Origin of the sequence: Streptomyces sp. NPDC047453, assembly GCF_040643155.1 — a bacterium.
Lineage (GTDB): Bacteria > Actinomycetota > Actinomycetes > Streptomycetales > Streptomycetaceae > Streptomyces.
In genome coordinates this window covers 1-42,105 of the sequence record NZ_JBEYTS010000059.1, presented here as the reverse complement: position 1 = coordinate 42,105, position 42,105 = coordinate 1, and the positions used below count along the sequence as shown (strand labels likewise).

At 69.1% G+C, this 42,105-nt stretch carries 34 protein-coding genes and 12 pseudogenes; 18 read left to right on the top strand and 28 right to left on the bottom strand.

From position 1 onward, the window contains the following. Positions 1–197: 197 nt before the first annotated feature. The 6 genes and pseudogenes from ABZ818_RS32840 (at position 198) to ABZ818_RS32815 (ending at position 2,660) form a co-directional block, all read left to right on the top strand. Positions 198–737: a winged helix-turn-helix domain-containing protein gene (locus ABZ818_RS32840; protein ID WP_361422752.1), complete on the top strand. Its 540-nt coding sequence runs from the start codon at positions 198–200 to the stop codon at positions 735–737. Then, the gene (locus ABZ818_RS32835) at positions 734–1,276 is read left to right on the top strand and encodes a transposase (protein WP_361422749.1); all 543 of its coding nucleotides are present in this window, start codon (positions 734–736) and stop codon (positions 1,274–1,276) included. The genes ABZ818_RS32840 and ABZ818_RS32835 overlap by 4 nt, the downstream gene beginning before the upstream one ends. Before the next feature lie 19 nt (positions 1,277–1,295). Continuing rightward, a pseudogene (locus ABZ818_RS32830) lies at positions 1,296–1,601 on the top strand (Tn3 family transposase); the annotation flags it as partial. Continuing rightward, positions 1,601–2,125: a restriction endonuclease gene (locus ABZ818_RS32825; protein WP_361422746.1), complete on the top strand. Its 525-nt coding sequence runs from the start codon at positions 1,601–1,603 to the stop codon at positions 2,123–2,125. The pseudogene ABZ818_RS32830 and the gene ABZ818_RS32825, both read left to right, overlap by 1 nt. A 3-nt stretch (positions 2,126–2,128) precedes the next feature. Next, a pseudogene (locus tag ABZ818_RS32820) lies at positions 2,129–2,308 on the top strand (FAD-dependent oxidoreductase); the annotation flags it as partial. A gap of 58 nt (positions 2,309–2,366) precedes the next feature. Next, entirely contained in the window at positions 2,367–2,660 is a 294-nt protein-coding gene (locus ABZ818_RS32815; protein ID WP_361422755.1) for an FCD domain-containing protein, read from the top strand. A 32-nt stretch (positions 2,661–2,692) separates the two neighbouring features. On the opposite strand, the gene ABZ818_RS32810 is transcribed toward ABZ818_RS32815, so the two are convergent. From ABZ818_RS32810 to ABZ818_RS32795, 4 genes are read right to left on the bottom strand one after another with little or no spacing between them, the layout of a single operon-like run. Continuing rightward, a complete protein-coding gene (locus ABZ818_RS32810) occupies positions 2,693–3,439 on the bottom strand; it encodes a type 1 glutamine amidotransferase (protein ID WP_361422743.1) in 747 nt (248 codons plus the stop codon). Continuing rightward, positions 3,436–4,179, bottom strand: coding sequence for an amino acid ABC transporter ATP-binding protein (locus ABZ818_RS32805; RefSeq protein WP_361422740.1), 744 nt, complete (start codon positions 4,177–4,179; stop codon positions 3,436–3,438). The genes ABZ818_RS32810 and ABZ818_RS32805 overlap by 4 nt, the downstream gene beginning before the upstream one ends. A gap of 1 nt (position 4,180) precedes the next feature. Beyond that, positions 4,181–5,284: an amino acid ABC transporter permease gene (locus ABZ818_RS32800; RefSeq protein ID WP_361422737.1), complete on the bottom strand. Its 1,104-nt coding sequence runs from the start codon at positions 5,282–5,284 to the stop codon at positions 4,181–4,183. Then, positions 5,281–6,183: an ABC transporter substrate-binding protein gene (locus ABZ818_RS32795; RefSeq protein ID WP_361422734.1), complete on the bottom strand. Its 903-nt coding sequence runs from the start codon at positions 6,181–6,183 to the stop codon at positions 5,281–5,283. The genes ABZ818_RS32800 and ABZ818_RS32795 overlap by 4 nt, the downstream gene beginning before the upstream one ends. Before the next feature lie 186 nt (positions 6,184–6,369). Between ABZ818_RS32795 and ABZ818_RS32790 the strand changes: the two genes are divergently transcribed. Together ABZ818_RS32790 and ABZ818_RS32785 are read left to right on the top strand one after the other, a co-directional pair. Beyond that, positions 6,370–7,410, top strand: a complete 1,041-nt coding sequence (locus ABZ818_RS32790; protein WP_361422731.1) for a LacI family DNA-binding transcriptional regulator — start codon at positions 6,370–6,372, stop codon at positions 7,408–7,410. A gap of 177 nt (positions 7,411–7,587) precedes the next feature. Next, positions 7,588–7,722: pseudogene (locus ABZ818_RS32785) on the top strand (LysR family transcriptional regulator); the annotation flags it as partial. A 5-nt stretch (positions 7,723–7,727) separates the two neighbouring features. On the opposite strand, the pseudogene ABZ818_RS32780 reads toward ABZ818_RS32785, so the two are convergent. Next, a pseudogene (locus ABZ818_RS32780) lies at positions 7,728–8,081 on the bottom strand (gamma-glutamyl-gamma-aminobutyrate hydrolase family protein); the annotation flags it as partial. Here ABZ818_RS32780 and ABZ818_RS32775 point away from each other — a divergent pair. After that, entirely contained in the window at positions 8,020–8,223 is a 204-nt protein-coding gene (locus tag ABZ818_RS32775) for a DUF6233 domain-containing protein (RefSeq protein ID WP_361422728.1), read from the top strand. The pseudogene ABZ818_RS32780 and the gene ABZ818_RS32775 sit on opposite strands and share 62 nt — an antisense overlap. Positions 8,224–8,448: 225 nt before the next feature. On the opposite strand, the gene ABZ818_RS32770 is transcribed toward ABZ818_RS32775, so the two are convergent. Beyond that, positions 8,449–9,888: an MFS transporter gene (locus ABZ818_RS32770; RefSeq protein WP_361422725.1), complete on the bottom strand. Its 1,440-nt coding sequence runs from the start codon at positions 9,886–9,888 to the stop codon at positions 8,449–8,451. Positions 9,889–9,989: 101 nt separating this feature from the next. Here ABZ818_RS32770 and ABZ818_RS32765 point away from each other — a divergent pair, with 101 nt between their 5' ends. Continuing rightward, positions 9,990–10,874, top strand: a complete 885-nt coding sequence (locus ABZ818_RS32765) for a helix-turn-helix transcriptional regulator (protein WP_361422722.1) — start codon at positions 9,990–9,992, stop codon at positions 10,872–10,874. A 392-nt stretch (positions 10,875–11,266) separates the two neighbouring features. Here ABZ818_RS32765 and ABZ818_RS32760 read toward each other — a convergent pair whose 3' ends face one another. Next, positions 11,267–11,725: a hypothetical protein gene (locus ABZ818_RS32760; protein ID WP_361422719.1), complete on the bottom strand. Its 459-nt coding sequence runs from the start codon at positions 11,723–11,725 to the stop codon at positions 11,267–11,269. A gap of 130 nt (positions 11,726–11,855) precedes the next feature. After that, positions 11,856–12,086, bottom strand: a pseudogene (locus ABZ818_RS32755) (hypothetical protein); the annotation flags it as partial. A gap of 17 nt (positions 12,087–12,103) precedes the next feature. On the opposite strand from ABZ818_RS32755, the pseudogene ABZ818_RS32750 reads away from it, so the two are divergent. Both ABZ818_RS32750 and ABZ818_RS32745 read left to right on the top strand, forming a co-directional pair. Further along, a pseudogene (locus ABZ818_RS32750) lies at positions 12,104–12,196 on the top strand (integrase core domain-containing protein); the annotation flags it as partial. 288 nt (positions 12,197–12,484) lie between these two features. Then, the gene (locus ABZ818_RS32745; RefSeq protein WP_361422716.1) at positions 12,485–12,718 is read left to right on the top strand and encodes a hypothetical protein; all 234 of its coding nucleotides are present in this window, start codon (positions 12,485–12,487) and stop codon (positions 12,716–12,718) included. Positions 12,719–13,173: 455 nt separating this feature from the next. Here the strand turns inward: ABZ818_RS32745 and ABZ818_RS32740 are convergent. From ABZ818_RS32740 to ABZ818_RS32730, 3 genes and pseudogenes are all read right to left on the bottom strand, one after another. After that, positions 13,174–13,922, bottom strand: a pseudogene (locus ABZ818_RS32740) (hypothetical protein). Next, the gene (locus ABZ818_RS32735) at positions 13,919–14,407 is read right to left on the bottom strand and encodes a GNAT family N-acetyltransferase (protein ID WP_361422713.1); all 489 of its coding nucleotides are present in this window, start codon (positions 14,405–14,407) and stop codon (positions 13,919–13,921) included. Before ABZ818_RS32735 ends, ABZ818_RS32740 begins: the two are co-directional and overlap by 4 nt. A gap of 182 nt (positions 14,408–14,589) precedes the next feature. Next, positions 14,590–15,024, bottom strand: coding sequence for a hypothetical protein (locus ABZ818_RS32730; RefSeq protein ID WP_361422711.1), 435 nt, complete (start codon positions 15,022–15,024; stop codon positions 14,590–14,592). 507 nt (positions 15,025–15,531) lie between these two features. On the opposite strand from ABZ818_RS32730, the gene ABZ818_RS32725 reads away from it, so the two are divergent. Both ABZ818_RS32725 and ABZ818_RS32720 read left to right on the top strand, forming a co-directional pair. Further along, complete coding sequence (locus tag ABZ818_RS32725; protein WP_361422708.1) at positions 15,532–19,275, top strand: S8 family serine peptidase; 3,744 nt, start codon at positions 15,532–15,534, stop codon at positions 19,273–19,275. A gap of 279 nt (positions 19,276–19,554) precedes the next feature. After that, complete coding sequence (locus ABZ818_RS32720; RefSeq protein WP_361422705.1) at positions 19,555–20,391, top strand: IS3 family transposase; 837 nt, start codon at positions 19,555–19,557, stop codon at positions 20,389–20,391. Positions 20,392–20,575: 184 nt separating this feature from the next. Here the strand turns inward: ABZ818_RS32720 and ABZ818_RS32715 are convergent, their stop codons facing one another. Beyond that, positions 20,576–21,052: a hypothetical protein gene (locus ABZ818_RS32715; protein WP_361422702.1), complete on the bottom strand. Its 477-nt coding sequence runs from the start codon at positions 21,050–21,052 to the stop codon at positions 20,576–20,578. Between the two features lie 403 nt (positions 21,053–21,455). Here ABZ818_RS32715 and ABZ818_RS32710 point away from each other — a divergent pair, with 403 nt between their 5' ends. Both ABZ818_RS32710 and ABZ818_RS32705 read left to right on the top strand, forming a co-directional pair. Next, entirely contained in the window at positions 21,456–21,869 is a 414-nt protein-coding gene (locus tag ABZ818_RS32710; RefSeq protein WP_361422699.1) for a hypothetical protein, read from the top strand. A 413-nt stretch (positions 21,870–22,282) separates the two neighbouring features. Beyond that, on the top strand, positions 22,283–22,564 hold the full coding sequence (locus ABZ818_RS32705; protein ID WP_361422696.1) for a hypothetical protein: 282 nt from the start codon (positions 22,283–22,285) through the stop codon (positions 22,562–22,564). On the opposite strand, the pseudogene ABZ818_RS32700 reads toward ABZ818_RS32705, so the two are convergent. From ABZ818_RS32700 to ABZ818_RS32680, 5 genes and pseudogenes are all read right to left on the bottom strand, one after another. Continuing rightward, positions 22,561–22,701, bottom strand: a pseudogene (locus ABZ818_RS32700) (IS1380 family transposase); the annotation flags it as partial. The gene ABZ818_RS32705 and the pseudogene ABZ818_RS32700 overlap by 4 nt on opposite strands. A gap of 78 nt (positions 22,702–22,779) precedes the next feature. Beyond that, positions 22,780–24,981 carry a LamG domain-containing protein gene (locus ABZ818_RS32695; RefSeq protein WP_361422693.1) on the bottom strand — a complete coding sequence of 734 codons (2,202 nt, stop codon included), beginning with the start codon at positions 24,979–24,981 and terminating at the stop codon, positions 22,780–22,782. A gap of 183 nt (positions 24,982–25,164) precedes the next feature. Beyond that, positions 25,165–26,421, bottom strand: coding sequence for an iron uptake transporter deferrochelatase/peroxidase subunit (efeB, locus tag ABZ818_RS32690; RefSeq protein ID WP_361422690.1), 1,257 nt, complete (start codon positions 26,419–26,421; stop codon positions 25,165–25,167). Then, the gene (locus ABZ818_RS32685; RefSeq protein WP_361422687.1) at positions 26,418–27,725 is read right to left on the bottom strand and encodes an EfeM/EfeO family lipoprotein; all 1,308 of its coding nucleotides are present in this window, start codon (positions 27,723–27,725) and stop codon (positions 26,418–26,420) included. Before ABZ818_RS32685 ends, efeB begins: the two co-directional genes overlap by 4 nt. 62 nt (positions 27,726–27,787) lie before the next feature. Further along, positions 27,788–29,908: an alkaline phosphatase family protein gene (locus ABZ818_RS32680; protein ID WP_361422684.1), complete on the bottom strand. Its 2,121-nt coding sequence runs from the start codon at positions 29,906–29,908 to the stop codon at positions 27,788–27,790. A 472-nt stretch (positions 29,909–30,380) separates the two neighbouring features. Here ABZ818_RS32680 and ABZ818_RS32675 point away from each other — a divergent pair. Then, positions 30,381–30,704: pseudogene (locus tag ABZ818_RS32675) on the top strand (transposase); the annotation flags it as partial. A gap of 31 nt (positions 30,705–30,735) precedes the next feature. On the opposite strand, the pseudogene ABZ818_RS32670 reads toward ABZ818_RS32675, so the two are convergent. The 4 genes and pseudogenes from ABZ818_RS32670 to ABZ818_RS32655 all read right to left on the bottom strand — a co-directional run. Then, positions 30,736–30,945, bottom strand: a pseudogene (locus ABZ818_RS32670) (integrase core domain-containing protein); the annotation flags it as partial. A gap of 85 nt (positions 30,946–31,030) precedes the next feature. Further along, positions 31,031–32,356, bottom strand: coding sequence for an IS110 family transposase (locus ABZ818_RS32665; RefSeq protein ID WP_361422681.1), 1,326 nt, complete (start codon positions 32,354–32,356; stop codon positions 31,031–31,033). Positions 32,357–32,592: 236 nt separating this feature from the next. Further along, a complete protein-coding gene (locus ABZ818_RS32660; RefSeq protein ID WP_361422678.1) occupies positions 32,593–33,663 on the bottom strand; it encodes an IS110 family transposase in 1,071 nt (356 codons plus the stop codon). 225 nt (positions 33,664–33,888) lie between these two features. Next, a pseudogene (locus ABZ818_RS32655) lies at positions 33,889–34,922 on the bottom strand (IS3 family transposase); the annotation flags it as partial. A gap of 132 nt (positions 34,923–35,054) precedes the next feature. Between ABZ818_RS32655 and ABZ818_RS32650 the strand changes: the two are divergent. Then, positions 35,055–35,975, top strand: coding sequence for a prolyl oligopeptidase family serine peptidase (locus tag ABZ818_RS32650; RefSeq protein ID WP_361422675.1), 921 nt, complete (start codon positions 35,055–35,057; stop codon positions 35,973–35,975). 109 nt (positions 35,976–36,084) lie between these two features. On the opposite strand, the gene ABZ818_RS32645 is transcribed toward ABZ818_RS32650, so the two are convergent. The 7 genes and pseudogenes from ABZ818_RS32645 to ABZ818_RS32615 all read right to left on the bottom strand — a co-directional run. Further along, positions 36,085–37,377 (bottom strand): helix-turn-helix domain-containing protein, encoded by a 1,293-nt coding sequence (locus ABZ818_RS32645; protein WP_361422672.1) that lies wholly within the window; start codon positions 37,375–37,377, stop codon positions 36,085–36,087. Next, positions 37,313–37,693 carry a hypothetical protein gene (locus ABZ818_RS32640; RefSeq protein ID WP_361422669.1) on the bottom strand — a complete coding sequence of 127 codons (381 nt, stop codon included), beginning with the start codon at positions 37,691–37,693 and terminating at the stop codon, positions 37,313–37,315. The genes ABZ818_RS32645 and ABZ818_RS32640 overlap by 65 nt, the downstream gene beginning before the upstream one ends. Positions 37,694–37,810: 117 nt before the next feature. After that, entirely contained in the window at positions 37,811–38,923 is a 1,113-nt protein-coding gene (menC, locus tag ABZ818_RS32635; protein WP_361422666.1) for an o-succinylbenzoate synthase, read from the bottom strand. Further along, entirely contained in the window at positions 38,920–39,831 is a 912-nt protein-coding gene (locus ABZ818_RS32630; protein WP_361422663.1) for a GNAT family N-acetyltransferase, read from the bottom strand. The genes menC and ABZ818_RS32630 overlap by 4 nt, the downstream gene beginning before the upstream one ends. Positions 39,832–39,844: 13 nt before the next feature. Next, entirely contained in the window at positions 39,845–41,083 is a 1,239-nt protein-coding gene (locus ABZ818_RS32625; RefSeq protein WP_361422660.1) for a M20 family metallopeptidase, read from the bottom strand. Positions 41,084–41,221: 138 nt separating this feature from the next. Beyond that, the gene (locus ABZ818_RS32620) at positions 41,222–41,797 is read right to left on the bottom strand and encodes a hypothetical protein (protein WP_361422657.1); all 576 of its coding nucleotides are present in this window, start codon (positions 41,795–41,797) and stop codon (positions 41,222–41,224) included. Positions 41,798–41,862: 65 nt separating this feature from the next. Continuing rightward, positions 41,863–42,027 (bottom strand): annotated as a pseudogene (locus ABZ818_RS32615) (IS5/IS1182 family transposase); the annotation flags it as partial. Positions 42,028–42,105: the final 78 nt, after the last annotated feature.

The following is a 42,105-nucleotide window of genomic DNA, read 5'->3' as shown; positions in this document are numbered from 1 at the left end:
CCCTCGCGGAACTCCGCGTCGTACCGTTGGCGCTTCTCTGCCATGACCCCAACTTCCCCTGCAGTCACGGTCTTCACGCTACGAGGGGAACCTCAACTGGGAGGTCCATTGAAACTGTCCACATACTGACTTCGGCGTCTTGAGGTCTCTTCGTCGAACCCGGTGACGGAGCCCACCATGACTGGTACGCCGGAGGCATGCGGTATCCAGACGGGGGCGGGCTGACCGCCGGGCAGCGCAAGCGCCGCGAAGAGGTACGAATGCGGGCCGCGGACCTCTTCGAGGAGAGCATGAAAGTCCCGTGCATCGCCCGGGAGTTACGGGTGAGCGAGAAGTCGGTCTACCAGTGGCGCCGTGCCTGGGAGTCGGGCGGTCGGGAAGGGCTGCGCTCCAAGGGCCCCTCGGGATACGACTGCAGGCTCGGCCCGCACCTGCAGGCCAAACTCGCCGCCTGGCTGGAGGAGGGGCCGGCCTCGCACGGTTGGAGTGATGACCAGGTGTGGACCGCCGCCCGGGTACGCATGCTGATCGGCCGGAAGTTCCACATCTCCTACAGCGTCTCCGGAGTGACCCGGCTGTTGCACCGGATGGGCTACAGCGTGCAGATGCCCGCCCGGCCTGCGACCGAACGCGACGAAGGCGCGGTCACCGCATGGCGGGAGGCGACCTGGCAAGAGGTAAAACCCTCCGGGCGGCGACCGGCGCGTTCATCTGCTTCGAGGACGAAGCAGGCGTGACCGGCCGGCCGCCCAAGGGCCGCACCTGGGGCCGGCGCGGGATCACCCCGACGGTGCGTGTTTCCGGCCGCAGCCGTGGCCGCCTGTCGGTGGCCGGGCTGCTGTGCTTCAGGCCGGGCCTGCCCGCCCGCCTGTGCTACCGGCTGCGACGTCATACTGGCCGCAAGAGCGAGCGTCGCTCGCTGAGCGAGACGGACTACATCCGCCTGCTCGACGGCGCCCACCAGCTGCTGAAGGCCCCGCTGATCGTGGTGTGGGACCGTTTGAGCACCCACGTCTCGAAGACGATGCAGGCGCTCGTGGACGAGCGGGACTGGCTGACGGTGGTCCTGCTGCCTGGATACGCGCCCGACCTCAACCCGGTCGAGGGCCTGTGGGCGCACATCAAGCGGAGCCTTGCCAACCTGGCCGCCCGCACCCTCAGCGAGCTGGAGACCCTGCTCCGCAGCCGGCTCAAGGCACTGCAGTACCGGCACAGCATCCTCGGCGGATTCCTCGCCGGGACCGGCCTCACTCTCGACAGACCGAACGAACCCTAATACGCCGAAGTCAGTAAACTCCGACATGGTGTTCGGCCTGTTCTCCCTGCTCGGCTACAACTTCTCGCCCCGCTTCCGTGATTTGACCGGCCAGAGGTTCTGGCGGGCGGAGATGCCCGGCGTCGACACCGGCGGGTACGGGCCGCTGGAGCCGTTGGCCTGCAACAAGGTGAACCTGAACAAGGTGACCACACACTGGCCGGACATGCTCCGGGTGGTCGGCTCCCTGGTCACCGGCCAAGTGCGGGCGTACGACCTGCTGCGGATGTTCGGCCGCGAGGGACGTCCCACCCCGCTGGGCACCGCGTTCGCCGAGTACGGACGGTGCTCGACGTCCTCCACCGCGACCAGGTGGCGCTGCGTATCCATGACGGCGCGTTCTCCGCGATGGATCTCACCGCCCGCCACCCGCGCACCGGCGAGCTGCTGTCCACCGTGAAGTTCATGGTGCAGACCCTCGCCGCCGCCGGCGAACTCCAACGCGACCTCCAGCGCGAGCTGACCTACGACGGACTGCGCGCTGCCGAGGCGAAAGGCGGCAAAGGCGGGCGCCGCCCGGCCGTTCCGGCCGCGAAGACCGACACCGTTCGCACCGCGTACCTGGAAGGGGGACTGTCGGCGCGGGCAGTGGCCCGGCAGTTGGGGATCTCCCGGAACACCGTGGGGGCGGACGTCGCGGTGATCGTGACCAACGGCAGGGTGACCGCGCCGGCCGTGGCGTTCGCCGAACAGCAGCGGCTGCACGTGGTGGACCGCCAGACGCTCGGGAGGTGGGCGGCGGGCTCGCGCCCGCTGTGGGAACTGCTGCGGGCCGTGCCGCCTCCTCGGAGGCCAACTACCTTGAATTGAGGGGTGGGTGGGCTGGTAGCAGCGCGCCCGTACCTCCCGGACGCCGGCTGGGACCGCCGTGAGCAGGAGTGGATGGGCCCGTGCCCGATGACGCCGGACGGCCTTCCCCTCATCGGGCGCGTCCCCGGCCACCCGGCGGTCGTGCTGGCCACTGGCCACAACATGCTGGCCCCGTCTATGGGACGGCTGGTGGCCGGGCTGCTGACGGGCCGGGCGGACCCGGAACTGGCCGCCCGGTTCGCTGCGGACAGAGCAGCTGAGCGGGCTCGGCGGCGCCCAAGCGCGGAACTGCGCGACCGAGCGCGATCTTCGCGGCATGACGGCCGACCGCGAGGCGTGCTTACAAGCCTTTGCCGCACGCGACGTCGAGGCATTCGTTGTCGCTGATGTCGCCTTTCATCTGAAGGTGACCGCGGCAACAAACAACCCGGTCCTTTCGGACCTGTACGGCAGCCCGGTAGGCACGTTGGCCGAGGCCGGCGGTTGCTCATGCCCGGGTGCTCAAGATGCGCCGAACGCTGATCCCGATCGCTGATCGCCCCGCTGCTCCCGCCGGCCCTGGCATCGTTACTGGTGTTCCCGCTCCGATCGGCGGGCTGTCACGATGCCGCCCCACCGTTCGGCGAAGGCGCCCCACGACGCGCGCAGTTGTTCTTCCTCACGTGCCACGTGAGCGACGACCGAGGCCGGATCGAGGCCCAGGGCGCTCAGGGGACCGATGTCGGAGGTGCCCCAGTCGGCGATGTCGCCGGCCAGCACTTCGGGGTGGAACTGGACGCCCCATACGGCGGCCCCGATGCGGTAGGCCTGATGGGCGCAGCGTTCGCTTGTGAGGAGGGGGACGGCGCCTTCGGGTAGGACGGAAGTCTCCTCCCAGTGCCACTGCACTGCGTGCAGGGACATGTTCGGGTTCGCGAGGGGGGCGAACAGTTCGTCGGTCGAGGCAGAGCGGAGGGGGGCCAGGTCGCACAGGCCCACCTCGGGCCGGTCGGCGTGCTGGACCTTGCCTCCGCAGGCCACTGTGAGCAGTTCCATGCCGAGGCAGATGCCCAGGGTGGGCAGGTCTCGTGCCACTGCCTGGCGCAGCAGTTCGCACACTGCGGGCAGCCAGGGGGCCTGTTCCTCGTCGTACGGGCCCATGGATCCGCCGAGGACCAGGACTCCGTCGTAGGCGTCCAGTTCTTGGGGAAGGGCGTCGCCCGCCCAGGGGCGGCACAGGTCGAGGACCAGTCCCTGTGCGGTGAGACGTTCACCGACCTGGGCCGGGCCCGTGCCGTTCTCGTGCTCCACGACGAGCACGCGTGGCGCGCTCACAGCCGCCCCGCCTCGACGATGCGGCGCAGGAAAGCACGGGTGCGTTCCTCCTGTGGGTCGCCGAAGATCTGCTCGGGGGGACCTTCCTCCAACAGGACGCCTTTATGCAGAAAGCACACTTTGTGTGAAACCTCCCGGGCGAAGCCCATCTCATGGGTGGCCAGCAGCATGGTCATGCCGTCGCCTGCGAGTTCACGGACGATGGCGAGGACTTCGGCGACGAGTTCGGGGTCGAGGGCGGAGGTGATCTCGTCGAGGAGCAGGGCACGCGGCTGTGTGGCCAGGGCGCGCACGATGGCCACGCGCTGCTGTTGTCCGCCGGAGAGCTGATCCGGCATGCGGTCGGCCTTGTCGGCGAGGCCGACGCGGGCGAGGAGTGTGCGGGCCCGCTCCTCTGCCTCGGCGCGGGGCATTCCCGCTACCCGTATCGGTGCGAGGGCGACGTTGCGTAGGACGTTCATGTGCGGGAAGAGGTTGAAGTGCTGGAAGACCATGCCGACATCGCGGCGAAGCCGGTCCACGTCGGTGCCGCGGCCGGTCGCGACATCGCCGCCGACCCGTATCTCGCCTGCGCTGATGTCTTCCAGGCCGTTGATGCACCGCAGCAGCGTCGACTTGCCGCTGCCGGAGGCGCCGATCAGGGTCACCACCCGGTGCTGTTCGACGTCCAAATCGATGCCACGCAGTACCTGGGTGTCGCCGTAGCTCTTGTGCACCGCGTCGATCTCGATGAATGCCATGTCAGGCTCCCTTGCCGCGCCGCTGCTCCCGGGCGACCAGTCGGTCCACCAGTCGGGCCTGTGGGATCGTGATGAGGACGAAGAGGGCCGCGACCACGGTGACCGAAGATAGGTTGAAGTGGTTCGATGCGAAGATCTTCGACTGGTTGAAGGCGTCGATCGTGCCGATGACGTTCACCAGGGCGGTGTCCTTCTGCAGGCTGATGAAGTCGTTGAGCAGCGGCGGGATGACGCGACGGGTTGCCTGGGGCAGCACCACGTGTCGCAGTGTCGCGCTCTGGGAGAGGCCGAGGGAGCGGGCTGCGGCGCTCTGGCCCGGGGCGATGGACTCGATGCCGGCCCGGAAGACTTCGGCGACGTACGCGCCGTAGGTGAGGGTGAGTGCGAGGATCGCGAACCAGACCGGGCTGAGTGAACTGAGGAGGGGCACTTCGGCGAGCGGCAGTCCGAAGCCGATCAGGTAGATGATGATGATCGCCGGGACGGCGCGGAAGCCGTCGATGTAGGTGGTCGCCAGCAGGCGCAGCGGGCGGCCAGCCCGGCCCGGTGCCATCCGGGCGAGGGCCAGTGCCAGTCCCCAAGCGAGGATCAGGACCTGCGCGACGACGGCGATGAAGAGGTTGGTGCCGAAGGCGGACGCTGTCTCCTGGAAGCTGATGCCCATGACGCGGCCGTCGAAGAAGGTGCGTTGGACGGCACGGTCGTTGGTGCACAGGAACCAGACCACGCCGAGCAGCACCAGGGCGGCCAGGCACCAGCCCAGGGTGGTCCAGGCGTCTTCGCGCGCCTCGGATGAGGCCCGGCGGGCATCGGTCCGCCGCTGTTCGGTCCAGGCCGCGGCGGCGGTACGTGCCGAGCGCACCGCTCGCAACGCGGGCCTGAGCAGAGTAAGCACCGCGGCGGCCACCACGACGGCGCCGAGGACCACCGAAGTGCCGGCACCGGGCAGTACCCGGCTGACGGACGCGGCGGTGACGGCGGTCAGCGCCGCGGTGGCCAGGACGGCCGCCACCGCGGCGGCGGCGAGCGGCAGGGCCGGCCGGGGCGGCGCGCTCTTCGACGGCTCGCTGCGCTCCGTCGTCAACAGGCTGGAGGTCACGGTCACTTGGCGCTCCAGTGCGGGATCGTCTCCGGGTCCCCGCCGAAGGCCTTGGCCAGGTAGGTCGAGGAGAGCTGGGCCAGCGTTCCGTCCTTCTTCATCGCCTCGATGGCCCCGTCGAGGGTGGAGGCGTTCGCGCTGCCCTTCGGGTAGAGCGCTCCGTACGATTCCCCGGTCTCGTACTGGCCGATCACTTTGAGCTTGCCCTGGGATTCGTGTGCCTTGCCCAGCACGATCGCGACATCTGTGAGCCCGGCGTCGATCTGGCCGGCCTGGACGGCGGCCTGCAGTTCGACGTCTCCCGCGAACACCTTCGGCGGCTTCTTCGGGTGCAGGTGCTGGTTGACGAAGTCGGCGCCTGTGGTGCCCTGCTTCACACCGAGTTGCATGTCCGCGATGTTGTCCTGGGTGACCTTGGAGCCGGACTTCACCAGGACTCCGATGTTGGAGGCGAAGTAGGGGGCGGAGAAGTCGACGACCTTGCGGCGGGCGTCGGTGATGGAGATCTCCGCGAGCGCCAGATCGAAGTTGCGGACCTTGCCGGCGACGAGGGCGTCGAAGGACACGTTGCGCACGGTGAGTTTGGGCAGGTCGGCCCGGTAGGCGAGGTTCGCGGCCATGCAGTACTCGTAGCCGCTGTCGATCTGGCGGACGGTGTCACCGTTCCACCAGCCGGGGCTGGGCAGGTCACCGACGACGGTGAGGGTGTCCTTCTCGACGGTCTTGAGGTGGATCGAGCCGCGGACACCGGTCACCTTGCACTGGCCGTAGCTGCGGGACCCCTTGGAGTCGGTGGTGTGGGTCGTGGAGTCACCGTCGCCGGACACAGAGCCGCCGCAGGCGGTGAGGGCCGCGAGCAGTGCGGCGCTGAGTGCGGGCACGGCGAGGGTACGGATGGTGCGCATGGAGCTCCTAGGGGAAGGGCCGGGGAACCGGTAGTGCGCTACAGTGCCCAAAGCGTTTTGGGTACGTCAATAGCCCGAGGTCAGAGAAACAAAAACGTTTTGGTCTCCGGAGGGCGGGAACAGGGGCTCTTGGGGCACAGACGCCCGAGGCCGCACCGGGGACGACAGTGGAGGGTGAGAGTGGGCATGACCAGCCGCAAATCGACACGAGCCAAGGGGCAGAGTCGGCGCATCGGCATCCGCGACGTGGCGGAGGCGACCGGCCTGTCCATCACCACCGTGTCCCACGCCCTGCGCGGCAAGGGCCAGATCGCCCCAGCCACCCGCGACCGGGTGCGCCGCGCCGCAGAGGAACTCGGCTACCGCCCCGACCCCATCGCCCGCGGCCTGGTCTCCGGACGCACCGGCATCCTCGGACTCGTCGTCGGCCATATGTCGGACCGCCCCTGGGCCAGCACCTACCGCCCCTACTACGCCGCATTCTCGGCGGGTGCCACCATGACCGCCGTGGAACGCGACTACGCCCTCGTAGTCGTCCCCGGCGACCCGGTCTCCGGCCTGTGGGCACGCGTCCCCATGGACGGACTGATCATCGTCGACCCCGTGCAGGAGGACCCGTTGCTCGCCGACTGCGCACGCCGCGGCATGCCCGTGGTCACAGACGGACGCCCCATCGACCCGGGATACGACGGCGTCCCCACCGTGGAGAGCGACCTGGAGCACGGCATGGCCGAGATCCTCCGCCATCTGCGGGAGTCCGGCGCCGCCCGCATCGGCCTCCTCTCCGGCCCCGAACCCGACGCCTACACGCAGGACTGCGAGCGCCTCTACCGCCAGTGGTGCGCTGAGACCGGACAAGCTCCCCTCGTCGAAAGCCCCACGGCATCGGAGGAACCCGTGGAAGCGGCCCTGCGTCTGCTGTCCGCCCCCGGCCGCCCCGACGCCGTGCACGGCCTCAACGAAACCTACGGCCAGGCGCTGGTCGTCGCTGCCCGCCGGTGGGGGCTTGCCATCCCTGACGACCTCATGATCAGCGTGATGCGGGAAAGCGACCAGTCGGCCGGCGCCACCGACTGGGACGTCTCCCTGACCGCCCTCAGCCTGGACGCCCGCCGCCTGGGCGCCGAATGCGTGACGACGCTGATCGACGTACTCGACGGCAAGGAGCCGAACAACGTGGTCGTCCCGTGCACGGTGGTTGTACGCGGGTCCACACGCCGCGGCTGAGCACAGCACCGCCGTTCATCGGCCGCCCGCCCACGAACTGCGGCCAGGCCCTCCTCCCACGTGACGTCGTAGCGGGACCCGGCCATGCCTAGCTTCTCCAGCTGGGCGGCGCGGTTGGCGACCGGGGTGTCGCGGGTGTGGAAGCGCCGGGCGCCGTGAGGGAGGAGCCCACAGCGCCGCCGCCTTGTGGAGGTACCGGTGGAGGGCCTGCGCCTGCGGCGCGCGCTGCCGGGCGTGTGGCCGACGGGACATCGGCCCACGGGCCCGGCGCGCGACCTGCTCGCTTTGACGCGCAGGGGCAGTCCCAGCGCCGGGACTCAGCCCCCCGACTCCGCGCGCACCAGCGCGGTCATCAGCCGTACGTCCTCGCCCATCTCCGGATGTCACTGCACGCCCAGCACGAAACGGTCGCCGGGGAGTTCGACCGCCTCCACCGTGCCGTCCGCCGCATGGGCCGAGGCGCGCAGACCCTCGCCCAGGCGGGCCACCGCCTGGTGGTGGTACGTCGGGACGTACGTCTCCTCCGCCACCACGGCCGCGTACCGCGTGCCGGCCACCGGGGTCACCGGGTGGGAGCCGAAGACACCGACGTCCTCGGTGTGGCCGTCGATGTGCTGGACCAGGGTGCCGCCGAGCGCGACGTTCAGCAGCTGCATGCCGCGGCAGATGCCGTTGCACGTCGGCGGCTGCCACATGGCAGGCAAGCGACGGAAGGGTGTGCCGCGAGACGTAGCGCTGCGGGCTCTCACCGAGGGCGTGCAGGCGTGTGGGCACTGCCGGCCCGACGCGGAGTTGGGCTTCCTGGACGGCTAGGGCATTCCCGGCCCCGCCCCGGCCGTGGCGGCCGGGCGTCACCGTCGCGGCTCGCCCGCGCGCGTGGAACGGTCTCATCAGTTCCACGAACGACATGGGTGACCTTTTCGAGCGCGCAGGGCCGTCGTGAGGCGGTGGTGATCTGCCAGCCGGAGTCCGTGGTCAGGTGTCGTGTGACGGCGCCGCCGACAACGCCGGTGGCGCCGACGACCAGGACATGACGGTTCACGCGAGGGCTTCCTTACGGGTGGCGGGCAGGGCGAGGGCGAAGATCAGGGCTGCGGCGACGCAGCCGGCGGCGTTGACGGCCAGGGCAACCTCGACGCCGTGGAGGACGTGGCCTGCGGTGGTTGCTCCCGCTGCCGTGGCGACGGCGGACATCACCGGCGTGCCCAGGGTGATTCCCACCTGCTGGCTCATCGTCGCCAGCCCGGTGGCCAGGCCTTGTTCGGTGTCGGGGAGACCTGAGGTCGCGGTCACCATGAATCCGACGATCGCGACCAGGTTGGCGATGCCACCCAGGAAGGTCGCCGCCAGCAGCACGGCCAGCCAGCCGGCGACGTCGTCGAGGAGGACCAGGGGAACGGTGGCCGCGGCCTGGACGACGAACCCGGTCACGATGGCCCGCCTGCCGCCGATCCGGCCGATGACGCGGGGCGCGACCAGACCTCCCAGGACCGTTCCGATGCCGAGGACGGCGAAGGCCAGCCCGGCCTGCAGAGGCGTGAAACCGCGTACCTTCTGCAGGTACAACGTCAGCAGGAACACCACCGACGTCTCGGTCGCGAAGGCGAGCACACCGGCGAGATTTCCCCAGCCGACGGAGCGACGCGCCAGGATGCCGAGGGGGACTAGGGGCTGGGCGACGACACGCTCGGTGAGCACGAACACGGCGAGCAGCACGGCGGCCGCCACGAGCGACGCCCAGCAGTGCGGGTCTGCCCAGGAACGTTCACCGGCCTGAGTCAGTCCGTACACGCCCGCGATCAGCGCGAGCGTCACCGTCACCGCCCCTGGGGCATCGAGGCGGACCCGGTCGTGGCTCTGGCTCTCCCGCAGGACCGCGGGGCCTGCAACCAGCACGAACGCCGCGACGATCACGTTGATGAAGAAGGCCCACCGCCAGCTGATCAGGTCGGTCAGCAGGCCACCGGCGATCGCCCCCGTGGTGAACCCCGCCGCCATCAGGGCGCCGTTGAGGCCGAGCGCCCGCCGGCGCATCGGGCCCTCGGGGAACGAAGTCGTCAGCAACGACAAGGCGGCCGGTGTCACCGCTGCCGTGGCCAGCCCCTGGACGACGCGGGCGAGCAGGAGCATCCACGGCACGTCGGCCAGACCGCCCAGCAGCGAGGACACGCCCAGCAGGGCGATGCCCGCCAGGAACTGGCGCCGTCGGCCGAACAGGTCGGCACAGCGTCCGAAGAAGAGCGTGAAACCGGCGGCGCACACGGCGAAGGAGGTCGAGATCCACTGCAGGTCGGCCAGGGCGAAACCGACCTCGGCGCCGATGCGCGGCAGAGCGACGTTCAAGATCGAGAAGTCGACCGCGAGCGTGAAACTGGCGGTGAGCAGGACGAACAATGCGACCTGGTCGCGGCGACGGACAGCGGTCGGGCCGTCCTGCTCGGCCGGGACGGCGCGGGTGGCTGAGGATTCCGTGGTCATAGTCCGACCCTCGGCCCGAGAACCCGGCTCAGCCAGCACCCGCTGCTTGGTACCCCTGACAGGGGCAGCCACAAATCCGGCGGATCCAGCACACTGAAGTCATGCCAGCACACCTTCAGCGCGCCGCGAAGACCAACGAGCTCGGTGACTTCCTGCGCACCCGGCGCGCGGCGGTCAGACCGGAAGACGCCGGCATCGCCACCTGGGGCCCCCGTCGCGTGCCCGGGCTGCGCCGAGAAGAACTGGCCCACCTCGCGGGCATCTCCGTCAACTACTACACCCGGCTCGAGCAGGGTCAGTCGGCCAACGCCAGCGACGCGATCATCGAAGCCCTCGCCCGGGCCCTGCATCTCGACGACGCCGAACGCACCCACCTCCACGCCCTGGCCCGCCCCACCACGGCCAAGCCACGCAGAACGGCCCGCGCCGAGACACCAACCTCCGGAGCCGTCCACCTGCTCGCGTCCATGCCAAACGTCCCGGCACTCCTCCTCGGACGACGCAACGACGTCCTCGCCTGGAACCCCCTCGGCCATGCGCTGCTCGCCGGCCACCTCGACCCGTCGGCCCCGGAACAACCCGCGACGCGCCCCAACCAGCTACGCCTGCTGTTCCTCGATCCCCACACCCGCGAGCTCTACCGCAACTGGGCCGACGAGACGGCACTGGCCGTCTCATCCCTGCGTTACACCGCCGCCGACTATCCCGACGACCGGCTCCTTGCCGAGCTCATCGGTGACCTGTCCATCAACAGCCCCGAATTCGCCCGCCTGTGGGCCAGGCACGACGTCCGCCTCTGCTCCAGCGGCACCAAGCGACTGCACCATCCGCAAGTCGGCGACCTCGACCTCCACTACGAGGTCCTGCACCTCCCCGACAGCCACGGCCAACGACTCCTCACCCACACCGCAGTCGAAGGGTCGGCCGCAGCGGACGCACTCAGCCTCCTGCACTCGACGCCCAACATGTCCACGCTGACCGGGTAGGACGTCACCAACGTCATGGCCCGCAACAGCCAAGTGGACCGCACGCCGCCGGCGCCCAAGATCGGGTCCTGCTTTCGGAGCCCGAACAGATGGCAACTGCGACACCCGTCATCCACTGGGAACCCTGCCGCCGACAGAGTGTGTTTCATAGGTGGTCGCCTGTGAAACACCCCGCCGGGCGGCAGTCCACCTGCGACGATCATGTTTCATGAGTTGTTGCAAACGGCTGGACGCCTGAAACGCCCACATGAAACGGGCCGGAGTCGTGAGCGACGACTTCAAGCGCGTGGAATCGCGCAACTGCCCGATGTCCACCTGCGCAGTCCCCGCGGGCTCCCCCTGCCGCACACGTTCGCAACAAACCGAGAAGCAGGATCTAAACACGAAGCCTGCTAGTCCAGCGGCCTGTCCCGCTCGACCTTGATTTCGTCGAGCGCGGAGAGGTGGCCTGATGGTGCGTAGGGTGCGCCGGCGATGCCCCAGTTCTCCCGGGGGTATTCACGCAGCAGGACCCAGACGCGGGCGAGATTCTCCGGAGTCAGGGGCGCGCCTTCGATCTGCAGCGTGAGCTTGGTCAGGTCGCGCATGGTGCCCTGCTTGGCCCGGTCGTCCAAGAGGCCAGCGATGGTGTGCACCCTGAACCGGTAGCGGGGCTTGGTGGGTTCCTGACCACCGACCAGGAACTTGTTGGCTGGCAGTTCGTTCGCCAGCGTCCAGGCGATGGCACGGCCGTGCTCGGTGTCGGGCACCTTCTCCCACCACGTGAGTGTCTTGGTGGCGCGGTGGAGAAGGTCACTGACCTGGGGTTCGGACAACGAGCCCTCACGGTAGGAGAGTTCGATCATGGGCATAGAGGAGATCCTGCCTTTTGGGGTTTGGGCCGCGAGCCGGTGGCCGGGGTGCCAGGGGAAAGCAAGGTCATCGGTATTGCATACGGGTCCACCGGACGCGATTCAGCTCGGACTTGCCGGCTTGCTGATCGCCCGAGGCGAGGGTGAGGGCGATCGCGAGTGCGGCGGCGGTGGCGCCGGTGCGACGCGGGTCGCGCACGGTGTTGCGGGCGGCGAGGGTGCCGTGCACCGGCGCCAGGCGGGTGAGCAGCGGCTCGAGCAGGGCGACGAACGGCCGGGACAGCAGCGGGATGAGGACGATCGCTCCGGTCAGGGCGAGGGCCACGCCGAGGCCGATGACGGCCCGGGCGTCCTTCCCTCCGGCGAGGGCCCACGCTCTCCGAGGTCGAGCTGGCCACCGCCGAATGGGTCGACTGGTACTGCCACCGCCGCCTGCACGGTGAGATAGGGCACATCCCTCCCTGGGACAGCTCCCTGAGCGACCTACAGCCGGCCAATCCACCCTGCCCGACCGGCCCTGACAACGACTACCTTCCGGACCCGTGCGTCCTGCACCCTGAGCGCGTCACCGACTACCCGAACTGGGACCTCCCGGACGAGGTCGCCGACGCGCTCGAAGTCAGGTTCGAACAGCTGGAGGAGGAATCCGGCTGGTCTTACTGGTCCCACCTCTCCGTGTCGGACGGCGTCAAGGTCGGCGGGTACCCGACGTGGACGCAAGAGCCTAACTGGCCGACGTGCCCTATATGCAGTGTGTGCATGGAGCATCTCCTGACGATCAACAGCTCAGAGTTCGACGGCGAGAGCTGGCGCACGTGGCTGCCCGTCGAGGACACCCCGGCCACGGGAACTATCTGGGACCTTCCTTACGAACAACGCACCGAGATCCAATGCCCCCCTGGGCTCACGCTCGGCGACATGGGCGGCATCTACCTGTTCGAATGCACCAGCTGCCCCGACAGGCCCTTCGCCTACCGCTCAGACTGTTCTTGACCGCGCGCGGCTTCAATCAAAGGGCCATACCGGTGCCCGCGAGCCGTCGATCACTTCGGGGCGGTACTGCAGCATCTTGTGCTTGCGTTTCACGGTTCGGGTGATCTGGCCGAGGTCGGCTGCGGCGAGGTTGCCGATGTCGCGCTGACCAGCGACCAGATGCCCTCCTGAGGGTTGAGGTCTGGGGCGTAGGTGGGTAACTGGAACACGGTGTACCGCTCGTTGTGCGGGACCAGCTGGTCGGCAGCTCGCTCAACATAAGTCCCCCTGTAGTTGTTTCGCTTCTCGAGGCCGTCGCTACCGGGCGATGGTGTCTGGGCGTGTCCTTGTGGGTCAGTTGCCACCCAGGAATTCCTCGGCCTGGCTCCGCAGATTTGTGGGGGCGGCGGTCCCGGCCGGGGTGCGTATCAGAGGAGGTTCTGAGCCGCTTTGCCCGATTCGACTGTTGGCTCGGGTCAGGAGGGCTGGTGGGCCGGGGAGTCCGGGTGGGGCCGCATCAGTAGCAGGTCCTCGCCCCAGGCGTCCAGAACCGCCGCGTGGCCGGCGGCCCGGGCAGCCGCCTCCTCCTGGGCGAAGAGCCGCTGCTGCGGCGCCACTTCGCCGGTCGCGGTGATCCGGGCGACGGTGTCCAGCAGTGCGGCGCTCTTCCAGCCGGGCAGCGGGAACCGGTCCAGCTCCCAGGTCAGGTACTTGTTGTAGGGGCGCGGTCGGCGGTCCAGGGTGAAGAGCAGGTCGAGCAGGAATCCGACACTGCTGGCCGCGTCGAGGTGGCCGGCGAGCGGGTTGCCGTCGCGGTGGTTCTTGACCGAGCGATAGAGCGATTTGGCGTAGGCGTCCAGCAGGGCGGCGCCGGACCGGTATGCCTCCTCGGCGCCGAGCCGCCCCATCGCGGCGACGATCCGGGTGACCTCCCCATCGCGGCGGTCGACCAGCACCCGGGAACGGGCGAAGACGTACCGCTCCCAGTCGGCGGGCCGGCGGAACCGTTCGAGGGTGGTGACGACCAGGTCGAGCCGCGCGGAGCGGTAGCCGTCGAGCGCGCGGCCAGCCCGCTCGCCACGTCGTCGGCGAGGATGACGTAGAGGTCGTGGTCGGAGTGACGGGTAGTCATGCCGTCGTGGAACCTGGAGCCCTTGAGGGCAAGCCCGACGACGGCCGGGTCGGCCGTCGCATCGGCGACGAACGCCGCGAAATCCAGCGTCACGCCAGATCCTTGCGCATCAGCGTGCACATCGTCTTGTACCGCTGGAGCGAGCCGTCCTCGGCCTCCACGTCCCAGGAGTCGAGCTCGCGGCTGAAGGCCCGATAGCTCAGGCGTGAGTAGAGGGCGCGGGCGCGCGGGTTGCTCTCCTCGACGCTGAGTTCGGCGCGGGTCAGGCCACGGGCGCTGATCCGCTGCTCGGCGGAGCGGATCAGCAGCGTGCCGATCCCGCAGGACTGCAGAGCCGGGTGGACGCTGAGTTGCCACAGCGTGCCGGCGCCGGGCTTGACCGTGTAGTCGATGCCGCCGACCGCCACCGGGAGCCCGACCGGCGTGCACACCGCCAGGTAGTCGATCTCGCCCGCCTCGGCGCGGCGGATCTGGTGGACGAGCTCACGCACGTGCTTGGGGGAGCCGGCCCAGATGCAGGACGGCAGGTCCGCGTCGGTGAGACCGCGCACCGACAGGTGCAGCCTGATCTCGGTCATCGCCGCATCCCTTCGACTCCAACAGCGGCCGTCTCCCATTTCAGCAAGCCGGTCCGCGTGCCGTCCAAGGGGTTTCGGACGGCCCCGACGTCAGCCGGACGGGCTTGCGTTCGCGACTGGGGCCGGGCGTCGGCCAGGTTCGGGGCGTCCGGGGCAGCACCGTGAAGCCCGTGGGCGGGGCGTCAGCCCGACTCAACCGTCGGCTTGGACAGGTGGGCTGGTGGTGCGGAGTTGCTCGGGCGGTGCTGGGCGAACAAGCCGGGTTCGGGCTCGGCGAGGACGCCGAGGCTGACCAGGCGCTTGAGCTTGTGCCTGTTGCCCTCGATGTTCTTCGGCATGAAGACGAGGTCGAGGCGCTCGCACAAGTCGCGGGCGCGCATCGGCCCGGCGGCGTCGGCGAAGACGGTGTGGATCTGCTGGCAGGCCGGGTGGTCCGGCAGGGCTGGCGGCGGATCGGTCAGCTCCGGAGTGGTTGGCGATAGGGCGAGAAGCGTCTTGCGGGTCACCGCCAGGTTCTCCATCTCCTCGTCGAGTTCACGCAGGCGCGCGGTGAGCTCGTCGATCTGCGTGCGGAGCTGTTCCGCGGTGGTAGTGGCTTCGTAACTGGCAGGCGACACCGTTTATCGCCGAGTTTGGACAGCGCTTGGCGATCACAGGGGCGGAAAATGTCGATGAGAACTGACACCGGTCGGGGGTGGGGCCCTTCCTCGGCACCGTGATGATGGCCGGCAGCAGGAGGGTGTCAAGGTCGTTCGTCCTCGGCTTCGCCTGCGGGCGCCCCCACCTTGACGCCCCCCTGCTGCCGGCGAATGCGGCACCTATCGAGGAAGGGCAAGGTGCGAGGTCAGCCTGCGGCGTCCTGGGCCGCGGACCAGACCGGTACGCCCACGCGTGCACCTCGTCCAGACCTGTCGCACCCAGCATGCAGCGCTGCTCCTCCCCGAGCGTCGGTTCGCCGTGCCGTGGCGGGAAACGGCCACGACGTAAACCCGCCGCGCCCCCTCTTCCCTGTACGACTTCTGTGTCTGCCAATGTGGCGCCACCGCAGCACCAACTTCAGCCGGGTCTACGGCCTTTGTGCCGTATTCACCTGCATTTTCACCTGGGGAGAGGGAGAACGAACGATGCGCGCGATATCGCGTACGGCCTCAGCGGCGGCAACAGCCGTCGTCCTGGCCGTCACCGCGGCTGGCCCGACCGTGGCCGGAACACGGACGGACACCACGAGGCCGCTGGTCGGCAGTGAGGCAGCAGCGAAGAACGGCGCGGGCTCCGTCGTCACCCTCGTCACCGGCGACCGGGTCATGGTGACCAAGGACGGCTCGGGCCACAGCGTGGCGACCGTGCTGCCCGGTGAGGACGGGACCGCGCCGCTCGTACAGACCCGGACGTCGGGCAAGAACCTGTACGTCTACCCGGACGGCGCCGTCAAGGCGATTGCCGACGGCCTCGTCGACGACGAACTCTTCAACGTCACAGGGCTGATCCGGCAGGGCTACGACGACGCGCACAGCGAATCGCTGCCGCTCATCGCCACGTACGACAAGTCCGTGGACGTGGAGAGCGACGTGCCCGCCACGCCGCGCGGTGCCGAGGCCGGACCGGTTCTGGAGTCCGTCGACGGCGTCGCCCTGAAGGCCGACAAGAAGAAGGCCGCCGCCTTCTGGGCCGACATCACGAGCTCGAAGTCCCGCGCCGGCGGCGACCTCAAGAAGCTGTGGCTCGACGCCAAGGTCAAGGCCCTGCTCGACAAGTCGACCAAGCAGGTGCACGCCGACCAGGCCTGGGCCGCCGGGTACGACGGCAAGGGCACCAAGGTCGCCGTCCTCGACACCGGTGTCGACGCCGAACACCCCGACCTCAAGGGCCGGATCGCCGAGGCGAAGAACTTCACCGACTCGGACGACACCGACGATCACCACGGACACGGCACCCACACCACGTCCACCGTCGGCGGCACCGGTGCCGCCAGCGACGGCAAGAAGAAGGGTGTCGCCCCGGAGACGACGCTCCTCAGCGGCAAGGTCCTCAACGACTGGGGCGAGGGCGCCACGTCGTGGATCATCGCCGGCATGCAGTGGGCCGTCGACCAGAAGGCCGACGTCGTCTCCATGAGCCTCGGCAACCCGTCCGAGCTCGACTGCTCCGACCCGATGTCGCAGGCCACGCAGGAACTCGCGCAGTCCGCCAAGGACACGCTCTTCGTCATCGCCGCGGGCAACTCGGGCCCGGGCAACAACACCGTGTCCTCGCCCGGCTGTGTCCCCGAGGTCCTCACCGTCGGCGCCGTCGACCGCGACGACTCCACGGCGTACTTCTCCAGCCGCAGCCCGGTCCAGCGCACCCACACCCTCAAGCCGGAGATCGCCGCCCCCGGCGTCGCCATCTCCGCCGCCGCGGCCGGCGGCCGGGGCGTGTACGCGTACCAGTCCATGAGCGGTACGTCGATGGCCACCCCGCACGTCGCGGGCGCCGCCGCCATCGTCAAGCAGCGCCACCCCGACTGGACCGCGCAGCAGATCAAGGCCGCGCTCATCTCCTCCGCCAAGACGGACATCCCCGGCGACGTCCGGGAGACCGGCGGCGGACGCCTCGACGTGAAGGCCGCGATCGACCAGACGGTACTCGGCGCCGACGCCGTCCAGGGCGGCACCTTCAACTGGCCGCAGAGCACCGCCGACCGCACCACCGTCCAGGTGCCGTACACCAACACCACCGACAAGCCAGTGCAGTTGAAGCTCGCCGTCGACCGCGTCACCGGCAACGACGGCTCCACCGTGACGACCCCGGTCGCCAAGATCGGCGAGCGCACCGTCACCGTCCCGGCGGGCGGCACCGTCAAGGTCCCGCTGGCCATCGACCCGAGCGCGCAGCTCAAGGCCGCCCAGTACGGTGACGTCACCGGCCGTATCCTCGCCACCGGCCCGGACGGGGTACACATCAGCACGCCGTTCTCGCTGTACGTGCAGCCCGAGACCATCACCCTGAAGGTCAAGGTCATCGACCGGCAGGGCAAGCCCGCCGGCGGCAGCACCTCGATCGACGTCATCGGCACCGACACCGCCACCGGCGAGCGCCGCTACAACTCCGCCGAGACCGAGCAGACGTACCAGCTCCGGCCCGGCGCCTACTTCCTCTCCAGCTTCGTGGAGACGCGCACCAAGGACGGCACCGCCGCCGACTCCGCGACCTTCCTGGGCCGCCCGCAGGTGGACATCGCCAAGGACACCACCGTCGTCCTCGACGCCCGCGACGCGCACCGGCTCGACATCCGCACCGACCGGCCCAGCGAGGTCCGCGGCGCCAGCCTCGGCTTCGCCCGCACCTGGGACGACAACTGGCTGCACGCGGCCACCATCCAGGGCGGACGCGGCCTGAACAGCTACTACGCCGACGTCCAGGGCCAGGCCAAGGACGGAGACTTCGAGTTCGACAGCTTCTGGCGCGCCGCGGCGCCCCAGATCTCCGAGCTCGCCGTCGAGGGCGGCCCCGTGCTGCACCCGACGACCGGCTCCACCAGCTCCGTCAACCTCGACGGCACCGGCTCCGCACAGATCGTCGACGCCAAGTCCGGCACGCCCGCCGAACTGGCCACGGCCAAGGGCAAGCTGGCGCTCGTCAAGCTGGCCGACCGCAACGCCCTGAACACCATCGCGCGGGACGCCGCCAAGGCGGGTGCCAAGGGCCTGATCCTCTACCGCGAGGCCGCGGGCCGCTGGTTCCCGAGCGTCGGCTTCACCGGCGGACCGCTCCCGGTCCTCGCCGTCGAGACCGCCGAGGGCACCCACCTCGCCGCCCGCATCGCCGCCGGCGAGACCTCCCTGCGCTGGAAGGCGACGGCCAAGAGCCCGTACACCTACACCCTGGCCTTCCCCGAGGACGGCCAGATCCGCTCCGCGCGCACCTACCGGGTCGACGACAACGACCTCGGCACCAGCACGACGACCTACCGCGCCATGGGCAAGACGGCCGACTACGTCGACTACCCCTCGGTCGTCCGCTCGAACGGCCTGTCCGCGAGCTTCGTTGAGCTGGCCACTGTCCCGGCCCCGTTCATCCGCACCGAGCTGTACTCGGCCGGCACCGGCTTCGGCCAGCTCGTGTCGAGCAGCTTCCCCTGGGGCGAGTTCATGATCGACCCGGTGCGCACGTACGAGAAGGGCGAGAAGCGGTCCCAGGAGTGGTACGGCGGGGTGGTCGCCCCGACGACGCCGCTCGACGACGCCGGCAAGCCGGTCCTCGCCGCCGAGCGCCAGGGCAACCTGATCGGTGTCGCCCCCGGCTTCTGGGGTGACGGCGAACACCTGGGGATGCAGGGCGGGTTTGGCGACATGGGCAGCATGACGCTGGAGCGCGACGGCAAGGTCATCGGCCGCAGCTCCTGGCCCTCCGGGGTCTTCACGGTGCCGGCCGAGGACGCCGCGTACGACCTGACCATGCGCACCATGAAGTGGGACAGCAGCGGGGTCTGGAACCGTTCGTCGGAGACCTCGACCACCTGGTCGTTCCGCTCGCACCTCGACGAGAACGTCTACTCGCAGGGCATCCCGCTCCTCTTCCCGCACCTCACGCTTCCGGAGGACGGCATGAAGACGCTTCCGGCCGAGGGCGGCCAGAAGCTCGGCCTGACGGTCACCGGCCACACCGGCTACACGCCGGGCGAGCTGACCAAGGTCGCCCTGTCGTACTCGTACGACAACGGCCAGACCTGGACCGAGGCGAAGACGGCGCAGAGCGACGGCGCCTGGACGGCGACCGTGGACCACACCGGCGCCACCGGCAAGCAGGTCACGGTCAAGATCGCCGCGACCGACTCGAAGGGCAACTCGGTCACCCAGACCGTGAACCGCGCGTACGACGTGCGCTAGTTCGACGAGTCACCTGAACCGGTCCGCCGGGCAGCCTTCCCGTGGAAGTGGGGCTGTCCGGCGGACCACTCGAAAGACCGAGGCTCCCGCCGAAGACTGACCGCGCCCCCGGCGTGCCGATCGAGCGGGCAACACCGGGGAACGACGGTCACCCACGGACAGCACGCAGCACCACGGCCCCCGACCGATTCACCTGGTTAGAAGCCGTTCAACTGCGCGCTGGGTGCGGGATTTGAAACCCACGGTGACTCGCGCCACGACGGTTTCAAGACCGTCGCGGTGTCGCGCTCGAAACCCCATCTGACCTGGCCGAAGACACTTTTGCTGAGACACGGTCAGGCGCGCTCGGCAAGAAAGACGGCCGATGACGCCCTGGCCCACGAGATCACCGTGCTGCACGTCGCCTCCAAAGCCACCTACGGGGTGCCGCGCATCCACGCCGGGCTACGCCGGCTCGGACACCGCGTGAACCGCAAACGGATCGAGCGCGTCATGCGCGAACGCGGCATCAGCGGTGTCACACGGCGCAGGCGCAAGGGCCTGACCCGCCCGGCCAAAAGAGCGGTGCCCGCCCCGGACCTGATCGGCCGCGACTTCACCGCGACCGTGCCGGGGCTGAAGCTGGTCGGCGACATCACCTACATTGCCACAGACGAGGGCTGGCTGTATCTGGCGACCTGGCTGGACCTCGCAACCCGCGAGATCGTCGGCTACTCGATGGCCGACCACCACCGCGCCGGCCTGGTCGTGGACGCGCTGAAGATGGCCGCCGGACGCGGGCAGCTGCAGCCCGGATGCATTGCGCACTCGGACCGCGGCAGCGAATACACCTCCGACGAACTCCGACGTGAAATAGGCCGGTTGGGACTGCGGCAGAGCATGGGCCGCACCGGCTCATGCTTCGACAACGCCGCCGCCGAGTCGTTCTTCGCACTGCTCAAGGAGGAGATCGGAACCCGCCGCTGGCCCGACCGAGCCAGCGCCCGCGCGGACATCTTCGCTTTCGTCGCGACCTTCTACAACCGACAGCGCCTACGCCGCCATCCACGCTGGGGCTACCTCACCCCACTGGAGACCCGGCAGCGCCTCGAACAAGAACACGCCCTCGTGGCGTAAGCATCGAGTGTCCAAGATCACGGGGAAGCTTCACTCACGAGGCGGGGACCGTAGCTCACACCTACCCAGCGCCGGGGCATCAGCGCATAGGTGACTGGACCAAGTCCTAGCTGCTCACACCGGTGAACTCTGTGAACGCAGCTGTTCCTGAGTAGCCGACCAGGAAACCGATGAGGACCCCGCCTCAGAAGTCCTCCACGGTGATGAAGGACTGTGCCTCGGACTTCCGCGCAGCGAAGACGATCGCGGCCGTGCTGAGGATGACGGCGAGCACGAGTGAACCGATGGCCGTTCCGAGATGCTGGTGGAACAGGAGGCTCAGGCTGTGGGCGTCCTGCAGCGAGCGGCCAGCACTTCCCACCGCACCGCCGAGCACGCCACCGGACATGACGTTCCACAGCGCAGCCTTGAGAGGCACCGTGAGGGAGGTGGTATTGGAGAAGACCCGCCGGCGGGCGGGTTCGTTGCCCTGCCCATTCGGCAACGTGTCTGGGCCGATTGCGGGGGGAGCCGGTGTTAGCTCATAGATGACGGTGTCCTGCAGATGGTAGCTGGCCGGAATGAAGAACGGGCTGCGGCTGGTGCCGAGGCGGATAGTCCAGACGTCGGTGCAGCCGGGTTCGACTTTCGGTCTTGGGCGGGGCGGCCTGGCGGCGAGCACCGCTTTATAGGAGTTCGAGCGCAGCCCGTTCCCAAGGCCGCCGTTCGCTGACGCGAGAGTCGGACAGGGACGCTGATGTACGCCTCTGTCCGGCGTCGTTGATCTCCGGCAGCTCAGCGGGTGGCGCGGAGCCGGAGCCCTTACGCGACAACGGTGCTTTGCCCACCAGGCCCGCGAAGGCTGAACGCCATGGACGCCTGGGCCGCGGGTGGAGGAGCGCCGTCCGCGACGACGCCTCTTCCGTGTCACTCGTCTGCACCGTCGGAGGCGACGGCGAGCAGCCGTCCGCTGAGGCTGGGACCTGACACAAGTGCGGCGCGCTGCCTGTTCGGGAGCCGACCGGGCAGACGGGATCGCGGCACGGCGGACACACGCTGCCGAAGGAGGGAGAAGGTGTCGCCGCATGTCACACCACACCGCGATGGCGCCGGAGGCCACCTGGGTGGCCAGGTGGGCGGGAGCTCTGCTGTGTCTCGTGGTGGCCGCCATCCATGTCGTGGACCAAGGCGGCATCACCACGACGAGAGACCCCTACTATGTCGGCGTCGCCTACCACGTCCTGGAGATCGCGGCCGTGGCCGCCGCCGTGCTGCTCCTCATCGGCCTCGTCCGACTGGGATGGCTGCTGGCAGCCGGGGTCGCCATCGGCCCCCTGCTGAGCTACATCTTCTCCAGGGGGACGGGACTCCCCGACTACAGCGACGACATCGGCAATTGGACGGAACCGCTCGGGCTGGTCAGCCTGGCCGTCGAAGGAGCCCTGCTCCTTTTGTCAGTGCCGCTCTTCGTGCGAAGCCTGCGCCGCAGAACCTACTAAAGCCGCGCCGAGCAGCTCGTACTCCTCAGTGTGAACGGCGCGCCCCACGCTGTCCATCACGCTTAAGCGCGCGCAGGCCGTCACGAAGGTTCGTGTACTCCAGCGCGGCGGCTATGCCAGAACCGATCCAGCGCAGCACACGCAGCGCAGCGTCCCCCAAGTCGCGCACGATCTTTCTCTCCCCAACAGATCAGTAGCCTGGCAAAGCTACCAACCTTGAGCACCCCCGCACGGCCCAGAGACGGCGAGTGGGGGTGTCGCGGTGCGCCCCTCGATGCGAACTACGGGCGGGGCGGTCGCTAAGGTCTGTCGACCTGGCCAACGGGATGTGCGTGGAGGTGCTCTCGAGGCGCAGCGAGACCCTGGCGACCTGGCCGTCACCACCCCGGACGACCTTCAGAAGGAGCACATCGGTGGAAGCGGAAGACTGGTGTGTCGTCTTTCTGGCTTTGTTGGCCCTTGCCGGTGCTTTTACGCGGGTGAGTCAACCGTGGCGCTACAAGCTGGTCCTTCCCGCTGGATCACTGGGCGTCCTGGCGGTTGGGGTACTCATCGGGAATGCCGACTGGAAGTGGTACGGAATTCCCTTCCTGCTCATTGCTGCCGGAGGAATACTGGACGGCCTGTGGATATCCGGAATTTGGCGCCCCGGACGCAAAAGCTTCCGATCGAACGGAAAACGGCGTCGACAGTAGGGGCGGAGCCGCAGTCGGCGGGGCTCCCAGAGCCGGGTGGCGCCGGTCAGGGCGAGCGGGGGCATCCAGGCGAGCAGGTCCAGGGCGATCTGGATGATCTCGAGCCAGATCTGGTTCTGCGCGGTGTCGTGGGGGGGGGTGCCCCAGCCTCAGCGAATTGGCGCAATGGCCGCCCGCCAGACGGCGGGTGGCCATTGCGCCAATGCAGGCGTGCGCTAGTTGGCGACGGTGACGGCGACCGAAGCCGTGGTTACGTGGCCCAGGGAGTCGGTGACCGTAGCGCTCAGGGTGTGCGCCCCGTTTTTCACCTTGGTGGTGTCGAGGTTGTCGTCCAGCTCGCCGTTTGCCGGCTTGACCGTATTCACGAGGCCCTTGCCGTCCAGGCGGAGCTGGTACGATTTGAGGTTCGCGCCGGCAACCTCGGCCGCGACCTGAGTGGTGCCGCTCAGCACAGCACCGGCCGTGGGGGCCGCGAACGCGACGATCGGGGCATCCGTCAGAGTGAAGTGCCGCGTGGTGACGTTGCCCGCGATGTCCGTGACAGTGATCGTGTTGTCACCGAGGACCGCGTGGTAGGAACCGGGGCGGATGTGGCTGAGCCCTACCACCGGCGCGCTCGGAAGCACAACCGGGAAGCCGTTCACGCTCACCTGGCCGACGCCGCCAGCGTCGCGCATCACAAAGGAGACAGCCTGGTAGGTGCCGTCGAAGCCGACGTTCATCCCCGGGTTGTCGTTGAGCGAGATCGTCGGCGGGGTGCCGTCGAGCTTGAAGGTCAGCGGGACGATTTCACCGGCGGCAGTGTAGAGCTTCAGCTCGTTGGTGCCCTCGACCGAGCCCAGAACGCCCGGCTTCACGCCGTTGAGGTCGTAGTCGACGACGTTGTTGACGTCAGTCATGACACCGTTGATCGAGAACTTGTCCACCAGCGTGGACGCGTGCAGAGCGAAGTCCACGGAGCTGTACACGCCGGCCGAGCCGATCGAGGTGTCCTTGATCGTGATGGTCGGAGCGTGCTGAACGCCCGGGCTCCCCAGGTAGAGGTCCTTGACCTCGGCAGGGTACAGCGCCCGGTCGAAGAGGAAGAACTCGTCGATGTCGAGGACGTTGCCGATGTTGTAGTGCCCGGTGCCCTCGTTGCCGATCATGGTGCTCAGCGCTGTGAACGGCTGACCGGCGAACTTGGCGATGCTGCCAGAGCCCGACTGCACGCCGTCGATGTACAGGGTGACGGTCCCCGCGGCGCGATCGACCGTGAAGGCCACCTGGTGCCAGGTGCCGTCCGTGATGGGCTTGGCCGTGGTGTAGTCCACGCGGCCCACACCGCCGGCGTTGATGTTGAGCACGATGTTGCTCGTGCGGGTCGAGAACACGAAGCCCGGGTTGGAGCCGCTATTCCAGTCCTTGTTGCCGAAGATCGACGGGTCACTGCCGGTCTGCGTGGACCGGACCCACGTCGCCATGGTGAAGCTGTAGTTCGCCGGGTAGCTCGAGAGGTCGTCCAGACGAACCCATGAGTTGGTCGAGTTGAAGTGCGCGGCCTGGCCGAACTTGCCCTGGACGTAGGAGACGTCGTTCGCGGTCGTCGCAGCCCCGGTGGTGCTGTTGGCGTTGCCGTCGAACGGGAGGTAGTAGTGCAGCGAGGTCGAGAGCGCATCGGGGAGGTTCAGCGGGTCCCCGCCCGGCAGACCGGCCTGGTAGTCGGCCTGGACCTGCGCGGCGCTGATGGCCTGGTCGTAGAAGTTCACGTTGTCGAACAGCGCGTCCGTCTGCGACGCGTAGTTCAGGGCGCCGTTCTGACCGATCGCGAACGGCAGGCCCGAGTCGAGGTTGTCACCGGTGGCGACGGTGGTCGTCGCGCCTGAGTGCTTGCCGTCCACGTACCACTTCGCGGTGCTGGCGGCGCGGTCCACGACCGCCGCCACGTGGTGCCACGCGCCGACGGTGGGCGCATTGCCCAGGGTCACGTGGACACCCTGTGTGCCGAAGCAGCCGAGCAAGGAGCCGTTGCTGCCCGAGGCGTTGTAGGTGGCGAAAGCGTTGTCGCTGCACGAGCCGCCGTGCTGGTTGGCGAAGAGGTAGGCATCCCCCGTGTACGAGTTCTGCTTGATCCAGAAGTCGTAGGAGAAGCTGCCGCTGGCGTCGGTCTTGCCGGCGATGCGCGGAAGCGTGATCTGGTGGCCGGCGGAGACGTGGGCGGCCTGACCGGACAGTCCGGGCGCGTAGGCGGGGGTGCCGTGCCAGGTGCCGTTGTTGCCGTTGCCACTGGAGTCGGTCGTGGTGGTTCCGGAATCTGAGTCGAAGGTGTACGACACCACCGGCGCAACGAGGCCGGACGCGGATGCCGCATGGGCAGCGACCGCGCCACCCACAGCGAAGGAACTCAGGCCGGCGACGGCCAGAGATGCCGACAGCACGGTCGTGACTGCGCGTCTGACGAATCTGCTGGCGCGGAACCGCGACCTCGCGAGGAGGGCTTTGTGGGACATGTGAGTTCATCTCTTTTCGAAAGATTGCCAATGGGGATGTCAAGTCGGTCGAAGGTGCGGCGGAGCTTCGTGCGGCGTGGGCGGCAGGTTGAGCAGCACCACTGGCGCTCGTCACGAGAACATGCCTCGCCCCAGCCAGTCCTCGCGGTTCCGCACTCCGGGGAGGGCGAAGAAGTAGCCGCCGCCGAACGGGGAGATGTAGTCCACCAGCGGCTCGTCGATCAGGCGCTTCTGCACCGTCACGAACTGGCGCTCGAGATCCTGGTTGAAGCAGACGAAGATCAGCCCCATGTCGAGCTGACCGTTGGGGTCGGTGCCGCCGCTGTAGTTGAACCCGCGACGCAGCATCCGCTGATCGTCTGCCGAGCCGTCATGCGGGTTGGCCACGCGGATGTGCGCTGTGACCGGGACGACGTTGCCGTATGGGTCGCGTTCGTAGTTCGGCACGTCGAACTCCTTGCTGCCGGCGAGCGGCGCGCCGCTGTCGCGGTCGCGGCCGATCATGCGCTGCTGCTCCGTGATCGAGACCCGGTCCCAGAACTCCACGAACATCCGGATCAGGCGCACGACGTGGTACGAGCCGCCCTCGACCCAGTCGGGCTCCCGGTGGCCGCCGTGCGTCCAGACGAGACGGTCGACGAGCGTGCGATCGCCGGTGAACTCCTGGTTGGCGGTGCCGTCCTTGAAACCGAGCAGGTTCCGCGGCGTGCCACTCGGCCGCGGCGGGCTCACGAAGCCTTCCTTGCGCCACAACACCTGCAGGTCGGCGCGAGTGGCGCGCATGAGGATGCGCAGCGCGTGCAGTGCTGTGTCGCGATTGTTGGCGCAGATCTGCAGGAGCAGGTCTCCGTCGCACATGCTGCGGTCGAGGGCGTCGTTGGGGAACTCGTCCATGGGCCGCAGCAACGCCGGCTTGGCGTTCGCGAGGCCGTACCGCTTGTCGAAGAGACTGGCGCCCACGCTGACCGTGACGGTGAGCCCGTCCGGAACGACCTGGGTGCCGAGCACGCCGTTCTCATAGCTGGTCGATGCCATGCCGTCGTACGGCACGTCCTCACCGCTTGTCAGGTAGCGAATGGTGGACGTGAGCGTCTGCAGCGTCTGCTGAAGCTGAGCCCGGTCGGCTGAGGTGACCGTGAACGAAACGAAGACGGCGGCGCGCTGTGGCGGTTCCAGGATGCCCGCCTGGTGGGCTCCTTCGAAGGGGTAGCTCGCCGACGGCGCCTGCTCGGTGCCGGGCGCGGCGGTCGCCGCGCTCGCGGCGTCGTCTCGCACGCCGGCCGAGGCCGTGATCGCGGCAGCGACGGCGCCGGCCGAGCCGACGGCCAGGGCGCCGAGGAGGCCTCGCCGGGTGGTGTGCGGGTTCATTTGCCGTTGCCTCCGGTCGCGCCGCTGCTGTCGTTCCCAATGCCGCGTCCCTCGTCGGGACTGTCGCGAGGCTCGGTGATGGGTGGGATGTGGGAGAGAAGCTCGACGGCCTGCTGGACATGAGCATTGAGTTCGGCTCGTTGCACAGCGGTGAGGGAGGTCAGCGGCACCCAGCCGTTCGTATGGTGGTAGCTCTCGACGAGCACCTGGGTCTGGCGCAGCCAGCTCTGCGTCCGGCCGAGCCACGGATCCTGAGCAGTCAGCAGCGGCACCAGCGGCTGAAGCGCGTGAAAGGTGCCGGTGATGTTCGCATCGACGGTGGCGAGCTCGGTGTGGCTGCCGGCATCGCCGATCCCGTTGAGGTCCTTGCCGAGCGTGTCCTCGAGGATCTCATGGGCACGGATGCCCATGTCGAGCGGCGTGATCGAGTTCGGCTTGGCGAGCTCAGCCGGCAGCTTTCCGACATTCGCGATCAATGCGTCGGCGTACGGCGCGATCTCCGTTGGCGGCTCGCCTGCCCAGAGCAGCGCCTCGATCTTGCGGAAGCCGGTGAGGTGAGGTGCGGTGACCTCGGCGGCGTCGCTCGGCGGGTCGCCGTTGATCGCGTCACCCAGTTTCCCGAATGCGCCGTATGCGGCGCCGAGCTTCTCGTAGCTGAGATGCGCTGTCAACCAGTCCCGCTTCGCTGCGCCCACGTCCCCGGCGTGCAGATCCGCAGCAAGCTGCGTGACCTGCCTGCTCAGCGTCGGCAGCTGGCTCTGCACCCACGCCGTGTACTGATTAATGGGTATCCGAAGGTCGAGCGGCGTGACGGGCACGATCCCATTCACGGCTGTTGGTCCGGCGCCGCCGCCACCGGTATTGCCGGTTACGGCGATCGGCTTGCTCGACTTGATGGTGTATGCGGTGATGCAGACCCATTTGTAGGTGCCGGGCGGGATGACCCCGGTGACCTGGCGAGTGGCGTTGATGCCGAAGTTCTCGACCTCGAGATAGATCTTCTTACTGCGGGTGTCTTGGAGGTAGATCTCCATGTCGTCGCCCTCATCGTTCAGGACGTCGAAGCTGTAGTTGCCGGTGGGGCCGCCGTGCCAGTCGTCGATGCAGCTCGGCGTGCCGGACACGACGTGCACCTCAGTGCCCGCCGCCGTCCGCTTGACCGGGTGCGCCGCCCACGCCGCCGCGGCGGCGTCGACGAAGGGGCCTTTCACCGGGGAGTGCTGGCCAGCGGGCCACAAGCTGACCCCGACGATCGTCACCGTCGCGACGGCGACCGCCGCTACGACCGAGGCCCACAGCAGCAACCGCCGCCGTGGCCCCCCGTCAGTCGGCGGCCCTTGAGGATCAAGTGCCGGGTGCATGTCGCTCAGCTCTGGGCGACGCGGCCGGCGTAGCGCTGCTTCCAGCCGTCGACCCCCTTGGCGGTGATGACGATGTCGTAGTAGCCCGACTTGGTCGGCCAGGTGACGACCTTCGACGCGCCCGCAGCCACCGAGATGGCCTGGTCGCGATCGAGGAAGTCGTTGGCGACCAGCTCGAAGATCACGGCCTGCGAGCCGTCGCTGTGGAGGGTGAGCTTGACCTGCTGGCTGGCACCCGAGCCGCGGACCAGCTCGACCTCGATCCGCGGGATGGCGCCGTCGGTCTGCGCGGCCGGGACGACCTGGCCGGCGAACGTACGAACGAAGCGGTCCGGGCCGTAGATCGAGAACGCGTACTGACCACCGGTCTGTGTCGCGTCCCACATGTAGGTGCGCGGGTGGGTGTTGCTGACCGTGTACGGCGTGCCGTACGTCTGCTGCGGGAGGTACTTGTCGGGGAAGACCAGCATGCTCGCACCCTTGCCCGGGCGACCGCCGTCGAAGCTCATGGCCGCGGTGACCGTGCCGGCGGTGCGGTCCTCGACCAGCGTGGCGTGCTGGTGGAACGAGAGCGGGCGGACCTTGAGCGGGCCGGTGCTGTCCTGCGTCGGCATGACCTGCTCGCCGACCGGCGGCTGCGGCACGGGCGGCAGCGTCTTGTTTTTGTCGACGACCGCGGCCAGGCTTGCCGGGGTCGGCAGCGACGGGAACGAGTTGTCGAAGCTGGTGAAGTCGATCGCCGAGAGCATGTCGCCTGCGACCGTACGGCGCCAGGCGCTGATGTGCTTGCAGATGGCCGGCTTGCCGAGGGCGGTGGTCCACTGCTCGAGCAGCATGATCGTCGAGGTGTGGTCGAAGACCTCCGAGCAGACGTAGCCGCCGCGGGTCCAGGGGGAGATCATCACGAGCGGGACGCGACCGCCGAAGCCCGGGTTCAGACCCGGCGCACCCTCGCCCGGTGTGCCGTCCTCGGGGATGGGAGGCAGGACATGGTCGAAGAAGCCGCCCTGGCCGACGCGGTTGGCGCCGTTGGGCTCGTCGTAGTTGAGGATGATGAGGGTCGAGTCCCACAGCTCCGGGTTGTCGTGCACGGCCTGGATGACGCGGTCGACATAGATCGCGCCGTCATTGGGGGAGTGGTTCGGGTGCTCGCTCCACGAGGCCGGCGAGGTGACCCAAGAGACCTGCGGCAGGGTGCCCGCAGCGCAGTCGGCGATGAAGTCGCGCAGCACGTAATCGAGGTTGGATCGGTCGTTCTTCTGATCCGCCGGCGGGTTCGTGTACGACGCGGTGATGTTCGCGCGGGCGATGAGACCCTTGCCCGGCTCGAAGTCGGCCGCTGTGGCGTTCGCCGGGTTGTAACGCGCGAAGTCGCGCAGCGTGTTGTCCTCGTAGTCGCCGAACCAGCCGACGTCCTTGTTGTTGTCGAGGTACATCTGCCAGGTGACGCCCGCCTTCTGGAGGACCTCCGGGTAGGTCTCCCACTGGAACAGGAACTGGCCGTTCTGGCTGTTGTTGATGCGCGGGCCACCGCCGAGGACGCCCTGCGGGTCGTTCGTGCCGGTCCACATCATGATGCGGTTCGGGTCGGTGCTGGTGTTGAGCGAGCAGTGGTAGTGGTCGGCCACCGTCCACGCCTTCGCTATGGCGTGGTGGAACGGCACGTCCTGCTCCTCGAAGTAGAACATGCGGCTGCTGGTGTTCTGCGCGTTGTACTTCGTGGTGTCCGCGCGGTACGGCAGGAGATAGCCCTCGGCGCGGCTGTTCGGCTCGTAGAAGTTGGTCCGCCCGTTCTGCCAGGTCAGCGCCTGCTTGTCGTTGAAGCCGCGCGCGCCCGGAAGGTTCAGCGTGCCGAAGATGTGGTCGAAGGACCGGTTCTCCTGGGTGACGATGACGATGTGCTTCAGGTCGGCGATGGTGCCGGTCCGGCCCTTCGGCATCGCCGCAGCGGATGCCTGCAGGCGATCGGCACCCAGCCCGGCGTACACCGCGGCACCGGCCGCGGCCGTCACCCCGGCGGCATGGAAGAACTTGCGGCGCGTGAAGTGCCGCCCCGAGGAGGGCGCACTCGCAGCGGGCATGGCGCCCGACTCGGGCTCTACGAAGTTGTCCTCGTTGTTCGACATGGAGATGCCTCGTCTCGTCGTGATGGCGAAGTCGTTGGGGATTCGTGGACCAGCCGCGGCGTCACAGGCTCATTGCCGCGAGTGTCGACGAGGGAACACATGGCGGAACCACAGCCGAACCCCAGCTGTGGACTAGACCCGTTATTGGTCCGTTATCTAGATGGTTCGTGCCCGCCATCGGGCCGGCGGGTCTGGGTGCGCGGGTGCGGTGGGGAGTCCCGGCGGCTGCACGAATACGGCCACCACTGACTCGCCGTGAGGGAGGCCTGCAGGCCTACAAACTGGTCGTCTCTCACGCTCTGCGCTAGTTAGCGCGGTAGGACGCCGCCCCGGCGCCCCGGGAATGAGCGGGGAGTGGATCATGAAAATCCCCACTGCCGGGGAGTCAGATTGACCCTTCAGGCCGGAACGGACATCCCTGTGCGCTGGCTCCTGCCCCACCAAGCATGACTTACTTCGGCTGCTGGAGTCACTGCGTTCGGCGGACGGGCTCGAACTCGTCCGTTCCGTGGCCGAGCGGATGCTGCATGAACTGATCGAGGCCGAGGCGACCGCGAGGATCGGCGCGGAGTGGAACGAGCACACCGAGGCACGTACCGCCTTGCGTAACGGGCACCGCGACAAGACACTGACCACGCAGGGCGGTGACCTGGACCTGGCCATACCCAAGCTGGGCTCGGGCAGCTTGCTCCCGAGCCTGCTGGAGCGGCGCCGCCGCATCGACCAGGCCCTGTTCGCCGTCATCATGGAGGCCTACGTCCATGGCGTGTCCACCCGCTCGGTCGACGACCTGGTTGAGGTTGATCCCCGGGAGTGGACACCGGGTTTCATGCGACGAGTGACAGCGTACGTGACGTGATCAGTTGCTGTTCGAACTCGGCTGGTGTGAGGTAGCCGAGCGCGGAGTGCCGACGGCGCCGGTTGTAGTACGACAGCCAGCGGAACAGCTCCAGCCGGGTCTGTGCCTTCGAGGTCCAGCGGCGGCCATGGAGCAATTCGCGTTTGAGGCCCTGGAAGAACGACTCGGCGAGGGCATTGACGCTGATCGGAAAATCGATGTGCGGGAGGGCAGGCGGCAGCATCCGGGCCGCTTGCGGCCCGGATGACGGTGAGACGGGACGGTCAGGTTGATGCTGGGCTGAGGGCGACTTGGTGGCCGAGGGCCTGGAGTTGGCGGACGAGGTCGCGGGTTTTGCGGACGGGATCGAGGTGGCGGCGGTGCCAGTCGGCACCGAGCTCCTGGTAGGAGGCGTCCGGGTCGTTGATCAGGTGCCAGGAGATGACGAGTATCGAGCGGGCGACGGCGACCAGAGCTTTGGCATGGCCGCGGCGTTTGACGATGCGCCGGTAGCGGGCGCCGAGGAAGGTGTCGGTGCGGGCGGCAGCGTTGGCAGCCTCACCGAGAGCGCCCTTGAGCCAGGGGTTTCCCTGCCCGGCTGGCCCTGAGGTGTTCTTCGCTCCGGACTGGATCGTGCGGGGGCACAACTTGGCCCAGGACACCAGGTGTTCAGGGGTGGGGAAGCGGCTCATGTCCGCGCCGATCTCGGCGAGGATGATCTGCGCGGTGGCCGGCCCGATCCCGGGGACGGCGTCCAGCTTCTCGGCCAGGGTCCGCGCACTGACCGCAGCGGCCTCGTCCCCGGTTCCTGTGCTGCCTGGCGGGGTGGTGATCTCCTCCAGCGTCAGGGCGATCAGCCGGCCGAGTTCGTCAATCTGTGCGGTGAGGTGGTCGACGGTGGACAGCAGCACCCGCAGCAGCCGGGCGTGGTGGTCTTCGAACTGCCCCGTCAGGGCCTCGATGAGGGCTGGCTTCTTCTTGACCAGGTTGCCCTTGGCGAGGTCGGCCAGGGTGCGCGGGTTGCGTTCCCCGGCGACCATCGCGTCGAGCATGGCACGCCCGGACATGCCGAACAGGTCCGAGACGACGCCGGACAGTTTGATCTGCGCGTCCTGCAGGGCCTTGTCGACGCGGTGCTTGTGCCGGGTGCGTTCCTGGACGAACACGGTGCGGGTGCGGGTGTAGTCCCGCAGCTGTCGCACCGGCTTCGGTGGGACGAATGAGGCGCGGACCATGCCGCGTTCGGCGAGCTTGGCCAGCCAGACCGCGTCCAACTTGTCCGTCTTCGGGCGCCCGGGGACGTTCTTCACGTCACGGGCGTTGACGAGCCAGCAGTCCAGGCCGCGAGCCTCCAGCAGATAGAAGAACGGGCGCCAGTACGAGCCTGTCGCTTCCATGACCACCCGCTCGACGCCTTGGCACAGAAGCCGGTCGCCGAGTTCGAGGATCGTGTTCGTGGTCGAGGCGACCGTCCAGACCTTCTGAACACGTCGGCCTTCGATGATGTCGTGCGGGACGCGCAGGCAGACCATCCCGGACGCCTTCGCGATGTCGATCGCCGCAACCCTGGCGACCGTCCCGTCGTCGTGGTCTTCTCCCAACTCCTCCATGACATACCCCCTGGTGCGCTGGTGCAGGCAGGGGCTGCCCGGGAAGCCAAAGGGGTAACGGAGAAGCTGATCGGCGTGCTCAAGGCGACAGTGTGCGGCCCCCTCGGACGACTCCCTCACCAGACTCCTATGCGGGCTCACAGCCCAAACATCAAGCGGCGTCGGCGGACAGCCCCTGTACCGATTTTCACGCCCGCGGGGCGTCACCGCAGGTGAACGGTCGACTCCTATAGTTGTCAACTCGCCGCGGTGGCCCTCCGTGGCGCCGGCCGAAGCAGGTGGTAGACCTCGCGGATGACGTAGCGCTTGAGGCATCTGATGATCTCGCGTTTCGTCTTGCCCTCGGCGGTGCGGCGGGCGACGTAGTCGATCGTGGGCTGGTGAAACTGCATTCGGACGATGACGGTTCTGTAGATCGCGGCGTTCAGCTGGCGGTGGCCACCGTGGTTGATGCGATGCCTGCCGCCAGTCATGCCGGAGCCGGTGGGCACGGGAGCGATGCCCGCGAGCTTGGCGAGGGCGGCTTCAGACTTGATCCGCTCGGGGTTGTCGCCGGTCACCACGAGGATCTCCGCGGCCGTGTCCACGCCGATGCCGAAGGGCTCGAGCAGTTGCGGGGCGACCCGCTGGACCAGGTCGCCAATCATCTTCGTCAGTTCCTTGGCCTCGGCGTCCAGGTACTGCCACCGCTTGGCGAGCGTTCGCAGGGTGTGCCGAAGGGCGTCCTCGGGTCCTTCCAGACGGCGAGGACGCAGAGCTGCCAGTTGCCGCGCCAGGCTGATCTGTGTCTTCCCGGCAGTCTCCCGACGCAGGGCGTCCGAGGCGTGGACGAGCATCGCCTTGATTGTGACCATCGCCGCCGCACGCTGTTCAACGGCTTGGTCATGGGCGATCTTGAGCTGGCGAACCATCTCGGCTTCGCCGTCGGCGGTCTTCGGCGTGGCCGTCGCAAACCCGGCCAGCACGGCGCGGGCGGCGTTTTCGGCGTCCAGGGTGTCGGACTTTCCGTTCATGCGCCGCAGCCGCCGGTCCGGGCGTCCGGCCTCGACCACCTTGTGACCGGCCCTGCGCAGGAATGAGGTCAACGTGGCGCCGTAGGAGCCGGTGCCCTCGATCCCGAAGGCCAGAACGTTACCGAACAAGCCTGCCCAGTCCGCCAGTTGCTGGAAGCCGCCGGTGTCGGTGGGAATCGTGAGGGTGGCCAGGATGCCGCCGATTGTGTCCATCACCGCTGCGACGTGCACGTGCTTGTGCGTGTCGACGCCGACCACGACGTGCCCGGATCTGGGTTGCTCGCTGGTCTGCACGGAGTTCCTTCCGGTCGGTAGCGTGGGGTTCACGCTGTCGCCGGTCGGACGGACAGGACTGTCACGGGGACGCTTTGGCGAGTCGGCTCCAGGCTCTTATCAGGTCACGTCCGTCCGGCGGCAGCGCTTGCTGCGTGCCCGGCCGGGCGGTCGACAGATCAACGCCAGGACACTCACGGGGTCAGTCATAAGCATGAGTCAGACCGCCTCAGCCGGGGCTACCCGATCCTTGCGGGATCCGGTGCGAAAAGACTGACAGTCATAGCTTGAGCCGACCTGGCCCATGCTGCGGCGGATGCCGTGCCGGCGGCAGACCTCGGCGAAGGCGGCCGCGCTGTATTGGGCGCCCCTGGCGGTGTGGAAAACGACGCCGTGGACCCGGCTGCCGCGGGTGGCCACGGCCATTTCGATCGCGTCGGTGACCAGGGAGGTGCGCATGTGGTCGGCGATCGACCAGCCCACCACCTTTCTCGAGCAGATGTCGATCACCGTGGCGAGGTAGAGCCATGTCGTGCCGACGGCTATGTACGTGATGTCGCCGCACCACCTGGTGTTCAGCGTGTCCGCGGTGAAGTCGCGCATCACCAGGTCCGGCGCGGGCGGCGCGGTCCTGTCCGCGATCGTCGTCCGCTTCTTCTTGCGTAGGTGCCGGTCGCCGATGTGGTTGATCCGCATCAGCCGGGTGACGCGCTTGCGGTTGATCCTGCGTCCTCTTGCACGCAGTTCAGCATGGACGCGCGGGGCGCCGTAGGCGCCCTGGTGTTCGGCGTGGATGGCGCGGATCTCGCTCACGGTCCGCTTCTCCTCGGCCTGGCGCTCGGTGCGGGCCTGTTCAGTGGCCAGGTGCCGGTAGTAGCCAGCGCGGGACGCTCCAAGCACCCGGCAGATCCGCTTGACGCCGAAGTCGGCGCGGTTGTCGGAGATGAAGTCCCAGCGGCGGGGGCTCACTTCACCTCCCGGGCGAAATAGGCAGCAGCCCGGCGCAGGATCTCGCGCTCCAGCTGCCACTCCTGCTCGGCCTTGAGCAGTCGAGCGTTCTCCGCTCGCAACCGGGCTAGCTCCTCGGCCGCGCTCACGCTGCCGTCGTGGCCCTCGGGCACGGCCTGGGCCTCGTCCTTGCGCACCCACGTCCGAAGCGACTCCGCGGTGATGCCGAGATCCGCGGCCACCGCCGCGTACGTCCGCTTCCCGGCCGCGGCGCGGTAGAGCGCGACAGCGTCCTTCCTGAACTCCTCCGGATACGGAGACTTGCGTCCCACCTGGACATCCCTCCCTGGACCATCAAGATCCATTGTCGGGGTGTCCACTCCAAAGGATCAGCCTCACTGCGGTCGCTGACCCCGGTCGGCGAACACCTCTACCTCAGCGAGTTCGACCGGACCCACGCCCGGGTGCGCGTCATCGACCACGACGGTGTCGTCACCGGAGAGGTGCCGTTGCCGGGGAAGGGCGCGCTGTCCGCCCCGTTCTTCGCCCTGACCGGGCTGGCCGTGAGCCCGCCCACGGACGACTTCGTGTTCGCGTTCTCCACCCTGACCAGCTCCTGGGGCGTCTACCGGCATCGGCCGGGGGAGTCCGGCATCGAGACGCTGTCCGCACCCGCGGTCACCCTCGTCGCCGAGGTCACGTACGAGCATGCCGTCGCCGCCGACGGCACGGAGATCCCGTACCACGTGGTGCGTCCGGCGGGCAGCCGTCCGGACGGGCCCGCGCCGACCCTGATCTCCGCGTACGGGGCGGCCAACGTGCCGCTGCTGCCGCAGTACCAGCCGGAGATGGCCGCGTTCGTTGCGGCAGGCGGTGTCCTCGTCCAGGCGCACCTGCGCGGCGGCGGCGAGTTCGGCCGGGACTGGCACCTGGCCGCGCACCGGGAACACAAGCAGGTGCGCGACCAGGACCTGATCGCGGTGGCGGAGCACCTGATCGGCTCCGGGCTCACGGCGCCCAGCCGGCTCGCCCTGTCCGGCGGCTCGGACGGCGGCCTCATGTGCGGGATCGCCATCACCGGGCGGCCCGACCTGTGGTGCGCCGTGCTGCCGCTGGCCCCGCTCCTCGACCTCGTCGGCGGCATCCGCGACCCCTATCTGAACTTCGTGATCCGCAAAGCGTGGGCCGATCCCGACGACCCCGGCGACGTTCGGCGCCTGCTGGGCCTCTCGCCCTACCACCTGATCCAACCCGGCGACTTCCCCGCCGTTTACGTCCAGGCCGGGGCGGCCGATCCGCGGTGCGCGCCGTGGCATGCGCGCAAGTTCACGGCACGGCTGCAGGCGGCGCAGCGGGGGGACGCGCCGATCGTGCTGCACGTCTGAGGCGGGACACGGCGCGGCCACCTCGCCCGAGGTCGCCGTCGCGCAGGACGCCGAATGGCTGGCCTTCCTGATCGGAGTCCTCGGCCTGGACGGCCCGGCTGCGGGCCGCTCAGCGGCCCGGAGCGTCTCTGAGCGCCATCAGGTGCAGCTGGAGCATGGCCGACAGGCGCGCGGAGCGGTCGTTGAGGTCGATCCGGCCCACCTCGGCCGCCCGCCGCAGGCGGTAGCGGAACGTGTTGGGGTGGACGAGCATCGCGGCGGCCGCCGTCGCGACGTCGCCGAACGCGTCGAGCCAGTGCCGCAGCGTCTCCAGGAGGTTCGTCTCGTGCGTCGCGTCGTAGGCGATGACGCGGGCGACGGCCCCGCTCGGCAGATCACCCCGCGGGACGAGGTCGGCGAGTTCGCAGAGCAGCGCCTCGACATGGACGTCGTCCAGGCGGGCGACCTGCCGCCCCGGGCTGCCCGAGCGGAGCACCCGCAGGGCCCGCTCGGCGCCGGTCCGTGAGCGGGCGAGCGCCGACGCGTCGTCCGCGTAGGGGCCCACGCCGATCAGCGGGCGCAGCTGTGAGCGCACCCGGGCCAGGAACTCGGTGGCCATCCTGGCTGCCCGCTCCTCGGCCTCGTGCTGGTCCTGCGACAGCTGCGGTAGGACGCCGTAGGCGATGTCGCCGATCAGCGCCGCGGTGGCGCGCGGATGGACCGCGGCCAGGTGCATGTCGAAGGCGTCGGCGAGGCGTTTGCGTTCGGTGGCCGTACGGGCGGGCAGCCGGTGCTCGCCCGCGGCGTCCACGACGGTGAGCGCGAGCACCACGCATGGCTCGTCCTTCAGACCGAGCCGGCGGATCGCCTCCGGGGTCCCCGGACCGCTCTCCAGCGCGGTGGCGAGCAGCTCCGCCCGCTTTCGCCGCTCCATGTCCGCGTCGGCGCGCTGCCACACCATGTGCATAGCCACCAGCTTCGACGCCTCGTAGAGCGCCTCGCTGCGGTCCTCGCTCAACGGCTCGGACACCACCGCCCAGATCGTGCCGAGGATCTCGTCCCCGGCCCGCACTGCGATCGCGGCGCGGGGCAGCTCACGCGGCTGGTCCGTGCCCTCCGGCTCGGGCAGCTCGGCGACGTGCACCGGACGTTCACTGCGGTAGATCGTCTGGAACACGCCGCGCTCCTTGAGGATGCGGGTGTAGTGCTCGGGGACCTGACGGCCCAGGATCGTCTGGACCCGCGAGTGGTCCACGTCCTTCTGACGGCTGGAGAACGCGAGCAGCCGTGAGTTGCGGTCCTCGATGGTGACGGGGGCGTCGAGCAGCGCCGCGATGGCGTTGGCGACGGCGAACAGGTCACCGGACTCGATCCGGCCCGCCGCCGGGCCCTGGGGGCCGTCGCTGGTGAGGGTGCGCAGCATCCCCGCCAGGTGGGTCCAGGAGGCGCCGCGCGTGAAGGCGAGCAGCACCACGCCCGACGACGGGCGCGCGTACCACGAGGGCCACGGCGCCGCGCTCGCCGAGCTGGGTGAGGACGCGGGCGATGTCGTCCGGCTCGTGCAGGGCGACGCCGAGGACCAGGGCCCGGTCCGGGAGCTCGGGTTCGTCGAGCGGGTCGTGGATGACGACCCCGCCGATGTCACCGGCGCGTTCGGCGTCGCCGCAGATGACGTCGAGCAGGGTGGAGCCGAGCTCCTCGAGCACCCGTCCGAGGCCGGCCCGGGGGAGTCTGGTCATAGGGATGAGCACAGCGCAGAACGTAGCGCGGGGCTGTGCGGCCGGAGTTCGTCGTACATGACGAAAGGATGCCACCCGGTCCGTCCGTCCGGACGGACCGGATGGCACTTCGCCGGCTCAGGAGGTCGGCAGCGGCAGCCAGGTCGTCGAGGTGGTCACCTCGGCCAGGACCTCGGGGAGCGGGGAGACGCCGAGGCCCGGGCCGGTCGGCACCGTGAGATGGCCGTCCGCCAGGTGGAACGGTTCCGTGAGGTCGGTGCGGTAGTAGCGGTCGGAGGCCGAGGTGTCGCCGGGCAGGGCGAAGCCGGGCAGCGAGGCGAGCGCCACGTTCGCGGCGCGGCCGAGGCCGGTCTCCAGCATGCCGCCGCACCAGACGGGCACGTCGTGCGCCGCGCACACGTCGTGGATCCGGCGGGCCTCCAGGTAGCCGCCCACCCGGCCCGGCTTGATGTTGACCACCCGGCACGCGCCCAGGGTGAGGGCGGTCGCGGCGGCGCGGGCCGAGACGATCGATTCGTCGAGGCAGATCGGGGTGCTGATCCGCCGGGCCAGTTCCGCGTGGCCGAGCAGGTCATCCTCGGCCAGCGGCTGCTCCAGCATCAGCAGGCCGAAGGCGTCGAGCCGGGCCAGATGACGGACGTCGCTCAGCCGGTAGGCCGCGTTGGCGTCCACCTGCAGCGGGATGTCGCCGAACCGTTCGCGTACGGCGCGCACCGGCTCGACGTCCCAGCCCGGTTCGATCTTCAGCTTGATCCGCAGATAGCCGGCCTCCAGATACCCGCCGACGACGTCGAGCAGCGCCGGAACCGACTCCGTGATCCCCACCGACACCCCGCACGGCACCCGGTCGCGGACCCCACCCAGCGCCTCGGCGAAGGACACCCCCCGGGCCCTCAGCTCCGCGTCCAGCACCGCCGTCTCCAGCGCGGCCTTCGCCATCCGATGCCCCTTGAACGCCGCGAGCGCCGGGGCCACCCGGTGCCCGGCGAGATCCGGCACCGCGCCGAGTGCCGGGACCAGGAAGCGGCCGAGCACGTCCACCGCACCGTGGGTGTACTGCGAGGAGTACAGCGGAGCCGTGCCCGCCCCGCACTCGCCCCAGCCCTCGGACTCCGCGCCGACCACCCGCACCAGCAGCGCCTCGCGCACGGTCTCGGTGCCGAAGGACGTGCGGAACGGGGAGACCAGGGGCACCTCGACGGTGCGCAGCTCCACTCCTTCGATCTTCATGCCGTCTCCTGTGAGGTGTCGTCACGGTCCACCAGATACCAGCCCGCCGGGTCGAACCCGCGGACCCGCCCGCCGTCGGCAAGCAGCCCGCCCAGCACGTCACGTACCGCGCCGCGCCAGCTCGCCGCGCAGGCCGGATCGCACTCCCGCAGCCCTTCGATGTCCTCAGGGACGGCCACCAGGACGGTCCGTGCCCCGTGCGTGGTGCGCGCCTCCGACGGCCCGCCGCCGGGGGAGACCCCGAGCGCGACGGCCGCCCCCCGGGCCAGCGCCGCCCGCGCGTCGACCCGCCGCGGCTGGCCGGCGCAGGCTGCCGCGGTGTCCGGCGCGGCCAGCGTCCACCGCACCAGGATCCGATCGCTGTGGTCGCTCCGGTTGATCCTGTCGTCGATCGGCCCGTAGAAGTCCGGCAGGTACTCGGCCGGTTCGGCGGCCAGCTTGGCGAGGTTGAAGTACGCGTTGCGCCGCACGAGCGGGTCGTACGTCCAGCAGATCTCGCCCACCCCCTGGGCCAACGCCCAGGCCCGCTGGTGCAGTTTCAGGGCGAAGCCGATGTTGCGCCGCCGGGCACCGGGCAGCACCCCGGCGATGTGACTGTGCAGGGCGCCGCGCGCGGGCGGCGAGAAGAATCCGAAGCAGGAGCCGACCAGTTCACCTCCGCGGTAGGCGCCGCTGATGTAACTGCCGGCCTTCGCCAGGGCCCGCAGCAGGTCGGCCGTCACCACCGGACTGCTCTCGCCGGTCCGCCAGATCCGCTCGTACAGGCGCCGGACGACTTCCAGGTCGGCGACGCTGTCCAAGGTGCGGATGCCGACACCGGCGGCGCGCGCGGCGGCGTCGGCCACGGCGTACGCGGCGGCGGGGAGTGGAGAAGGGGGCGCGGTGCGGTCGTGCAGAAGGTCACTCACGTCAGTCATGGTTTCAGCCCCGTTCGTCCGGCAGCTGGTACGGACGCACAGGATCGCCCTGGCCGCCTTGTGCGCCCGGACAGCCGTCTGGCTCCCGTAGCAGCTCCGCCACCAGCGCCGTAAGCAGCCGCGTGCGCGGCACCAACTCCGCCACCAGCACGTGCTCGTCCTCGGCGTGCGCGCCGCCGCCGACCGCACCCAGACCGTCGAGGGTGGGGGTATCCACGCCCGCGGTGAAGTTCCCGTCCGAGGCGCCGCCGACGGCCACCTCGGTGAGCGGCGCCAGCCCGAGTTCCCGCGCGATCCGGCTTGCCCGGTCGAACAAGGTCTGCGAAGCCTCCAGCGGCCGACGGTTCGGGCCGCCGCGCACCTCCACCGCCGCGCCGGGCAGCCGGGCCCTCAGGCCGCGCATCGCACGGTCCACCCGGTCCTGCTCGGCGGTGTCCCAGACCCGGACGTCGACGTCGAAACGGGCCGACGCGGGCACGGTGTTGCTCGTGGTGCCCGCGGCCATACAGGTCGGCGTGACGGTGGTCCCGCGTCGCGGGTCCCCCGTCCCGGCCACCGCCATGACCTGGTGGGCGGCCTCGACCGTCGCGTTCACACCACGTTCCGGTTCGAGCCCGGAGTGCGCGGCCCGCCCGTGCACCAGCACCTCGTAGCGTGAGACCCCCTTGCGCCGGGTCTTCAGCGCTCCCCCCGGCCCCGCGGCCTCGAGCACGAGCGCGGCCGTACAGCCGCGCGCCTCCCGCTCGATCAGCTCCCTGGACGTGGGCGAGCCCGGCTCCTCGTCGCCGGTAACGAGCAGGGTGACACCGTCCAGCGGGTGCGCGGAGCCGGATTGGCCCAGGTGCGCCCCGGCCAGCGCCGCCAGCGCGTGGAACGCCATGGCCAGGCCCGCCTTCATGTCGAAACAGCCGGGGCCCCGCAGTACGCCGTCCCGGACCTCGAAAGGACGGTCGTCCAGCGATCCGATGGGCCAGACCGTGTCGTGATGCCCCAGGAGCAGGACGCGCGGGGTGCCGCCGAAGCGCCACCGCAGGTGAGTCCGGCCGTCGATGACGACGCGCTCGGCCTCGGCCCCGATCCGGGCGGCCCCGACCCGGGCCACGGTCTCCGCGCTCCGGGCCACGGCCGTCAGGTCGTCCGAGGGCGACTCGCACCGCACGAGCCGCTCGATGTCGGCGAGCAGCGCGGCCTCCTGCTCCTCGGCCTCAACGGCGTTGCTTCGTAGGGTATTTCGGTTCACCACGGCTTGGCGATCGGGCACAGCGGAGCCTCCGGTCGACGGATTTGCTCCAGCATCGTGAGCTGGGCCCTGCCGTGAGCTGTCCGTTCGGCCAAGAACGGGGTGCCGCGTTGGGCCGCGCCGATGAAACGCCGCGGAGCGTCACCCGCGATCCGGCCCTCGGACGGCGTTGCGCCGGTCGTGCCCGGCCGGTCCGTGCCAGTTGAGGACGACGACGGTGGCGTCGTCCTTGAGGTTGTTGCGGCAGGTGTCAATCCCCTCGTTCAGGGCGGCGTGCTCGGAGAACCTCCGAAACAGCCAGTCGATGCTGACCTTCCCGGCCGCAGCCACTGCCCGCAGGCGCATCTCCTCATCGGGGTTCTCGGAGTGCGCCATGACCCGCAGGCCGTCGAGGTCGCGGAAGGTCACGGGCCCGTCCAGGGAAACCTTCAAGGTATTGCGGATGGCGCAGCCGAAGCTGTGACTGAACACTCGGCTGGACGGGAGTTCAGGGACTTCGTTGTGCAGGAGGCCGATGTCGATCAGACCTCGCTGGAGCATCCGCCGTTGATCTTGGGTGGTGCCCTCATGCAGTACGGGCCGCAGGTGCGGTGCGCCTGCCTTCAAGGCATTGCGGACGGTGCCATGGCCGTGACCCAGTCTCTGCTCGGCGTGGCCGGACGTCGTCGCTGACTTCGTCCAGTCGAACGCCGAGCTCGCACTCGCCGCCGGCCCCACGTCCTTCGTCGACGAAGCAGGAGTGACGCGTACTCAGAGGACGTTCGGATTAAAGAAGTGGTAGTTCATGGTTTGTGCCAGACTATGACTATTTCTCCGGTGGCTCGTTTCGCGAGGTTGGAGATCATCGCGAGGCGGATCATGCTCTCGGAGTGGGCGGGTTTGGACTCGTAGTCGCGAGCAAGGCGACGGTGCATCATGATCCAGCCGAAGCTTCGCTCCATCGGCCAACCACACTGCGCTTATGGATAGTCAAGGCGGTGAGCGGGCAGCGATAATCGGCCGTGAGGGCCTGCAGCGGTTGGCTG

Bases quoted from the DNA above. Each gene is read 5' to 3' on its own strand.
- ABZ818_RS32640 (WP_361422669.1), bottom strand. From the start codon at position 37,693: ATGACCAGACTCCCCCGGGCCGGCCTCGGACGGGTGCTCGAGGAGCTC.
- ABZ818_RS32760 (WP_361422719.1), bottom strand. From the start codon at position 11,725: ATGCCCATGATCGAACTCTCCTACCGTGAGGGCTCGTTGTCCGAACCC.
- efeB (WP_361422690.1), bottom strand. From the start codon at position 26,421: ATGAACCCGCACACCACCCGGCGAGGCCTCCTCGGCGCCCTGGCCGTC.
- ABZ818_RS32805 (WP_361422740.1), bottom strand. From the start codon at position 4,179: ATGGCATTCATCGAGATCGACGCGGTGCACAAGAGCTACGGCGACACC.
- ABZ818_RS32790 (WP_361422731.1), top strand. From the start codon at position 6,370: ATGACCAGCCGCAAATCGACACGAGCCAAGGGGCAGAGTCGGCGCATC.
- ABZ818_RS32765 (WP_361422722.1), top strand. From the start codon at position 9,990: ATGCCAGCACACCTTCAGCGCGCCGCGAAGACCAACGAGCTCGGTGAC.
- ABZ818_RS32745 (WP_361422716.1), top strand. From the start codon at position 12,485: ATGGAGCATCTCCTGACGATCAACAGCTCAGAGTTCGACGGCGAGAGC.
- ABZ818_RS32710 (WP_361422699.1), top strand. From the start codon at position 21,456: ATGTCACACCACACCGCGATGGCGCCGGAGGCCACCTGGGTGGCCAGG.
- ABZ818_RS32645 (WP_361422672.1), bottom strand. From the start codon at position 37,377: ATGCTGCGCACCCTCACCAGCGACGGCCCCCAGGGCCCGGCGGCGGGC.
- ABZ818_RS32795 (WP_361422734.1), bottom strand. From the start codon at position 6,183: ATGCGCACCATCCGTACCCTCGCCGTGCCCGCACTCAGCGCCGCACTG.
- ABZ818_RS32665 (WP_361422681.1), bottom strand. From the start codon at position 32,356: ATGGAGGAGTTGGGAGAAGACCACGACGACGGGACGGTCGCCAGGGTT.
- ABZ818_RS32770 (WP_361422725.1), bottom strand. From the start codon at position 9,888: ATGACCACGGAATCCTCAGCCACCCGCGCCGTCCCGGCCGAGCAGGAC.
- ABZ818_RS32735 (WP_361422713.1), bottom strand. From the start codon at position 14,407: ATGACCGAGATCAGGCTGCACCTGTCGGTGCGCGGTCTCACCGACGCG.
- ABZ818_RS32680 (WP_361422684.1), bottom strand. From the start codon at position 29,908: ATGTCGAACAACGAGGACAACTTCGTAGAGCCCGAGTCGGGCGCCATG.
- menC (WP_361422666.1), bottom strand. From the start codon at position 38,923: ATGAAGATCGAAGGAGTGGAGCTGCGCACCGTCGAGGTGCCCCTGGTC.
- ABZ818_RS32725 (WP_361422708.1), top strand. From the start codon at position 15,532: ATGCGCGCGATATCGCGTACGGCCTCAGCGGCGGCAACAGCCGTCGTC.
- ABZ818_RS32775 (WP_361422728.1), top strand. From the start codon at position 8,020: ATGTGCTGGACCAGGGTGCCGCCGAGCGCGACGTTCAGCAGCTGCATG.
- ABZ818_RS32840 (WP_361422752.1), top strand. From the start codon at position 198: ATGCGGTATCCAGACGGGGGCGGGCTGACCGCCGGGCAGCGCAAGCGC.